General features: G+C 66.0%; 48 protein-coding genes, 1 tRNA gene, 2 pseudogenes and 3 riboswitches (1 of these 54 running past the window's edge). Of the genes and pseudogenes, 37 read left to right on the forward strand and 14 right to left on the reverse strand.

Annotation, left to right across the window (positions count from 1 at the left end; translation table 11 throughout):
* A protein-coding gene (locus E9229_RS19320) for a transposase (protein WP_407671358.1) crosses the window boundary here: on the reverse strand, nucleotides 1-536 show its 5' portion. The gene continues 22 nt to the left of window position 1, outside the view; the window shows 536 of its 558 coding nt (coding positions 1-536); its start codon is at nucleotides 534-536; the stop codon falls past the left edge of the window.
* A 130-nt stretch (nucleotides 537-666) separates the two neighbouring features.
* Nucleotides 667-1452: pseudogene (locus tag E9229_RS20035) on the reverse strand (transposase); the annotation flags it as partial.
* A gap of 261 nt (nucleotides 1453-1713) precedes the next feature.
* Here E9229_RS20035 and E9229_RS07835 point away from each other — a divergent pair.
* Nucleotides 1714-2097 carry a cold-shock protein gene (locus E9229_RS07835; protein ID WP_183510677.1) on the forward strand — a complete coding sequence of 128 codons (384 nt, stop codon included), beginning with the start codon at nucleotides 1714-1716 and terminating at the stop codon, nucleotides 2095-2097.
* Nucleotides 2098-2101: 4 nt separating this feature from the next.
* Nucleotides 2102-2551, forward strand: coding sequence for a DUF3027 domain-containing protein (locus E9229_RS07840; protein ID WP_183510678.1), 450 nt, complete (start codon nucleotides 2102-2104; stop codon nucleotides 2549-2551).
* Between the two features lie 175 nt (nucleotides 2552-2726).
* Here E9229_RS07840 and serC read toward each other — a convergent pair whose 3' ends face one another.
* The gene (serC, locus tag E9229_RS07845) at nucleotides 2727-3848 is read right to left on the reverse strand and encodes a phosphoserine transaminase (protein WP_183510679.1); all 1122 of its coding nucleotides are present in this window, start codon (nucleotides 3846-3848) and stop codon (nucleotides 2727-2729) included.
* 172 nt (nucleotides 3849-4020) lie between these two features.
* Between serC and E9229_RS07850 the strand changes: the two genes are divergently transcribed.
* The 11 genes from E9229_RS07850 (at nucleotide 4021) to E9229_RS07900 (ending at nucleotide 17314) form a co-directional block, all read left to right on the forward strand.
* Nucleotides 4021-4716, forward strand: coding sequence for a metal-dependent transcriptional regulator (locus tag E9229_RS07850; protein WP_183510680.1), 696 nt, complete (start codon nucleotides 4021-4023; stop codon nucleotides 4714-4716).
* A 106-nt stretch (nucleotides 4717-4822) separates the two neighbouring features.
* Nucleotides 4823-4987: riboswitch (cyclic di-AMP (ydaO/yuaA leader) on the forward strand.
* Between the two features lie 3 nt (nucleotides 4988-4990).
* Nucleotides 4991-6010: a M23 family metallopeptidase gene (locus E9229_RS07855; RefSeq protein ID WP_246380425.1), complete on the forward strand. Its 1020-nt coding sequence runs from the start codon at nucleotides 4991-4993 to the stop codon at nucleotides 6008-6010.
* Nucleotides 6011-6140: 130 nt separating this feature from the next.
* A riboswitch (cyclic di-AMP (ydaO/yuaA leader) is annotated at nucleotides 6141-6292 on the forward strand.
* 5 nt (nucleotides 6293-6297) lie between these two features.
* Nucleotides 6298-7212, forward strand: coding sequence for a C40 family peptidase (locus E9229_RS19325; protein WP_312855631.1), 915 nt, complete (start codon nucleotides 6298-6300; stop codon nucleotides 7210-7212).
* A gap of 923 nt (nucleotides 7213-8135) precedes the next feature.
* Nucleotides 8136-8636: an HNH endonuclease gene (locus E9229_RS07865; RefSeq protein ID WP_183510682.1), complete on the forward strand. Its 501-nt coding sequence runs from the start codon at nucleotides 8136-8138 to the stop codon at nucleotides 8634-8636.
* Entirely contained in the window at nucleotides 8633-9292 is a 660-nt protein-coding gene (mobA, locus tag E9229_RS07870; protein WP_183510683.1) for a molybdenum cofactor guanylyltransferase, read from the forward strand. The genes E9229_RS07865 and mobA overlap by 4 nt, the downstream gene beginning before the upstream one ends.
* Before the next feature lie 35 nt (nucleotides 9293-9327).
* Entirely contained in the window at nucleotides 9328-9615 is a 288-nt protein-coding gene (locus tag E9229_RS07875) for a DUF6457 domain-containing protein (RefSeq protein ID WP_183510684.1), read from the forward strand.
* Nucleotides 9612-10796 carry a molybdopterin molybdotransferase MoeA gene (locus E9229_RS07880; protein WP_183510685.1) on the forward strand — a complete coding sequence of 395 codons (1185 nt, stop codon included), beginning with the start codon at nucleotides 9612-9614 and terminating at the stop codon, nucleotides 10794-10796. Before E9229_RS07875 ends, E9229_RS07880 begins: the two co-directional genes overlap by 4 nt.
* Nucleotides 10797-10869: 73 nt before the next feature.
* A complete protein-coding gene (gene fdhD / locus E9229_RS07885; RefSeq protein ID WP_183510686.1) occupies nucleotides 10870-11718 on the forward strand; it encodes a formate dehydrogenase accessory sulfurtransferase FdhD in 849 nt (282 codons plus the stop codon).
* A 49-nt stretch (nucleotides 11719-11767) separates the two neighbouring features.
* On the forward strand, nucleotides 11768-14104 hold the full coding sequence (locus tag E9229_RS07890) for an FdhF/YdeP family oxidoreductase (protein WP_183510687.1): 2337 nt from the start codon (nucleotides 11768-11770) through the stop codon (nucleotides 14102-14104).
* Nucleotides 14105-14310: 206 nt separating this feature from the next.
* Entirely contained in the window at nucleotides 14311-15381 is a 1071-nt protein-coding gene (locus E9229_RS07895) for a DMT family transporter (protein ID WP_183510688.1), read from the forward strand.
* A 73-nt stretch (nucleotides 15382-15454) separates the two neighbouring features.
* Nucleotides 15455-17314 (forward strand): ABC transporter ATP-binding protein, encoded by a 1860-nt coding sequence (locus E9229_RS07900; protein WP_183510689.1) that lies wholly within the window; start codon nucleotides 15455-15457, stop codon nucleotides 17312-17314.
* Nucleotides 17315-17321: 7 nt separating this feature from the next.
* Here E9229_RS07900 and E9229_RS07905 read toward each other — a convergent pair whose 3' ends face one another.
* Nucleotides 17322-17723: an NUDIX hydrolase gene (locus E9229_RS07905; RefSeq protein ID WP_183510690.1), complete on the reverse strand. Its 402-nt coding sequence runs from the start codon at nucleotides 17721-17723 to the stop codon at nucleotides 17322-17324.
* Nucleotides 17724-17920: 197 nt separating this feature from the next.
* Between E9229_RS07905 and E9229_RS07910 the strand changes: the two genes are divergently transcribed.
* Complete coding sequence (locus tag E9229_RS07910) at nucleotides 17921-19147, forward strand: ROK family transcriptional regulator (RefSeq protein WP_183510691.1); 1227 nt, start codon at nucleotides 17921-17923, stop codon at nucleotides 19145-19147.
* 393 nt (nucleotides 19148-19540) lie between these two features.
* On the opposite strand, the gene E9229_RS07915 is transcribed toward E9229_RS07910, so the two are convergent.
* Nucleotides 19541-19617, reverse strand: a tRNA-Arg gene (locus tag E9229_RS07915).
* Between the two features lie 101 nt (nucleotides 19618-19718).
* Nucleotides 19719-20354 carry a hypothetical protein gene (locus tag E9229_RS07920; protein WP_183510692.1) on the reverse strand — a complete coding sequence of 212 codons (636 nt, stop codon included), beginning with the start codon at nucleotides 20352-20354 and terminating at the stop codon, nucleotides 19719-19721.
* 72 nt (nucleotides 20355-20426) lie between these two features.
* On the opposite strand from E9229_RS07920, the gene pcrA reads away from it, so the two are divergent.
* The 5 genes and pseudogenes from pcrA to E9229_RS20045 all read left to right on the forward strand — a co-directional run bounded on the left by pcrA (nucleotide 20427) and on the right by E9229_RS20045 (nucleotide 26095).
* Entirely contained in the window at nucleotides 20427-22835 is a 2409-nt protein-coding gene (gene pcrA / locus E9229_RS07925; RefSeq protein WP_183510693.1) for a DNA helicase PcrA, read from the forward strand.
* Between the two features lie 189 nt (nucleotides 22836-23024).
* Nucleotides 23025-24194, forward strand: a complete 1170-nt coding sequence (gene sucC, locus E9229_RS07930; protein ID WP_183510695.1) for an ADP-forming succinate--CoA ligase subunit beta — start codon at nucleotides 23025-23027, stop codon at nucleotides 24192-24194.
* A 14-nt stretch (nucleotides 24195-24208) separates the two neighbouring features.
* Nucleotides 24209-25111, forward strand: a complete 903-nt coding sequence (sucD, locus tag E9229_RS07935; protein ID WP_183510696.1) for a succinate--CoA ligase subunit alpha — start codon at nucleotides 24209-24211, stop codon at nucleotides 25109-25111.
* A 385-nt stretch (nucleotides 25112-25496) separates the two neighbouring features.
* A pseudogene (locus tag E9229_RS20040) lies at nucleotides 25497-25649 on the forward strand (alpha-hydroxy-acid oxidizing protein); the annotation flags it as partial.
* Between the two features lie 80 nt (nucleotides 25650-25729).
* Nucleotides 25730-26095, forward strand: coding sequence for an alpha-hydroxy-acid oxidizing protein (locus tag E9229_RS20045; protein ID WP_407671359.1), 366 nt, complete (start codon nucleotides 25730-25732; stop codon nucleotides 26093-26095).
* Here E9229_RS20045 and E9229_RS07950 read toward each other — a convergent pair.
* Nucleotides 26082-27290, reverse strand: coding sequence for a cytochrome P450 (locus tag E9229_RS07950; protein ID WP_183510697.1), 1209 nt, complete (start codon nucleotides 27288-27290; stop codon nucleotides 26082-26084). The two genes, E9229_RS20045 and E9229_RS07950, sit on opposite strands and share 14 nt — an antisense overlap.
* A gap of 176 nt (nucleotides 27291-27466) precedes the next feature.
* On the opposite strand from E9229_RS07950, the gene E9229_RS07955 reads away from it, so the two are divergent.
* The 7 genes from E9229_RS07955 to E9229_RS07985 all read left to right on the forward strand — a co-directional run bounded on the left by E9229_RS07955 (nucleotide 27467) and on the right by E9229_RS07985 (nucleotide 34878).
* Entirely contained in the window at nucleotides 27467-28252 is a 786-nt protein-coding gene (locus tag E9229_RS07955) for an IclR family transcriptional regulator (RefSeq protein WP_183510698.1), read from the forward strand.
* On the forward strand, nucleotides 28230-29906 hold the full coding sequence (locus tag E9229_RS07960; RefSeq protein ID WP_183510699.1) for an HAL/PAL/TAL family ammonia-lyase: 1677 nt from the start codon (nucleotides 28230-28232) through the stop codon (nucleotides 29904-29906). The genes E9229_RS07955 and E9229_RS07960 overlap by 23 nt, the downstream gene beginning before the upstream one ends.
* A gap of 147 nt (nucleotides 29907-30053) precedes the next feature.
* Nucleotides 30054-30953, forward strand: a complete 900-nt coding sequence (locus E9229_RS07965; RefSeq protein ID WP_183510700.1) for an ABC transporter substrate-binding protein — start codon at nucleotides 30054-30056, stop codon at nucleotides 30951-30953.
* A gap of 8 nt (nucleotides 30954-30961) precedes the next feature.
* Entirely contained in the window at nucleotides 30962-31909 is a 948-nt protein-coding gene (locus tag E9229_RS07970) for an amino acid ABC transporter permease (protein WP_221184406.1), read from the forward strand.
* The gene (locus E9229_RS07975; RefSeq protein ID WP_281369485.1) at nucleotides 31906-32673 is read left to right on the forward strand and encodes an amino acid ABC transporter ATP-binding protein; all 768 of its coding nucleotides are present in this window, start codon (nucleotides 31906-31908) and stop codon (nucleotides 32671-32673) included. Before E9229_RS07970 ends, E9229_RS07975 begins: the two co-directional genes overlap by 4 nt.
* A 154-nt stretch (nucleotides 32674-32827) precedes the next feature.
* Nucleotides 32828-33874 carry an aminotransferase class I/II-fold pyridoxal phosphate-dependent enzyme gene (locus E9229_RS07980; protein ID WP_221184407.1) on the forward strand — a complete coding sequence of 349 codons (1047 nt, stop codon included), beginning with the start codon at nucleotides 32828-32830 and terminating at the stop codon, nucleotides 33872-33874.
* A complete protein-coding gene (locus E9229_RS07985) occupies nucleotides 33871-34878 on the forward strand; it encodes a PDR/VanB family oxidoreductase (protein WP_312855632.1) in 1008 nt (335 codons plus the stop codon). Before E9229_RS07980 ends, E9229_RS07985 begins: the two co-directional genes overlap by 4 nt.
* 81 nt (nucleotides 34879-34959) lie before the next feature.
* On the opposite strand, the gene E9229_RS07990 is transcribed toward E9229_RS07985, so the two are convergent.
* A complete protein-coding gene (locus E9229_RS07990) occupies nucleotides 34960-35280 on the reverse strand; it encodes a hypothetical protein (protein ID WP_183510702.1) in 321 nt (106 codons plus the stop codon).
* A 15-nt stretch (nucleotides 35281-35295) separates the two neighbouring features.
* Nucleotides 35296-35424: riboswitch (SAM riboswitch) on the reverse strand.
* 118 nt (nucleotides 35425-35542) lie between these two features.
* Complete coding sequence (locus E9229_RS07995; RefSeq protein WP_183510703.1) at nucleotides 35543-38896, reverse strand: DEAD/DEAH box helicase; 3354 nt, start codon at nucleotides 38894-38896, stop codon at nucleotides 35543-35545.
* A gap of 167 nt (nucleotides 38897-39063) precedes the next feature.
* On the opposite strand from E9229_RS07995, the gene E9229_RS08000 reads away from it, so the two are divergent.
* From E9229_RS08000 to iolD, 4 genes are all read left to right on the forward strand, one after another.
* The gene (locus tag E9229_RS08000; RefSeq protein ID WP_183510704.1) at nucleotides 39064-40242 is read left to right on the forward strand and encodes an LOG family protein; all 1179 of its coding nucleotides are present in this window, start codon (nucleotides 39064-39066) and stop codon (nucleotides 40240-40242) included.
* 251 nt (nucleotides 40243-40493) lie between these two features.
* Nucleotides 40494-41492 carry a 5-dehydro-2-deoxygluconokinase gene (iolC, locus tag E9229_RS08005; RefSeq protein WP_183511946.1) on the forward strand — a complete coding sequence of 333 codons (999 nt, stop codon included), beginning with the start codon at nucleotides 40494-40496 and terminating at the stop codon, nucleotides 41490-41492.
* On the forward strand, nucleotides 41489-42415 hold the full coding sequence (locus E9229_RS08010) for a Cgl0159 family (beta/alpha)8-fold protein (protein WP_183510705.1): 927 nt from the start codon (nucleotides 41489-41491) through the stop codon (nucleotides 42413-42415). The genes iolC and E9229_RS08010 overlap by 4 nt, the downstream gene beginning before the upstream one ends.
* 28 nt (nucleotides 42416-42443) lie before the next feature.
* On the forward strand, nucleotides 42444-44375 hold the full coding sequence (gene iolD, locus E9229_RS08015) for a 3D-(3,5/4)-trihydroxycyclohexane-1,2-dione acylhydrolase (decyclizing) (protein WP_183511948.1): 1932 nt from the start codon (nucleotides 42444-42446) through the stop codon (nucleotides 44373-44375).
* Nucleotides 44376-44572: 197 nt separating this feature from the next.
* Here the strand turns inward: iolD and E9229_RS08020 are convergent, their stop codons facing one another.
* Genes E9229_RS08020 through E9229_RS08030 form a run of 3 tightly spaced genes read right to left on the reverse strand, consistent with a single transcriptional unit; the run spans nucleotide 44573 to nucleotide 47584 of the window.
* Nucleotides 44573-45355 (reverse strand): SDR family oxidoreductase, encoded by a 783-nt coding sequence (locus E9229_RS08020; protein ID WP_183511949.1) that lies wholly within the window; start codon nucleotides 45353-45355, stop codon nucleotides 44573-44575.
* Between the two features lie 2 nt (nucleotides 45356-45357).
* Nucleotides 45358-46392 (reverse strand): inositol 2-dehydrogenase, encoded by a 1035-nt coding sequence (gene iolG, locus E9229_RS08025; RefSeq protein WP_183510706.1) that lies wholly within the window; start codon nucleotides 46390-46392, stop codon nucleotides 45358-45360.
* A 1-nt stretch (nucleotide 46393) separates the two neighbouring features.
* Nucleotides 46394-47584, reverse strand: coding sequence for a phytanoyl-CoA dioxygenase family protein (locus E9229_RS08030; protein WP_183510708.1), 1191 nt, complete (start codon nucleotides 47582-47584; stop codon nucleotides 46394-46396).
* A gap of 196 nt (nucleotides 47585-47780) precedes the next feature.
* Here E9229_RS08030 and E9229_RS08035 point away from each other — a divergent pair, with 196 nt between their 5' ends.
* Nucleotides 47781-48797: a LacI family DNA-binding transcriptional regulator gene (locus E9229_RS08035; protein ID WP_183510709.1), complete on the forward strand. Its 1017-nt coding sequence runs from the start codon at nucleotides 47781-47783 to the stop codon at nucleotides 48795-48797.
* A gap of 150 nt (nucleotides 48798-48947) precedes the next feature.
* Nucleotides 48948-49955: a Gfo/Idh/MocA family oxidoreductase gene (locus tag E9229_RS08040; RefSeq protein ID WP_183510710.1), complete on the forward strand. Its 1008-nt coding sequence runs from the start codon at nucleotides 48948-48950 to the stop codon at nucleotides 49953-49955.
* A gap of 22 nt (nucleotides 49956-49977) precedes the next feature.
* Here E9229_RS08040 and iolB read toward each other — a convergent pair whose 3' ends face one another.
* Together iolB and E9229_RS08050 are read right to left on the reverse strand one after the other, a co-directional pair.
* A complete protein-coding gene (iolB, locus tag E9229_RS08045; protein WP_183510711.1) occupies nucleotides 49978-50871 on the reverse strand; it encodes a 5-deoxy-glucuronate isomerase in 894 nt (297 codons plus the stop codon).
* Between the two features lie 37 nt (nucleotides 50872-50908).
* Complete coding sequence (locus tag E9229_RS08050; protein ID WP_183510712.1) at nucleotides 50909-51649, reverse strand: GntR family transcriptional regulator; 741 nt, start codon at nucleotides 51647-51649, stop codon at nucleotides 50909-50911.
* Nucleotides 51650-52160: 511 nt separating this feature from the next.
* On the opposite strand from E9229_RS08050, the gene E9229_RS08055 reads away from it, so the two are divergent.
* The 5 genes from E9229_RS08055 to E9229_RS08075 all read left to right on the forward strand — a co-directional run bounded on the left by E9229_RS08055 (nucleotide 52161) and on the right by E9229_RS08075 (nucleotide 57445).
* Nucleotides 52161-53159 carry a sugar ABC transporter substrate-binding protein gene (locus E9229_RS08055; protein ID WP_183511951.1) on the forward strand — a complete coding sequence of 333 codons (999 nt, stop codon included), beginning with the start codon at nucleotides 52161-52163 and terminating at the stop codon, nucleotides 53157-53159.
* 68 nt (nucleotides 53160-53227) lie between these two features.
* Nucleotides 53228-54283, forward strand: coding sequence for an ABC transporter permease (locus E9229_RS08060; RefSeq protein WP_183510713.1), 1056 nt, complete (start codon nucleotides 53228-53230; stop codon nucleotides 54281-54283).
* Between the two features lie 28 nt (nucleotides 54284-54311).
* On the forward strand, nucleotides 54312-55253 hold the full coding sequence (locus E9229_RS08065; protein WP_183510714.1) for an ATP-binding cassette domain-containing protein: 942 nt from the start codon (nucleotides 54312-54314) through the stop codon (nucleotides 55251-55253).
* A 96-nt stretch (nucleotides 55254-55349) separates the two neighbouring features.
* Nucleotides 55350-56402, forward strand: a complete 1053-nt coding sequence (locus E9229_RS08070; RefSeq protein WP_183510715.1) for a Gfo/Idh/MocA family protein — start codon at nucleotides 55350-55352, stop codon at nucleotides 56400-56402.
* A gap of 5 nt (nucleotides 56403-56407) precedes the next feature.
* On the forward strand, nucleotides 56408-57445 hold the full coding sequence (locus E9229_RS08075; protein WP_183510716.1) for a Gfo/Idh/MocA family protein: 1038 nt from the start codon (nucleotides 56408-56410) through the stop codon (nucleotides 57443-57445).
* Nucleotides 57446-57463: the final 18 nt, after the last annotated feature.

Consider the following 57463-nt stretch of genomic DNA (forward strand, 5'->3'; position numbering starts at 1 on the left):
CCGACGGGCTGGGTCACGGGTTTGACCCGATTCACGCCGCCTCGGGGACGTCCCGGACCAGCCGTGGAAGCTATCGGCGGGTTCGCCGGGTCGACCGCGTCCCGGCAGGCACGCCGATAGGTCGCCCGGACTCTTCCCGGGGTCACCTTGGACTCTGGAATGGGCTGTTGCCACGGCAAGCGGCACTCAATGGCCATTGGCCGCACCAGCCGCAGCGAGGTGTGCGCCGCGATCACGATCCAGGTCCAGCGGTCTGCCGCATTCGGTTCCCGCAGGTGGGGCCGGGCCCAGCCCAGGTTCTGTTTCAGGAAGCGGAACGTGTGCTCGATATCGAAGCGACGCAGGTACATGGACCACCAGTGATCCACCTCCCGGACATCGCCGGGGACGGGTTTGGACGCCCACAGCCACATCGGCTTTGGTGGCTGCCCACCGGGCAGGTGTTCGACGTTCAGTCCGATCACCGTGCCTTCGATGAGGGGTGGGGAACCGTGGGAATCCTTGCACCCAGCCCTGGTGTCGATTTTTTGGTGCATCCGCTCGAACGCGACCGTGCTCACGGCTCCGTACCGCTCCAGTTCCTGGACCGAACGGTGCACAGGGTCCGGGTGTGTGGCCGGATCGCGCAGAGCCAGCTTGGCTCCGTGGCGCGGCGGCCGGCCCTTGGTCGGTCCGCGGCGTGCCCCGGCCGGGGCGTAGAACACCCGTATCCGAGCGCAACCGGGCCACCAGCACCACCGGCAGGTCTTGGAGCAGCCAAGCCAGACGGGTCACGTCGTAGCCGGCATCCATGACCACCAAGACCTCGGGATCTGTGCTCTGTTGCTGCCCGGTGGCGCTCAACCGGTCAACGACGCTCCGGAGCTGATCTGCGGTGATCGCGGTCGCGTCATCGCCAGGGCGCAGCCGCACCACGTCCAGTAGCGCGGTCCAGGAGGTGGCTCCGGATTCCAGTGCGGCCACGAAAGAATAAGGCCACCCCGGAACCATTTGCGCTTGCCCGTTGCGGGCGTAGGTGTGGCAGAACGCGCGCCCGGGGCTGCAGGCGGCGTCCGGTCTCAGCCAGTTCGACACGTCCACCGCCAGCACGATTCCTTCCCGGCCATCGGGGCCCGGGATCTTGGGCACGGGCAGCGCCCCGATGAGGGTTTTCAGTGCCGCGTGGTTGATGTTCCCGGAGTTCACCGCGTCATACAGGGCGCCGTAGCCGCGGTGGTGCTCGGGTTCCAGGGACAGGTGGGCCAGGTCGGTGACTTTCCCCTGGGTACACAGCAATGCATCGGTGAGTTCGAAGAGCGCATCGGCCCTACGGGTGAGGCAGTGGTAGTAGCTTGGCCGGAACGCATCGAATTGCTGCTCGGGGCAGGAGGCTTGCGATTCACCGGAACATTCATGCATACTCATCGCCACGGCCCTCGGTCCTTTTGCTGTCTTGTTGGTACCAAACAGCATGAGAAACGAGGGCCGCTTATCGTGTCATGACACGTCGATTGAGGCGCGGAAAGTCAACAGACTTTCCGCCAGAGGTTAAATAGCAAGCTTAGGGCAAAGCCCGCGGCGGAGCGGTCCATGTCGTACCCTAGAGGAATAGACTTCCCCGGCGGATTGCGCCCGAACGGCCATGGCGGCCCGACGGAACCCGGCGCCGGGATCCGGAAGCCGGACGGGAGAACGATCCTGGACGGCCGTGACGCAAGAACGAGGTAAGCAAGAGTGCCCACCGGCAAAGTGAAATGGTACGAGCCTTCGAAGGGTTTCGGATTCCTGGTGACCGATGACGGTCAAGAGGTGTACCTCAACGCCTCGGCACTGCCAGCCGGCACCACCGAGGTGCGCCCAGGGACCCGTATGGAATTCGGCGTTGCCGAGGGCCGCAAGGGTGCCCAGGCCCTGAGCGTGCGCATCCTTGATGTCGCCCCGTCGGTGGTCCGGGCCAAGCGTAAGCCGGCCGAGACCACCGCGCTGCTGGTCGAGGACCTGATCAAGCTGCTCGACACCGTCTCCAACGGCCTGCGTAGCGGCCGTTACCCGGAAAAGGGCCAGGGCGCGACGATCGCCTCCGTCCTCCGGGCCGTAGCCGACGATCTCGACGCGTAACCCGATGGCACGCAAGGCAAAACTTGACGAGATACTGGCCGCGGCGGTCGACCGCGCCCGTGAGGCGCTGCTCGAAGTAGCTGCCCCCGAATCCGTGGGAACCCACGTCGAGGTGGTCTGTGACGGCGAACGGCTCGTCACCCACCGCTTCGAGGCGCTGGTCAGCGGCTATGGGGGATGGCACTGGTACGCCACGCTGTCCCGGATCCCGCGCGCCAAGGCCCAGGACATCACGGTGTGTGAGGTGGGGCTACTGCCCGGCCCCGATGCGCTGCTTGCCCCTGAATGGGTGCCGTGGGCTGCTCGGGTGCGTCCCGAGGAGCTGGCCCAGGAACAGGAAGTGGCTGCGGCCGAGGCCGAGGCGGTCGCCTTGGCTCTGGTCGCTGCCGCGGAGGGTGAAGAAGGCGGAGAGCACTTCGGCGACGATGCCGAAGCAGGCACCTCGGAAGCCTAGCTAAAGGTCAGAGGCCAAGGGGCCGCCCCGGTACCGACGCAGGTGCGTCGGTACCGGGGCGGCCCCTTTTGCGTGCCCGGAGCCCCCGCCGCCGACGCCAGCCGTGGCGAGAGCGGGAGAAGGTGCCGGGGAAGGAGGCGCCCGCTCCCTTCCCCGGCACCTCAGTCCATGAGGATCAGCTGTTGTCCAAGACGTAGTCGATGCACTTGAGCAGCGCGGTGATGTCATCGGGCTCGATGGCAACGAAGGTGGCGATGCGCAGCTGGTTGCGGCCGAGCTTGCGGTAGGGCTCTACGTCCACGACGCCGTTGGCGCGCAGTGTCTTGGCGATTGCCGAGGCATCCACCGAATCGTCGAAGTCGATGGTGGCGATCACGTTGGAGCGGTCCTCTGGACGCACGACGTATGGGGTTGCCGTGGCGGAGGCCTCGGCCCACGAGTAGATGCGCGAGGCCGAATCCGCGGTGCGCGCGGAGGCGAAGTCGATGCCGCCGTTGGCGTTCAGCCACTGGATCTGGGCATTGAGACCCACCAATGTGGTCAACGACGGTGTGTTGTACGTCTGGTTCAGGCGCGAATTGTCGATGGCGGTCTTCAGGTTCAGGAAGTCCGGAACCCAGCGGTCCGAGGCGGCGATGCGTTCCGCGCGCTCGATGGCCGCGGGTGAGAAGAGTGCGATCCACAGGCCGCCGTCGGAGGCGAAGTTCTTCTGCGGGGCGAAGTAGTAGACATCTGTCTCGGAGACGTCGACGGCCAGGCCGCCGGCTGCCGAGGTGGCGTCCACGACGATGAGTGCGCCGGCATCGGCCCCCTCGACGCGGGTTACCGGTGCCACGACGCCGGTGGAGGTCTCGTTCTGCGGCCAGGCATACACATCGACGCCAGCCTCGGCCACCGGTACCGGGCAGCTGCCGGGCGCCGAGGTGATGATCGAGGAGGCATCGAGGAACGGGGCCTTGTCCGTCGCCGAGGCGAACTTTGATCCGAACTCGCCGAAGCTCAGGTGCTGTGCCTTTTTCTCGACCAGGCCGAAGGCTGCGATGTCCCAAAAGGCGGTGGATCCGCCAACGCCGAGCACTACCTCGTAGCCCGCTGGCGCCTTGAAGAAGGAGAGCAGACCCGCCTGGATGTCGCGGACCAGGTTCTTCACCGGTGCCTGACGGTGCGAGGTGCCCAGCAGAGCGGTGCCGGCCTGGGAAATCGCCTGGATCTGCTCGGCCCGGACCTTTGACGGACCGGCTCCGAAGCGGCCATCTGCGGGCAGGAGTTCTTCGGGAATGGTCAGGACGGTGCTCATGCTGCTCCTCAATGATTATTCGGTGGGAGGCAGCGGGTGCGCATCGGCGCCCTTCCGCCCCGCATCAATGATCCAGCATGAGGGTGGGGAAAGCGGAACCGGATGGACTTTGTTAACGGATAGAGTTGGTGACGGAGTCCAACCATTTCAACTACTTGCAGGAGCGGCAGCCGTGTCTGACCTCATCGATACCACCGAAATGTACCTTCGGACCATCCTCGAACTCGAGGAGGAGTCCATTGTTGCGTTGCGGGCTCGCATCGCCGAGCGGCTGAACCACTCCGGTCCCACCGTTTCGCAGACCGTTGCGCGCATGGAACGTGACGGGCTTGTCGTCGTGACCCCTGACCGACACCTGGAGCTGACCGTCGCAGGGCGCCAGCTGGCCACCGAGGTGATGCGCAAGCACCGCCTGGCAGAGCGGCTGCTGGCCGATGTGATCGGACTTGATTGGGAATACGTGCACGAAGAGGCCTGCCGCTGGGAGCACGTGATGAGTGAGCGTGTCGAGAAGCGCCTTTACGCGTTGCTGGGCGAGCCTGAATCCTCGCCGTATGGGAATCCGATCCCGGGTCTCGAGGCGCTCGGTGGTCCGGAGGTCTCGGAAATATCGGCACGTGTTGAAAATCTCGATGCTGCGTTGCTGGAAGGAAACACTGGCCCCGTGCGGGTCGAGCGCCTGGCCGAGACCATTCAGGTCGAACCCGAGCTGTTGGTGCAGCTCAATGAGGGCGGGATTCGCCCCGGCGCCCTAGTCACGCTTGAACGGGCCGGTGAGTATGTGCTGGTGCGGGTTCAGGGGATCGAGGGGGCCCTGGAGCTTCCGGCTGAGGTCAGCGCGCATGTGTTTGTTCGCCGGGTTGATTGATAACGGAATTGTAACTACGGATATTTAGCCGTAGGGTTGCATTTCGGAATAAACCAGTTTTTTCCATTTCGGTCCGAAACGCTGAGCCCTGCCGGCGGACCGAGAGTGACCTCAAAAGCACATCGGCAGGGGCGGAGGACCCAACTCAAACGGCATGCGGTGATACATCGCGGCCTTGGGGTGAAGTCGAGCCCGTCAAAGTAGCGGGCCGACCGAGTCAATCTCAGACTCGAATCCGACAGCTAACTTCGCAAGCGTCATGAGAGGTAGTCAGTTGACACAGCAGAAGACTGCCGGGCGGCGTCGTGCGTCCGGACCAGTAGACGCAGCACCTGCGAAGCTCCACTTGGAGGCCATTGCCGGTGTCGCCCTCGAACTGGATGCAGCGCGCCCCCGTCGCGCCGGCCGCCGTTCCCTGGCCGTCGTGGCCGATGCCCCGATCCTCGATCAGGACGCTGCCGCGAACTACACGGGCCGCCGATTCAGTGCTTCCATGCGCTACGGCCTCCCGGTCGAGGATGCCGTCCTCGGTACCGTCGAGGAACACCCCAAAACCTTTGAAGTCCCGGCCGCCGTTGCGACGCAGGATGCCGATGAGCTGGACAACGTCCTGCGCTTCAAACCCCAAGCCCCACGTCAGGCCCGCGGATTTGCCACGAAGATCGCTGCAGTCGCAGCCGTGTCCGGGCTGGCCTTCGCCGCCGCGAGCGCCCTGGTTCCCGAGTCCAACGCGGCGCCGTCCGCCTCGGACGCACGCGTTTCCCACGCAGTCGTTGCCGATGTGACAGCGCCGACCGGACGGGACCTCGTCATTGAGCGAGCCTCGGTCTCCAGCTCCTTCACCAAGGAGGACAAGCTCACCTCGATCATGGCCGCCTCGGGCGGTGACGTCACCAAGATCGCAACCGCCGGCGTGCTTTCGGAACCGCTGAGCACCATCCGGATCACCTCCGAATACGGGTTCCGCAACAATCCGACCGGACCCGGCACCATGATCCACAGTGGCATGGACTACGGAATCCAGTGTGGAACGCCGGTCAAGGCTGCCGCTGCCGGTATCGTCGTCCAGTCCGAATGGGCCGGGCACTCTGGCCAGCGAGTTCGCGTGGATCACGGAAACGGTCTGCAGACCACCTACAACCACAACTCGGCCCTCAAGGTCTCCGTGGGACAGAAGGTCGAGCGCGGGCAGCTTGTCTCGCTTAGCGGCACCACGGGCAATTCCACGGGCTGCCACCTGCACTTCGAGGTGCTCGTCAATGGCAAGACAGTTAACCCCCGCGGCTGGTTGTAACCGAATGATCACCATTTCGTGATCAGAACGTGACTTTTGGAATCGCTTCAGATATTGTTTACATGTGCCCGGGCATCATTGCCCTGGCACCTTCGGGCGGAGTGCCGAGCACTGCCACCGACCGAGGTCCGTTCAGAAATCGCTTGGCAGTGGCGGGGGACCCAAATTTCGGATCCGCAAGGATCCTAGGGGTTAAGTGGTCAGATTCCATACGGAAGCTGACTGCCGAGTGACTCCCACTCGAATCCGACAGCTCACCTCGCAGGCATTGGGAGAGGTAATTAATAGTGTCTAAGCGTGAAATTCTGGGCCGCCACCGTGCGACTCCGGTACGAACAAACCCGCTGGAAGCCATCTCGAAGGCAGTGTCTTCGAACGCCGGCTCCGTCGGTCGCCAGGCAGCCGTCATCGCTGCGGCATCGGGCCTGGTCCTGACCCTCGGTGTTTCGCAGGGCGCGCCCACCCGTGAAGCCTCAGCGGCTCCGGTTGAAGGTCTCTCTGCTGACCGCGTTGCGGTCAAGGCAGTTACCGTCTCCAAGTCCAAGGTCAAGGCCCTCGACATCGAGCGCGCCGAACTGACCTCGAAGCCGGCTCCGGCCCCCGTCGTCGTCGCGGTGGCAACCACCGTCCGGGCTTCCACTGCGAACACCGCCGCTCCGGTGACCCGTTCGTCGGGTAACACAGCCGCTCCGGTGACCCGTTCGTCGGGTAACACAGCCGCTCCGGTGACCCGTTCGTCGGGTAACGCCTCGGCCGCTTCCATGGCCCCGATGACCCGCTCCAGCCGCGCCTCGGGAACCACCAGCAATGCTCCGGCTCCGCAGGTTTCAGCGGAAGAGTCCACCGTTGTCAGCTCCAGCCTTTCGGGCATCTCCGCAACCGCGGCCCGCTACGTCGGCGTCCCCTACGTCTGGGGCGGCAACACTCCCTCGGGCTGGGACTGCTCCGGCTTCGTAAAGTACGTCTACGCCCAGCACGGAATCAACATCGCCCGTGGCACCTCTGCGATCCGCAGCTCCGGCCAGTTCAAGCGCACCAGCAACCCGCAGCCGGGCGACTTGGTGTTCCAGAACGGTGGAGGCCACGTCGGAATCTACCTCGGCGGCGGCAAGATGATCGGTGCCCAGAACCCGTCCGTGGGCACGCTCATCCACAGTGTCACCCGCAACCCGCTCTTCGGCTACTACACGCTGGCCAAGTAGGCGCAACGCACTTCCCGCAGAACCCCCGCTCCCATGGAGCGGGGGTTCTGTGCTTAACCAAGGTGGCGTTGTCCCGTGAGCGGCGAGCGACCCTGGAACGGATCCATGACCCTATTGCCGATGCCCGCCGGAATGCACCACTGGACCGCGGCAGCTCGGGTCGTTCCGCTGGTCCTGCCCCTGGCGGAAGCCCTGGCAAGGCATCTGCAGCCCGGGACCCCCGGACACGCAACCGTGGCGGGGCAAACCGCCCAGACGTCGGGAGCCGGCCCTCCGCCCGCCGGAGCCCCGCACGGAACGGATCCCTTCCGGCCCTGGGCAGCCGAGGCAGTGGAGCGCAGACCCTTTCAGGCGACACCGGCACTGGCGCGTTTCCGCGAACCCCGGCCACCCCACGGATCCCACAAAGATGTGACCACCTGATCGAACAGCACCGACTTGGCCAAGTCGTCGAGGACGCTCGGGGAAGCGCTCCTCCTGGCCTCCGGTTGCGCTCCCGGGGCCACGGTATCCGCGGCCCCCTCACCGCTTCCTGGACGGAAGGCGATCCCCTCAAACGATGGGGAGGACCGTGCCGGAAGCCCTGCGGAACCACCAGCGGAATGGCCGGCGCCGCGGAGCTCTCTGCCGATGTATCCGGAACCGGGTCGCCCCTGACACCGGAATCGTGGGATCCGACGGCGGCGCCACGTTTAAGAAGGGCTTCACCCCGGCGCCGTAATCGGGGCACCGGGAAGTCGGTGAAACCCAACTGGCGATGAACCTCGGGTGAAAAACCACCATTGCCACATGGGTGCAGGCGAAAAATCCTCCCATGGTTCCTCCACCGGGCTTAGTCTTGGAAAACGAAAGCCCATGCTGGACGCCGTGCAGCCATCTTGGTGCAAGATGGAGCAGGGCCCGTCAGGACACGAGGAACGCCGATGCGAACCCTAGTACTGAATGCCGGATACGAACCGCTGGCGGTCATCACCTTCCGCCGTGCGCTGTTGCTTGTGCTCACGGGTAAGGCGAGCGTCCTGGCCGAGGACGAATCGGATCCGGTCGTGGGGCCGCACAGCGTCCTTTCACGGCCGACGGTGATTCTGCTGCACCGCTACATCAGGCTTCCGTACCGGGACTCGGCGCAGGTATCACGCCGGGGCGTGTTGCGTCGGGACGGTAACCGTTGCGGCTATTGCGGTCACGCAGCGACTACCGTTGATCACATCACCCCCAGATCCCGCGGGGGTGCCGATAGCTGGGAGAACCTCGTGGCCTGTTGCCAAAGCTGCAATAGCAGGAAGGCGGATAAAACCCTGCGCCAGTTGGGCTGGAAGCTGGTCACCAAGCCGGTCAGGCCGCGCGGCGCCAAATGGTTCATCACCGGGCTCGAACGTCCAGCCGCCGACTGGAGCCCGTTCCTGGAAGAGGAGGCCGCGTGAGCTTTGATGCGATCATCGTTGCCGGAGGCCGTGGGTCCCGGCTGGGGGGAGTGGCAAAGCCGCTGCTGACCCGCAACGGTCGGAGCCTGCTGGCGTGCGCACTGGATGCCGTGGCGGGGGCCGAGCACATCGTCGTGGTTGGGACACCGGAACTCAACGCCGTGGTCGATGGCTATGCCGTGGGGGCGCCCGCCGGACAGCGGGTGCTGGTGACCCGCGAAGATCCGGCCTATGGTGGGCCGGCTGCCGCGGTCGCCGCCGGTCGACAAGCCCTGGACGCATTACCTGGCGACGTGGAGAAGGCCGCGGTGCACACCGTGGTGATAGCGGCCGACCTGCTCGAACCGGGACTGCTCGTCACGGCAGTCCTCGCCGCCGCAGTCAACAGCGGGTCCGATGCAGGAAGCACCGCCTGGGTGCCGGTCGACGGCGAGGGGCGCCTGCAGCCGCTGGGTTGCGTGATTGGCACGAATGCCCTGCGCGCCGCCATCGCCGACGCGTCGGCCGTCGCCGGGACGCTGGAGAATGCGAGCATGATGCGCTTGCTTGCTACAGTGCAGATAGAGCGGCTGAAGCTGAAGGACCTGGATTTCAGCGACATCGATACCCCGGCCGACGTCGGGCGGTACGGCATCGACATGCCGGTCAAGGATTAGGCGGGGCGCATCGAGCCCCCGCGGCAGGAGGAAACATGGCATTGGACAGCGCGCTTGAACCCTGGGTTCGGCGGCTTTTGGCGGACTTCGAACTCGCCGGAACCGACATCGACATCAACGAGATACTGGATTTGGCGGGGGACGCTGCACACGGCATAGTACGTCCCGCCGCGCCACTGACCACCTACATCGCGGGCTATGCAGCAGGGCTTGCGGTGGGGGCCGGGCAGGCGCCAGCGGCCCAGGCGATGGAAGCGGCTGCAGCACACGTGCGCTCGGTATTGGCCGCGTACCTGGAGGATCAGGGCACCGAATCGACATGAGTTCCTCGAGCTGGCCCGCGGCCCGGGAGCTGGCGTACGCCGCAGGAGCTGCGTTGCAACGCACCATCATCACGCGCCCGCTCCAGGAAGCCGTTGGGCAGGTGCTGGCCGCCGACCTGGCCGCCCGCTATCCCATCCCGCACTGCGCCACCTCGGCCATGGACGGGTACGCCGTCTCCGGACCCGGCGGCTGGGACCTGGTCGACGCGCGCGTGGACCATCGGGCCGACCCTGGGATGCTGTCCGCCGGCCAGGCCGCGCGGATCGTCACCGGGGGAGTGGTCCCCGCCGGCTGCACCGCCATCCTGCGCAGCGAGCAGTCGCTGTTGCGGGGCACGGCGCTCACGGCCACCACCGAACCGATTCCGGGCGTCGATATCCGTCCGGCCGGACGCGAGGCAGCGGTGGGCGAGATGCTGATCGGCGCGGGGGCCCTGCTGACCCCCGGCCTTGTTGCCGTCGCGGCGATCGCCGGGTACGACGAGATCGAAACGGTGGGCTGCCCGCCGGTGCGGCTGCTCTTCACCGGTGACGAGGTCATTGCCTCGGGCACCCCGGCCCCTGGACAGGTGCGCGACTCCTTCGGTCCGGTGCTGCCTGCCTGCACGCGGTTCCTGGGCGGGGTTCCCGCCGGGGCGCAACGGATCGGTGATGACCGGGCACTGACCATCGCCGCACTCGATTCTCCCGAGGCCAGGTCGGCGCAGCTGATCATCAGCACAGGCGGCACCGGACATTCGGATATCGACCACCTGCGTCCCGCCGCGGCGGCGCTCGGGGCCGAGGTTCTCATCGATTCCATCGACATGCGCCCCGGCCACCCGGCCATGCTGTCGCGTTTCCCCGACGGGCGGCTGCTGGCAGCGTTGCCCGGCAACCCGCTGGCGGCGCTGATGGCGCTGATGACCCTGGTCGAACCGATCCTGCGCGGTGCCACCGGACGCCCGGCCTCCGCGCCGTGCATGGCCGTCAGCGCCCTGGAGATCCAGCCGCTGCCGGGGCGGCACCGGCTGGTTCCCGCCCGCTGGGTCGCGGCCGGCGGGGTCGATGCGCTGGCCCCCGCGGAGCATGTCGCATCGGCGATGATGCGCGGCCTCGGCGAGGCCGACGCGATCCTGGTGCTGCCTCCCCACGGTGTGGCACAAGGTGCCCCGGTGCCCTATCTGCCGCTACCGTGGTGAGGTGGCCGATGCCACCGACGATTTTCCCCGAGCGCCGCACCTGTGCGCCGGCCGATGAAGCAAGGACTTTCTGATGGGCAGAATCACCACGCGGCGCCGCATTACCCGAATGACCCTGGAGGGTCAGTCACGCGAGCGCGAGGAGACGATGGCGGCCGAGGAACCGCTGGAGATCCGCCTCGGCGCCCGCACCTTCAGTATTACCATGCGCACCCCCGGCGACGACTTCGACCTGGTCGCCGGCTTCCTGACCGGCGAGGGAGTCATTTGGCATCCCGAGCACCTGCCGTCGCTGCGCTACTGCGCCGGCGAGGACGAGAACGGGATGCAGACTTTCAACGTGGTCGAGGCGCAACTCGGCGAGGGGGCGCAGGTCCCTGACCCGTCGCTGGACCGCCACGTCTACACCACCAGCGCCTGTGGCATCTGCGGTACCGCATCCATCGACGCCGTGGCTAAGACCTCCCGCTTCGCCCTTGCCGCGGAGTCGGGGAGGATCGCGCTGGATACGCTGCTCGGCCTGCCCGATGTGCTGCGCGAACACCAGACGCTGTTCTCCAAGACCGGCGGCGTGCATGCGGCGGGGCTGTTCTCCACCTCTGGTGACCTGCTGTGCCTGCGCGAGGATGTGGGCCGGCACAACGCGGTGGACAAGGTGGTGGGCTGGGCGCTGCGCGAGGGAAGGCTGCCGCTGAGCGAAACGGTGCTGCAGGTCTCGGGCCGGGCCTCCTTCGAGCTCGTGCAGAAGGCCTATTTGGCCGGCATCCCCGTCTTGTGCGCCGTCAGCGCACCGTCTTCGCTAGCAGTGGAACTCGCCGACAAAGCGGGAATGACACTTGCAGGATTCAGCAGGGGTAGTAGCGTGAATGTATACACGCATCCGGAGCGCATCACTGCTGCGCCCGGCCCAAACCTGCCGTAGCCGGAAATCCCCTGATCGGGGCCGGCTGCGGAGCTTAAACGGAGGACTCATGATTCGCTCGGCACCCGTCTCGGATATTAACGAAGACAACCTAGTGGTGGGGGATCCTAAATCCACCGCCGCAGGTGTCGAGGCGGTAATGGTCTCGCTGAAGCGCGGCTACGCCCAGGCCGGTGTCACTCGCACCGTGCGCTCGATGCTGCGCGTGAACCAGCGCGGCGGCTTCGACTGCCCGGGTTGTGCCTGGCCCGAATCGATCACCGGGGCCCGCAAGCCGGCCGAATTCTGCGAGAACGGCGCCAAGGCCATCGCCGAGGAATCGACCACTCGAATTGTCACCCCTGCCTGGTGGGCGGCACACCCGATCTCCGAGCTGCGCGGGAAGACCGAATACTGGATGGGCAACCAGGGCCGGATCTCCGAGCCGATGATCATCCGCGAGGGCGAGACCCACTACACGCCCATCACCTGGTCCGAGGCGTTCGCCACCATCGGAGAGCACGTGAAGGCGACGACGCCGGAACGCACCGTGTTCTACACCTCCGGGCGCACCGCCAACGAGACGGCGTTCATGTACGGGCTGCTGGCCCGTTCGTTGGGTACGAACAATCTGCCGGACTGCTCGAACATGTGCCATGAATCCTCCGGTTCGGCGTTGAACCCCACCATCGGCATCGGCAAGGGCACCGTCTCGCTGCAGGACTTCGATTCGGCCCAGGTGATCATGGTCGTCGGACAGAACCCCGGTACCAACCACCCGCGCATGCTCTCCGCACTGGCCGAGGCCCGCCACAAGGGCGCGAAGGTCATTGCGGTGAACCCGTTGCCCGAGGCTGGGCTGATGAACTTCAAGGACCCGCAGTCGGTCAACGGCGTGATCGGCAAGGGCGATGTCATTTCCGACGAGTTCCTGCAGATCAAGGTCGGCGGCGATCTGGCCCTGTTCCAGGCGCTGGGCCACCTGCTGCTGCAGGAGGAACTGCGGAACCCGGGCACCATCGTCGACAAGTCGTTCATCGAGGCCCAGACCGACGGCTACGCCGCCTACGCACAGGCCCGCGAGGAGCTCGACTGGGAGACCACGGAAATTGCGACGGGTCTGACCCGCGCCGAGATCACCAAGGTCGCCGACATGCTCGCCGCTTCCAAGGCGACGATCATCTGCTGGGCGCTGGGCCTGACCCAGCAGCCGCACTCGGTGGACACGCTGCGCGAAGTCATCAACGTGCTGCTGCTCCAGGGCAACTTCGGTAAGCCCGGCGCCGGCGCCTGCCCGGTCCGCGGCCACTCCAACGTGCAGGGCGACCGCACGATGGGCATCTGGGAGAAGCCCGGCGAGAACCTGCTGGCCGCGCTGGATGCGGAATTCGGAATCTCCTCCCCGCGTGAGCACGGCTATGATTCGACCGAGGCGCTGCATGCCTTCGAGAAGGACGAGATCGACGTGTTCGTCTCCATGGGTGGCAACTTCGCCTTGGCGAACTCGGAGACCGAACGGCTCGAGGCCGGGATGCAGCGCGCCGGGCTGACCGTGCACATCTCTACCAAGCCCAACCGCTCGCACGTGGTGCACGGCAAGACCTCGCTGATCCTGCCCACGCTCGGGCGTACCGACCGCGATGACAAGCACCCCGGCGGGCCCCAGTTCCTCTCGGTGGAGGACTCCATGTCCGTCGTGCATTCCACCCAGGGCCGGCTGACACCGGTCTCCGAGCACCTGTTGGCCGAACCGGTCATCGTGGCGCGCATGGCCCAGGCCATCCTCGGTGAGGACCACGTCATCGACTGGAAGGCGATGGCCGAGGACTACGACGTGATCCGCGACCACATCTCCCGCGTGCTGCCGGGCTTCGAGGACTTCAACGCCCGGGTCCGCGGGCGTAACGGTTTCGTGCTGCCCAACCCGCCGCGCGATACCCGCACCTTCGCCACCGACATCGGCAAGGCTCGTTTCACCGTAGCCCCGTTGGAGTTCCTGTCCCCGCCCGAGGGGCACCTGGTGCTGCAGACCATGCGCAGCCACGACCAGTACAACACCACCTTCTACGGGCTCGATGACCGCTACCGCGGCATCAAGAACGGGCGTCGGGTGGTACTGGTGCACCCCGAGGACCTGATCGAGCTGGGCTTCAAGGACCGCGACATGGTCGACGTCATCTCCACCTTCGGTGGCTCCGAGCGCCGGGCGAACAAGTTCCGTCTGGTTTCCTACCCGACGGCCCGCGGCTGCGCCGCCGCGTACTTCCCGGAGGCCAACGGGCTGGTGCACCGCGAGCTGGTGGCCCGTGAATCGAACACCCCGGGCTTCAAGGCCATGATGGTGCGCTTCGTCGAGCACACCCGCGAGGCCTCGGCGACCTTCGACGAGGACGCCGTCCGCAAGTAGCCGACCGAACGGCATTGCCGGGCCCTTCCGGCCCGCACCGGAACCCCGCGCCGCGACAGCGGCGCGGGGTTCCGGTGTTTGGGGCACCAGCCAGCCGGGGTTGTCCCGTTGAATGGGATAAGGCCCCGGGAGGCAGGCGAATCGTGCCTAGGCTGGTTCATTGATTTCCCCCGCTCGCATCGTTCCCGAAGGAGCGCAAGACCACCTTGTCTGCCAAGCCCATCACCCGCACCGCCATGATCCTTGGCACCCTGATGGCCGTCGTTGCCGGACACGTCTTGCCGGTGCAGGCCCGCATCAACGGGGAGCTGGGGGCCCGGGTCCGGGACCCGTTGCTTGCCGCGCTACTGGCTGCAGCGGTGTCCCTGTCGATGATGCTGCTCATGACCCTGGGCACCCGTCGCGGGCGCTCGGCCCTGCGCCAGGTGCTGCGCGATACCCGCAGCGGGGCCATCGCGTGGTGGAACCACCTGGCCGGCATCCTGGGCGCCGCGTTCGTGGTGGTGATGAGCGCCGCGTCGCCTATCGTCGGGGTGGCCGTCTACACGGTGGTCGTGGTGTTCGGACAGACGCTCAGCGGGCTCATGGTCGACCGTTTCGGGCTGGGGCCCGGGGGAAGGCGGCGGATAACGCCCGCGCGGGCCTTGGGCGTGCTTCTTGCCGTTGCGGGAGTACTCGTGGCGGTGGCGCCACGCCTGTCGGGGGTGAAGGACCCGGGATCGTTGATCATCCCGATGGCCTTCATTTTCCTCGCCGGGATCATCATGAGCCTGCAGCACGGGTTCAACGGGAAGGTTGCGGCCCACGTGAGCTCGCCATTCCCCGGGACGATGCTGAACTATGTCATCGGAGGCTCGCTGATGTTGCTCATCTGGCTGGGCAAACTGGCCTTCGGCGGGAACCTGGCCGAGCTTCCGACCGAACCCTGGCTCTACCTTGCCGGGGCGTTGGGCGCCGGTAACCTGATTGTCTCCGCCATGTTGGCCCGGCGCATCGGCATCCTTCTCACCGGGTTGGGCATGATTGCCGGACAGCTGATCGGCTCGTTGCTCCTGGATGTGTTGCTGCCGTCCGCCGGCAGCCACATCTATGTCCAGACGATCATCGGCATCGGGATAGTGCTCGGTGCAATATTCCTTGCCACCGTCGGCCCGCGGGCCCCGAGGCCGATGCCGGCCCGTGACGTGGCCGATGAAAAGGTTCCGGTCGCCGGTGAGGGGAAGAATGCGGGGCGCGAAAGCGTTATGCCGGGAGTGGGGCCAGCCCCCGCGGACTAAGATCGGTCACTGGCGTGTCAACGGAACCCCGGGGCACGCGACCGGCACCACTGCAGGACGGCAAGAACACCTCATGAGCATGGAAAATGTGGCCTGGAATTCGCTATGGCGGATGTCCGGGGCCAAGGAGCAAAGAGCCTTCGCCCCCGATACGTTCAGGCGGGTGGTGGCGTTCGCGGCCCGCTACAAGAAGCAGTTGATCTGGTTTGTCTCCTTCTCAGTCGTCTCCGCAGTGTTGGCCGTGGCCACACCGGTGCTGGCCGGCAAGGTCGTGGATGCCATCGTAGGCAACCAGGGAAGCGGGGTGGTGGTCAGGCTGGCCGTGCTCATCGCGGCGGTGGCGATCGCCAACGCCGGGATCGGGCTGCTCGTGCGCTGGATCTCCTCCCGGCTGGGTGAGGGGATCATCTACGACCTGCGCACCGCGGTGTTCGACCACGTGCAGAAGATGCCGATTGCGTTCTTCACCCGGACCCGCACCGGTGCGCTGGTCTCCCGGTTGAACAACGACGTGATCGGTGCCCAGTCGGCGTTTTCCGGCACGCTGTCCTCGCTGGTCTCCAACGTGGTGGCCCTGGTGCTCACTGCAGGGGTCATGCTGACGACTTCTTGGCAGGTCACCGTGCTGGCGCTTGTGATGCTGCCGATCTTCCTGCTCCCGGCCCGCCGCTTCGGCAAGACGCTGGCCCTGCTGCGCCGCGAATCGGCCGACCACAATGCAGCCATGGGCACCCAGATGACCGAACGCTTTTCCGCCCCCGGGGCCACGCTGATCAAGCTCTTCGGCCGCCCGGCCTCCGAATCGCACGAGTTTGCACTGCGTGCAGCGCGGGTGCGGGACATCGGGGTGAAGATGGCACTGCGCCAGTTCTTCTTCGTTACGATGCTCACCTTGGTTGCCGCGCTGGCGCTGGCCCTGGTCTACGGGTTGGGCGGTGTGTATGCGTTGCGCGGGGAGTTGGCGGCCGGCGACGTGGTGACCCTGGTCCTGCTGCTGACCCAGCTTTATGCGCCGTTGACGGCCCTGGCCAATGCCCGGGTGGAAATCATGAGCGCACTGGTGAGCTTTGACCGGGTCTTTGAGATCCTTGACCTGAAGCCGTTGATTACCGACGCCCCCGACGCCACGGCGCTGCCCAAGACAGCGGCTGTCGATGTGCGCTTCAGGAACGTGGACTTCGCCTATCCGAGCGCCGACAAGGTCTCGCTGGCATCGTTGGAGGATGTGGCCACGCTGGATACCCGCGGCGGGGAGCAGGTCCTGCATGGAATCGACTTCCTGGTGCCCGCCGGGCAGACGGTGGCCCTGGTCGGTTCCTCAGGTGCCGGAAAGTCCACCATCGCCCAACTGATGGCACGGCTTTACGACGTGGATTCCGGGGCCGTGGAGCTCTCGGGGACCGACATCCGGCAACTTTCACTCTCCTCGTTGCGCCGCACCGTCTCGATGGTGACCCAGGACGGGCACCTCTTCCACGAAACGATCCGTGCCAACCTGCTCCTGGCCGCCCCTGAGGCAACCGAGGAAGAGCTCTGGGACGCGTTGCGCAGGGCCCGGCTGGAATCGACCATGCAGGCGCTGCCCGACGGGCTGGACACCATGGTGGGGGAGCGCGGCTACCGGCTCTCGGGCGGGGAACGCCAACGCATGACCATTGCCCGGCTGCTGCTGGCGGCCCCGCAGGTGGTCATCCTCGATGAGGCGACGGCTGCGCTGGACTCAACCAACGAGGCGGCCGTGCAGGAGGCCCTGGCGCATGCCCTGGAGGGGCGCACCGCCGTGGTGATCGCCCACAGGCTCTCCACCATCCGCTCCGCGGACCAGATCCTGGTCATCGAGGACGGGCGGATCCTCGAACGCGGAACCCACGCCGAACTGCTGGCCGTTGGAGGGCGATATAGCGAACTGCACGAGACGCAGTTCGCGCAGTAGCCCCGGGCTAGGCGCGGAGCAGCCCCGGGAGGATCTCGTTGCTCAGCAGCGGGGCGAGGTCCGGACGCAGCAACGCCTCGGCCGGGTCGATCCAGATCATTTCCTCGATTTCAGCGGCGATGATGGCCGGCTCGGCCGTGGTGGCGGCGAACAAGTGGGCCTCGATGAGGGTGTCCGCCTCGTTGGCCGCCGGACCGCGCCACCGGCCCAGGAATTCGAGCTGCGCCGGGGCGAGCCGGATGCCGGTTTCCTCCGCGACCTCGCGGATGGCCGCCATCAAGGGGGCCTCTCCGGGTTCCAGCTTCCCGCCGGGCTGCATGAATTTGTCGGTACCGCGCTTGCGGACCAGCAGGATGTGCCCGTTCGGATCGAGCAAGCGGACGGCGGCAATGGTGAGGATCGTGGGCATGGCCCCCATCCTAGGGGGTTCCAGTGCCGTGTAATAAACTGTGAAAGCGCGCCGATGCGGGGTAGGAGTTGGAGCGACACGGCAATATTTCGGCTGAATCGGTAAGCGGTCGTGCCAGAATGCTGAACGGACGTGTCTTCGTTGTCAACGGCGCGCGTCCCTTGGGGGACCTATTCAAAACGACAACTGGAGCATTGATGCAGCGGGGCACCAACCTAGGCCGACTTGGCGACTTCAACCAAGCCGTGATCTTCGAATCGATTCGCAGGGCGGTTGATGGGGTCAGCCGCGTCGAGCTTGCCGGATCCACGGGGCTTTCCCCGCAAACCATCTCTAATGTCGTGCGTCGGCTCCTCGACGAAGGCCTGGTCCGCGAGGACCGGACCGTGGTATCCGGCCCCGGGAAGCCGCGAACCGTGCTCGAACTCGAAACAAACCGCATGGTCAGCATCGGTATCCACCTGGATCCCGGACTGATTTCACTGGTGATGCTCAACCTGCGCGGCGAGGTCCTGCTGTCCAGGCGCTTGGAAATCCCGGCGGTCGAGGTTCCCGAAAAGACACTCGAGACGATGGCCGCCGCCGTCAACGAGATGATCACCGAATCCGGCCACCCGCGGTCCAATGTCGTGGGCGTCGGAGTTGCGGCACCCGGACCGCTGAATCCCGAAAAGGGCTTCATTACCGGTCCGCCGCTGCTTGACGGATGGAACGAGGTGGACATCGTCGAGCCGCTGCACCGGGCGCTTGACCTGCCGGTCGTCCTGGAAAAGGACACCATTGCCGCGGCCATCGCCGAAACCTGGAAGGGTACCGGGCAGGGCCGCGACAACTTCATCTTCATGTACATGGGCGCTGGCATCGGTGCCGGCATCGTGCTCAACGGAGAGGTCGTGCGGGGCGTCAGCAACAACGCCGGCGAGGTCGGGCACTACTCGACCGGCCAGGACTCCCGCGACTGCGAATGCGGCCGCCGCGACTGCCTCGCAGCGGCAACGTCCTTTCCGATGGTGGCCGCCCAGGCCCGTGCCGTGGGCATCGCCCTGGATGTACCCGACGAGGGCACTGTCGAGGAACGCGCGACGGGCATGAACCAGCTCGTCGAGATGGCCGCCGCCGGAAACGAAGCAGCCCAGGGTGTCCTGCGCGGGTCCTCCGAGCAGGTCGCCCAGGTTGCGGGCCAGCTCTGCAACGCCTTGGACGTCGATACGGTTATCCTCGGTGGCCCACTCTGGGCCGACATCGGAGGCTACTGCCTGGAGCAGGCTGCGCTGGTGATCAACGAGCGCTTCACCCCCAAGGACGTCCACGGCATCGAGGTGCTCTCTTCCCGCCTCGGCTTCGAGGTGGGGGCCATCGGTGGCGCCTGCGCGATCATGGACGCCATGTTCTCCCCGAAGGCCAGCGCGCTGCTCCTGCGCTGATCCACGGATTCCACGATGCCCCGGCCCGCTGTTTCGGGAGCCGGGGCATCGCCATGTCCGGGGCATGCCTGCGGGGATTCCATCATCCCCTGACAAGCGTTGACATTCTCAGTCGAATGGATTTAGCATGGGTGCCATGGGTAGGTGGTAACCGAGCCGCCCACCGTTCTACGCGTGTCTGTCTCAAATGCCGCTAGACCAAACGGTGGGGGAACGGCGGTTCGGCTGCTGGGGAACCGCTCACGTAGCCGTCGACCGGTGATCGAGATGTGATGGGAGTCGTCTCTTGATATCACCGGTCGACGGCATTTTATTGCCCGGAATCCATGGGACGCAAACGAGACATGAAAAAGCCGGGAAGGCCCGTCCGGAAGGACGGGCCTTCCCGGCTGATGGTGCCCCTGACCGGAATCGAACCGATGGCCTACTCTTTAGGAGAGAGTCGCTCTATCCGACTGAGCTACAGGGGCCTGCCCGCCGTGGCGGACACACATTATCCTAACCTCATCGCGGCCGCTGAACGGAATTCACCTGCCGCAGACGTCGAATCCGACGGCGGGAGGACCTCCGGCTAGCTCAGCCCGGCTTCGGACCACTTGGCCTTGAACGTGGTGATGAACGAGGCGATCAGCACCCCGACAAGCACGGCGGCGGTAGCGAAGAGCAGCACCCAGCTGATGGTGGTCAGGGTCGAGGCCAGCGAGACGGCACCGGGATCCAGCGGTCCGTTGAACAGGGCGTCGATGGCGGCGTTTTCCCACAGGTCGACGATCGCGAAGAGCATCGGGACGGCCCACAGCACCCACCGCACCGGACCGCGGACCGTATGCAGATTCACCACGAGCATGGTGGTCAGCGCCAGGAACAGCGGGAAGAGCATGCCAGCGGTCTTGTGCACGTAGTTGAGTTGGCCGATGGCGTCGGAATTCATAGCTGCCCGCAGCGCCTCGATGTCGGCGACCGAGTAGCCGCCCATCATCTGGTCGGGCATGGCCAGGCCTCCGGAAAGATCCGACATTTGGTTCAGCACCAGCAGGTGGAAGTACCAAAAGAGGAGGATCGTTGCGCCAACGGCTGCAAGCACGATGACGTTGCCGTTGCCCCGGGCCTGTTCGGGGGTTCGTTGCGTCGACTGGTTTACCACGGGAGCCGGTGCCGCCCTGAGGGCGGGGCGGGCGGTGTTCTTCTTATTGCGAGGCTTGGACATAGGGCTATTATGCCGGTTCAGGCCTTGGCCCGGGGCATCGGGGCGGTGTCGAACCGTAGACTGGAAGGCATCATGGATTTCCTTTTCGATGACTTCGCGCCCACCCCCGTCCGCCCCTCCCTGCCCGATGCGGCTGCCCTGCTCCAGGGAATGAACCCGCAGCAGGAGGAGGCCGTCAAACATGCCGGTTCGCCGCTGCTGATCGTCGCCGGTGCCGGCTCGGGGAAGACCCGTGTGCTCTCGCACCGGATCGCCTACCTGCTGGCCACCGGCCGGGCCAGGCCACACGAGATCCTGGCCATCACCTTCACCAACAAGGCGGCCGCCGAGATGCGTGAGCGCATCGGGGCCCTAGTCGGGGACGTGGCGGACAAGATGTGGATCTCCACCTTCCACTCCTCCTGCGTAAAGATCCTGCGCCGCGAGGCAGGCTCGGTGGGGTTGAAGTCCAGCTTCTCCATTTACGATTCGGCTGATTCGCTGCGCCTGATCACGATGGTGGCCAAGGGCCTGGAACTGGACCCGAAGAAGTTCAACCCCAAGGTCATGGCGCACAAGATCTCCGCACTGAAGAACGAGCTGATCGATGACGAGGAATACGCGTCCTCGGTCACCGAGGGCGACCCGTTCGCCTCGGCGGTCGCCGCCGTCTACCGCGGCTACACCCAACGCCTGCGTCAGGCCAACGCCATGGACTTCGATGACCTGATCGGCCAGGTGGTCAACATCTTCCGCGCGTTCCCGGGGATAGCTGACAACTACCGGCGGCGCTTCAGGCACGTGCTGGTCGACGAATACCAGGACACCAACCATGCCCAGTACTCGCTGGTCCGCGAGCTCACCGGCCCCGACGGGCCCACCCCCGGAGGGGAGCTGACCGTGGTCGGCGACTCCGACCAGTCGATCTACGCGTTCCGCGGCGCCGATATCCGCAACATCGTCGAATTCGGCAAGGACTACCCCGACGCCGAAACGATCAAACTGGAGCAGAACTACCGTTCTACCCAGACCATCCTGACCGCGGCCAACACGGTGATCGCGCGCAACCCGGACCGTCCGGACAAGAAGCTGTGGACGGCCGAGGGCGACGGCGAACAGATCGTGGGCTATGTCGCTGAATCCGAGCAGGACGAGGCCCGGTGGATCGCAGAGGAGATCCTGCGGCTGAACGACGAGGAGGACGTGCTCCCCGGCGACGTGGCGATCTTCTACCGGACGAATGCCCAGTCCCGGTCGCTGGAAGAGCAGCTGATGCGCGTGGACCTGAAGTACAAGGTGGTCGGCGGAACCCGGTTCTACGACCGCAAGGAGGTCAAGGACGCGCTGGCCTACCTGCGCGCCCTAGTGAACCCGGACGATGACATCAATGTTCGCCGCATCCTGAACGAACCCAAGCGCGGGATCGGTGACCGGGCCGAATTCGCCGTCGCGGCGCTGGCCGAACGCGATCGGACGTCGTTCATGGCTGCCCTGCGCCGGGCCGAAGACGCCCCCGGCCTGGGTACCCGCGGGATTAAGATGATCGATTCCTTCGTGAAGATCATCGACGACCTGGCGGTGGTGGCGGAGGGGTCGGGTCCCGCTGCCGCGCTCGAGGCGGTGCTTGAGCAGACCGGCTACCTGGAGGTGCTGCGCAAGTCCGATGACCCGCAGGACGAGTCCCGCGTGGAGAACCTCGCCGAACTCGTCGCGGTGGTCAGGGATTTTGAGATCGAGCAGCCCGAGGGCACGCTGCAGGACTTCCTTGAACGCGTGGCGCTGGTCGCCGACGCCGATTCGATTCCCGAGGCGCCCGAGGACGACGAAGGCGCCGCGATGGCCAAACGGGAGGGAATGGTCACCTTGATGACGCTCCACACGGCCAAGGGGCTGGAATTTCCTGTGGTGTTCCTCACGGGAATGGAGCATGGGATCTTCCCGCACCAGCGGTCGCTGACCGATCCGAAGGAGCTGGCCGAGGAGCGCCGGCTGGCATACGTGGGGCTCACCCGTGCCCGCCGCCGGCTCTACTTGAGCCGGGCAGAATACCGCAGCATGTGGGGCCAGGCCCAATACAATCCGGCCAGCCAATTCCTGGAGGAAATCCCGGCGGAGCTGATCGATTGGAAGCGCGAGGGCAGCTCCCGCGCCCCGGTCCAGTCCTTCGGATCTGACCGGTTCGGATCGGCCCGCTACGATTCGGGTTCCTACTGGGGAGCGGGAAGCGCCGCTTCTGGCGCCCGTGCGGCGGGTCCCTCGCGTCGGGCCGGAGACCCCGAAACCAACGCGCTGAGCACAGCCCCGGTCGCCCGCTCCCGGGTGCAGCCGAATAAGGAGATTATCGCCCTTTCGGTGGGGGACAAGGTCACCCACGCAAGCTTCGGGCAGGGCGTCGTGCTGGCCATGGAGGGCGTCGGTGACAAGCAGGTGGCCAAGGTGAAATTCCCGGATTCGGAGAAGCGCCTGCTGCTGCGCTATGCGCCGCTGACAAAGGTCGACTAGCCGGTGAGCGCCCAATGGTACTCGCCGGGCATTTTCTCTACGCCCCGTAGAACTGTGCTGTTCGGGTTCGAAGGGATACCCTGATCAAGGCGTCTAGCCCTCCGGGGCTAGAGTTCCCTTGGGTGCTCCGGTCGAATAAACCGGTACCTCCAAGCCCGAAACGACTTCGACGTAGAAGGACACAAGCCCGTGGACCTGTATGAATACCAGGCGCGCGATCTGTTTGAGTCGCACGGTGTACCCGTGCTGGCCGGCATCGTTGCGTACACACCTGAAGAAGCCAAGGCAGCAGCCGAGAAAATCGGCGGCGTCGTGGTTGTCAAAGCCCAGGTAAAGGTCGGAGGCCGCGGCAAGGCCGGCGGCGTAAAGGTCGCCAAGACCGCCGACGAGGCCTTCGAGCACGCATCCAACATTCTCGGTATGGACATCAAGGGCCACACCGTGAACAAGGTCATGATCGCCCAGGGCGCCGACATCGCCGAGGAGTTCTACTTCTCGGTGCTGCTGGACCGCGCAAACCGCAACTACCTGGCCATGTGCTCGGTTGAAGGCGGCATGGAGATCGAAGAGCTTGCAGTCGAGCGCCCCGAGGCACTTGCCCGCATCTCCGTCGACCCGGCCGTCGGCATCGACCAGGCCAAGGCCGACGAGATCGTTGCAGCAGCAGGCTTCGCGCCGGAGCTGACCGAAAAGGTCGCTTCCGCCATCCTGAAGTTGTGGGACGTCTTCAAGAAGGAAGACGCCACCCTCGTCGAGGTCAACCCGCTGGTTCGCACCGGCGCCGGCGAGATCGTCGCCCTGGACGGCAAGGTCACCATCGACGAGAACGCCGAGTTCCGTCACCCGCACCACGCCGACCTTGAGGACAAGGAAGCCGCGGATCCGCTGGAGGCCAAGGCCAAGGCTCAGGACCTGAACTACGTCAAGCTGGACGGCGAAGTAGGCATCATCGGTAACGGCGCAGGCCTGGTCATGTCGACCCTGGACGTCGTCGCCTACGCCGGCGAGAACCACGGCAATGTGAAGCCCGCCAACTTCCTGGACATCGGCGGTGGAGCCTCCGCTGAGGTCATGGCCGCTGGCCTGGACGTCATCCTCAACGATGAGCAGGTCAAGTCCGTCTTCGTGAACGTCTTCGGCGGAATCACCGCCTGTGACGCAGTTGCCAAGGGCATCGTTGGCGCGCTGGCCGAGCTCGGCTCAGCAGCCAACAAGCCGCTGGTCGTCCGCCTCGACGGCAACAACGTCGAAGAGGGCCGCCGCATCCTGGCCGAGGCCAACCACCCGCTGGTCACCCTGGCAGCAACCATGGACGAGGGCGCCGACAAGGCCGCCGAACTCGCCAACGCAGCGAAGTAAAGGGACTCGAACTCATGAGCATTTACGTAAACAAGGACTCCAAGGTCATCGTCCAGGGCATCACCGGCGGCGAAGGCACCAAGCACACCGCCCTGATGCTCAAGGCCGGCACCAACATCGTTGGTGGCGTCAACGCCCGCAAGGCCGGTACCACCGTCCTGCACGGCGACAAGGAGATCAAGGTCTTCGGCACGGTTGCAGAGTCCATCGCCGAAACCGGCGCCGACGTCTCGATCGTCTTCGTTCCGCCGGCATTCACCAAGGATGCAGTCGTTGAGGCCATCGAGGCCGGCATCGGCCTCGTCGTGGTCATCACCGAGGGTGTTCCGGTCCAGGACTCGGCCGAATTCTGGGCCCTGGCCCAGTCCAAGCTCGACGCCGACGGCAACCAGGTCACCCGCATCATCGGCCCGAACTGCCCCGGCATCATCACTCCGGGCGAGGCGCTGGTCGGCATCACGCCGAACAACATCACCTCCAAGGGCCCGATCGGCTTGGTCTCCAAATCCGGCACCCTGACCTACCAGATGATGTACGAACTGCGCGATCTGGGCTTCTCCTCCGCCATCGGCATCGGCGGCGACCCGGTCATCGGTACCACCCACATCGACGCCCTGGCTGCGTTCGAAGCGGATCCGGAAACCAAGGCCATCGTCATGATCGGTGAAATCGGCGGCGACGCCGAAGAGCGCGCAGCCGATTACATCAAGGCCCACGTCACCAAGCCGGTCGTTGGCTACGTGGCAGGCTTCACCGCACCGGAGGGCAAGACCATGGGCCACGCCGGCGCCATCGTCTCCGGCTCCGCTGGTACGGCACAGGCCAAGAAGGAAGCGCTCGAGGCCGCTGGCGTGAAGGTCGGCAAGACCCCGTCCGAGACCGCTACGCTCCTGCGTGAGGTCTTCGCAGCCCTCTAAGGACTCTGTCCAGGCTTAGCCTGCCGATGGCCGGTGACCCGCATTGCGGGTCACCGGCCATCGGTTCTTAACCGGGTGGCCAGGCACGCAATGCCGTTTCCCGGACTTTGGGAACGCGAAGGGCGCGCAGCCCTGAACTGGCCCGCGGTGCGAGACAATCGGAATGCTGCCCCCATTGCCCTGCGACGAACGCCGAAGCGCCCGCGGAACGTTCCCTGAAACACCTGCGCGAAAGCGCGCGGACTCATGAACTTCAAGTCGATGGACCGGGGCCCCAAGCGGGCCCGACTGGCCGGTGCACATGGCATCGGGGACCTGCGGGCCATCGCCCGGCGCCCTTATCCCGCCCCCGGCCTTCCGGTAGGGCGGGCGGGAGGGAGGATCCCTCGAGGAGGATGCCCTAGGCCGGAACCTTGCAGCATGCACCGGGCTGGAATTCGTGCCCGGGGTGCTGCGCGATATCTCGAGGGTTGATACCTCCGCCACCATTGCCGGCCGGGCCCGCGCGATTCCGGTCGGCCTAGCCCCACCGGGCTGATCCGGCTGATGCCTGCGGAGGGCGAAACCGCCGGCGGGCATGCCGCTGCCGGGGCCCGGATCCTGGCTTCGCTCTCCACCATGTGCGCCGTCGCCAGCGCGGACGTTGCCGCCGCATCAGCTGCCGGCCATCGGGGAAGCCGTGGGGCCCCGGGCACCGGTGATAGCGGACTCGGGCATCCTCGTGGCGGCGGCATCGTGCCAAACCTTGCCGCCGGAGCGGATTCCACGCTCACCGGTGGAGCCTACCTCTACGGGCTGATGGCCGCAGGTAGGGCGAGGGTAGCGCAGGCACTGGAGGTCCTGGAAATACAAATGCGCATCGTCATGGCGTTGCTGTGGGGGTTGACTCGGTGGCCGGCCACGGGAGCAGGAAAATGCAGCAGGGGCCGACTAGGGATCGGCCCCTGCTGCATGACTCGGTGTGGCCTCCCTATGCGGCGGTGACTGTCACGGGGATCGAGGACCAGCCGCGCAGGGTGGTGTGCAGGAACTGTTCGGGTTCGGCCGTCAACTCTATGGACTTCACCCGGCGGGCCAGCTCGGTGAGCAGCACGTCCATTTCCAGCCGGGAGAGCGGCTGGCCAACGCACTGGTGGATGCCCATGCCGAAGGCCAGGTGTCCACCGGCCTGCCGGGTGATGTCGTACTGGTCGGCCGTGGGGCCCCAGCGCTCGGCGTCCCGGTTTGCCGAACCGACGAACACGGCGACCTTTGTGTCGGCCGGCAGCTGCATCCCGCTGAGCACGGTGTCCTGGGACGTGGTGCGGTAGAAGGACTGGAAGGGGGACTCGAAGCGGAAGGCCTCGTCGATGGCGAACTTCACCAGTTTCGGGTTCTCGTGGACCTTGGCGTACTGCTCCGGGTGGTTGACCAGGGTCAGTAGCGTGGCTCCGAGGGAGAAGATGGTGGTGTCCAGTCCAGCCGAGAGCATGGCGCGCACCAGCAGGGCCGCCTGGTCGGGGCTGATGTCACCGTTGTCGGCGCTGTCCCAGATCTGGGCGCCGAGCGAGCCCGGGGTCAGGTTTTCGCGGGCCGTGTTGGCCATTGCCCAGTCGTTGGTCCCGGCGCCGGCTTCGAAGTGCTGGCGGGCCAGGTCGTTGTACGGGCCGAAGGTGGAGAAGTTCGCGGCACCCAGGGCGTGCAGGTGCTCGGCCCGGCCCTCGCGGGGGATGCCGACGGCGTCGCCGAATGCACGGATCGGGAAGACCTCGGCCATGTCCTTGATGAGATCGAAGGAGCCGCGTTCCAACAGCGAGTCGATTAGTTCGGTGGCGTAGGCCTCGAAGCCGGTCCGCAGCGAACGGACCCCGCGGGGGGAGATGACGCCGGCGATGGCCTGGCGCATGTCGGTGTGGATGGGCGGATCCGATTCCATGATGCCCTGTGCCCGCCAGCCCGGTTCGTGGTGCAGGTTCTTGGGGCCGGCTCCGGCTCCGGAGATGAACGTGCGGTAATCGTCGAGGACGGTCTTGCATTCCTCGAAGCGGGTGACGGCGTGCAGCCCGTGTTCCTGCATCATCACGACCGGACCGGCCTGGCGCATGGTCTCGAACAGCGGGTATGGATTGGCCAAATGCTCAGGCGAGTAGGGGTCTTCGCTAATGACCGGGACCGTTGAAGCTGCGATCGCTGATTCCATGGATGCCTCCCGAAAGTAATGGTGAATGAAAACAACCTAGCGATCTGCGGGACTGCAGGTTAATTTGATTCTCATTATGTGAGAATGGAAATTGTCCTCCGAGTGCGGACAGGGGAATATCTATCGAGTGCCACTGATGTGCGGTGAATCACACCGGAAGATGAAGGGAGTGGGGGATGTCATCGTCCTTTGAGCGCGGACTGAAAATCCTGGCGGAAATAGCGTCCAGCGGCGAAACAACAGTCGACGATGTGGCCCTGAAACTTGGCATTCCGGTTAGCACTGCCTACCGCTACTTCAAGGTCCTGCGCGATCAGGATTTCGTGGCCGAAGACGACGGGCGCTACCGTGCCGGAAGGACCTTGCTGAACATCTCCGGCCAGCCGGTGGCACAGTCCCTGCTGTCGGAGGTGGGGAACGCCGTTCTGCGTTCGATCGTGGACCGGGTCGGCGAGACCGCGGTGATGATCGTACGGGTCGGCGACCACGCCATGTGCCTGCGTCGCGAGGAACCCGACAAGGCATTGAAATACACCTTCGCCGTGAACGAGCTTCTACCCCTCTACGCCGGGGCCGGACAACGGATGCTTCTCGCCTGGGCGCCGCAGGAAGTCCTCCACCAGGTCCTCTCCGGGCCGATGGCCCGCTTCACCAATCACACGCTGACCCGCGAACAGATCTTGGCCAGCATCCCGCAGATCCGCGCTTCGGGGCTGGTCCTCTCCCGCGGGGAGCTGGAGGAGGGCGCGGTGTCCATCGCCGTCCCCGTCTTCAGCCGTGGCGAGGTGGTCTGTTCGCTGAACGTTGCCGGCCCGGAAAACCGCTGCGGATCCAAGCTCTGGATCGCCTCGACACTGAAGGTCATGCGCGCGGCGGCCAACAACCTCACAGACTCGCTGCAAAGCAGCACACCGAACAAATCAACTAGGGAGACCCTTGATGACTACAGCAGTATTGCCTGAGACCGCACCGGTGACCATCGGCGTGCACCGCGCGACGCTGGAAGACCTGATCCAGGTTGCCCGCCACCGCCGCCCGGTCCTCATCGACGACGCCGTCTTCGACGTCATGCGCCCGTCCCAGGACTGGCTTGAGGGCGTCGTGGACTCAATGGGCAAGGACAAGGAAACGCCCCCGATCTACTCGATCAACACCGGATTCGGTTCGTTGGCCGGACGACGGGCCTTCGCCGAACCGTCCGACGCCGCCGAGCTGTCCCGCCGCCTTGTGCTCTCCAACGCCTCCGGTGTCGGACGCTACGTGGACGAGGAAGTCGTCCGCGCGACGATGTTCATCCGCGTCGTCTCGCTGACCCAGGGCTATTCCGGCATCCGCCCGGAAATCGTCACCACGCTCGTCGAGATGCTCAACGCCGGTGTCTGCCCGGCCATTCCCGAATACGGTTCGCTCGGGGCCTCGGGCGACTTGATCCCGCTGGCCCACGTGGCCATCGTGATGTCCCGCTCGCACACCGGCGAGGACATCGAGCTGGACTCCGGCGAGGCAATGCTCGATGGCAAGGTCGTCTCCGGGATCAAGGCCATGGAAGCAGCGGGCATCGACCGCCTGCCGCTGGGCGCCAAGGACGGACTGGCGCTGCTCAACGGCACTTCCTTCTCCGCTGCGCAGGCTGCACTGGCCCTCTACGACGCGCAGAACCTGCTCGAAACGGCACAGATCACCGCCGCCATGAGCATCGAGGCGCTGATGGGCTTCGGCGACGCGTTCATCGACGAACTGCACCAGGCCCGCGGCCAGCGCGGTCAGATCGAGGTGGCAGCTCGCATCCGCGAGCTGCTCGCCGGGTCAACCCTGATCGATGGCAACGCCTCCACCGATCCGGTCCGCCAGCCCCCGCAGGACGCCTATTCGCTGCGCTGCGTCCCGCAGGTCTTCGGCCCGATCAAGGACACCCTGGCCTTTGCCGCGGGCATCCTGGAGAACGAGATCAACGCGGCGACTGACAATCCGCTGATCTTCCCCTCGCTGCCGGACACCCGTTCGCTCAAGGCCGTCTCGGGCGGAAACTTCCACGCCGAATACGTCGCCTTCGCGGCAGACTTCATCTCCATCGTGGTCACCGAGATCGGCTCGATCACCGAGCGTCGGCTCTTCCGCCTGGACGACGGCACGTTGAACCGCGGGCTGCCGGACATGTTGATCGACTCGGAGCAGACCGGAATGGACTGCGGCTACATGCTTCCGCAGTACCTGGCTGCCGCATTGGTATCGGACTGCAAGACCCTGGCTCACCCGGACTCGGTGGATTCCATCCCCACCTGCGCCAACCAGGAAGACCATGTCTCCATGGCGAACAACGCCGGACGGCACGCCCGGCAGATCGTGGCGAACATCGAATCGGTGGTCGGCATCGAACTGCTCATGGCGGCCCAGGCCCTCGAACTACGTCTGGGCCTTGAGGCCACGGCCGATGCCCGCCTGAGCCCGGCCGCCACGGCGGCGCTGGCCTTGGTTCGCGGCAGCAAGTCGGCAGATGGCCGTCCGATCGACCACATTAGCCAGGACGTCGTGCTCTACCCGCGGGTCCGCAAGGCATTGGACCTGGTTCATGAGGGCGCCGTTGTCGAGGCGGTAAACCAGGTGCTAGCCGGCTAACGGTGCACTGAATCCCACTACGCATCGTGGGCGTCCGGCCGCCACTGGCCGGACGCCCTAGAACACCACATCCCAACCCCCCGCCGCCGATGGTCGGGGATCAAGGCCCAGAAGTTCCGAGAACAGCACACATAGGGAGTACGAATCATGAAAAACACGAATCGCACCATCCGTTCCACCGCCCTGGGCGCCCTGGCCGTTGCCGCCATGATCAGCCTGAGCGCCTGCGGCGGAGCAGCCGATGCAGAGAAGCCGTCGGCTGCCGAAAATACGGCACCGCTGTTCAAGGAACTGCCGGAGAAGGTCCAGAAGGCCGGGACCATCAACGTGGCCAGCAACGTCGAATACCCGCCGTTCGAATCCTTCGACACGGACGGCACCACCATCGTGGGCATCGACCGGGAAATTGCCGACGAACTGGAGAAGCAGCTTGGCGTCACCATGAAGTTCGACAACATCGCCTTCGACGCGATCATCCCCGGTCTGTCCTCGGCCCGCTATGACATGGCCATGTCGGCGATGTCCGACACGGTCGAGCGCCAGAAGGTAGTGAACTTCCTCGATTACTTCTCCGCAGGCGGCGGCATCATGACCTCCACCGCGAATGCCTCGACCTACAAGACCCTCGATGACCTCTGCGGTACGCACGTGGGTATCGTGAAGGGCACCACCGAGGACGCCGATGCCGCTGCAGCCTCCAAGAAGTGTGAAGACGCGGGCAAGGAAAAGATCGAGGTCACGATCTTCGCCGGCCAGAACCAGGCCGTCTTGGCGCTGGAGTCCGACCGCGTCGATGCCTTCCTGGTGGACTCCACCTCCGGTTCGGTGGTTGCCGCCGGCTCCAAGGGCGCACTGGCCATGGGCGAGCGATACCAGGACCTGGCCTTCGGCATCGTCTTCCCCAAGGACCAGGAACAGCTGATGGGCGCCATCCAGAAGGGTCTGGAAGCCATCAAGGCCGACGGAAGCTACGAGAAAATCCTGACCAGCTACGACATGGCCGACCACGCGATGGACAGCTTCCCGGTTAACGGCGTCAAGGAATGAGCGCCGCCTTGCACCGAAACGAAGAACCTGAACTGCGTGTCATCCCGGCCCGGTACACGGGTCGCTGGGTAGCGGCAGTCGTCGTGGTGGGTCTCCTGGGGATGCTCATCTATGCGATGTTCACCAACGATCGATTCCACTGGGACGTGGTGGGAGAATACCTCTTTGCCCCTCCGGTCATTTCCGGTCTGGGCAGGACCCTGCTGCTGACGGCGATCTCGATGGTCATCGGCATCCTGCTGGGCATCGTGGTAGCCGTATGCCGGCTCTCCAGCAATCCGATCCTATCCACCGCCGCCTGGGGCTACTCCTGGTTCTTCCGCGGTACCCCGCTGATGGTGCAGCTGCTGTTCTGGTTCTTCCTCGCGGCGCTGGTACCCACCATTGGCCTCGGCGTACCCTTCGGTCCCGAACTGCTCTCGATCGATACCAACTCGGTGATCTCCCCGTTCACCGCAGCGCTGCTGGGGTTGGCACTGAACGAGGGCGCATACATGGGCGAGATCGTGCGCTCGGGCATCCGGGCCATCCCGCCGGGACAGACCGAGGCGGCCAAGGCCATTGGCATGTCGCGGCTGCAGACCATGCGCCGGGTCGTGCTTCCCCAGGCAATGCGCGTGATCATCCCGCCGACCGGCAACGAGACCATCGGCATGCTCAAGTACACCTCGTTGGTGATCGTGATCGGCTACTCCGAGCTGCTCACCAGCGTTTCGATCATCTACTCACGCAACTTCCAGACCATCCCGCTGCTGATTGTCGCCGCGATCTGGTATCTGGCAGTCACCGCCGTGCTGTCCGTCGCCCAGTACTTCGTCGAGGGTTACTTCGAACGCGGCTTCACCCCGACCAAGGGAAAGAAGCCGTCAGCCCCTGCCGCAGCCAATCAGGTGCCGGCCGTGGAGACGGAACCCACCGGCGCACGGAACGAAACCGAATTGGAGCCCACCAAATGAGCGAACCCATGCTGCGGGCACGCAATGTCCACAAGTCCTTCGGACATCTGGAAATCCTCAAGGGTATCTCGCTCGAGGTGCAGACCGGGCAGGTCGCCTGCCTGCTGGGGCCGTCGGGCTCCGGGAAGTCGACCTTCCTGCGCTGCATCAACCACCTGGAAAAGATCAATGACGGTGAGCTCTGGGTTCGCGGTGAACGCATCGGCTACCGACGGGCGGGCAACAAGCTGCACGAGCTGAAGGAAAACGAAACCGCGAAACAACGCGCCTCGGTGGGCATGGTGTTCCAGCAGTTCAACCTCTTCCCGCACCGCACGGCGCTGGAAAACGTCGTCGAGGGCCCCACCGTTGTGCAGCGGGTACCCCGGGCGCAGGCCATTCGCGAGGGCATGGAACTGCTGGACCGCGTTGGCCTGGCCGACAAGCATAAGCACTATCCGGCTCAGCTGTCCGGTGGGCAGCAGCAGCGCGTGGCCATTGCCCGCGCGCTGGCGCTCAAACCCAAGCTGATGCTCTTCGACGAGCCGACCAGTGCGCTGGACCCCGAGCTCGTGGGTGAGGTGCTGGAGGTGATGACCTCGCTGGCCGCCTCGGGCATGACCATGATCGTGGTGACCCATGAGATGGGCTTCGCCAAGGAAGTCGGAGACGTCGTACACTTCATGGCCGACGGGCAGCTGGTCGAATCCGGAACCCCGACCCAGGTGCTGGAGAATCCGCGCGAGGCACGGACCCAGGCCTTCCTCTCCAAGGTCCTGGCCTAGCCGCCATGGACACCACCCGGCAGACCAGCAACCAACGAAGGGAAGTAGACCAGTGAGCATGCATACCAGTACGGGTGCGGGCCCGGTGCCCCGCCCTGTCGTAGCCTCGCTCCCTCGGTATTCGCGGGCGGCTGGCTTGGGAGCGGTGCGCTGGGTGGGATCCTCCAACGAATCCTGCATTGCGCCCTCTCCCGCGGCAGTGGCGGCGATGGCCGATGCCGCAACCCACGCCAACCGCTACCCGGGCATCACCGGGGAGCGGTTGGCGCAGGCGATAGCCGGCACCCTGGGCCTGGATGCGGGTCAGGTCGTGGTGGGCGGTGGATCGCTGGCCCTGCTCGGCCACATCCTGAGCGCCTACGCGCCGCCGGGTTCCTCGGTCATCCACGCTTGGCGCAGCTATGAGGCGTATCCGATTCTGATCGCCCTGGCCGGTGCCGAATCGGTGCCGGTGGCACTGGATGGCGAGCACTACCACGACCTGGCGGCGATGGGGGAGGCCATTACCATCGGCACCCGCGTGGTGCTGGTGTGCAACCCTAACAACCCGACGGGCACAGTGCTTGAACCCGGGGAGATCGAGGCGTTCCTCGAGAAGGTCCCGGGTCACGTGCTGGTGGTGTTGGACGAGGCCTACCGGGAATTCAGCAGCCCGGAAGCCGAGTCGGGACGGCTGCTGGAACGCTACCCGAATCTGGTGATCCTGCGGACGTTTTCCAAGGCCTACGGACTGGCCGGGGCCCGCGCCGGGTACCTCCTTGCCGGACCCGGCGTCGCAGCGAACATCAGGGCCGTCGCGCCCCCGTTCGGTCTCAGCTCGCTGGCCGAGGCCGGAGCCCTTGCCGCTTGGGCGGATACGGAATACCTTGCCGAATCGGTGTCAGAGGTGGTCTCCGAGCGCGATTTCCTGCTGGCCGGGCTGCTGGCCCGGGGACTGCGCATCCCGCCCAGCGGTGGAAACTTCCTCTGGATTCCTGCCGGCGCCCGCTCCCTGGATCTCGAGAGCTCCTGCGTGGCGCACGGGGTCTCGGTCCGCGCCTTCCCGGGCTCCGGGGTGCGCGTGACCATCTCGGTGAGGGACGCCTCGAATGCTGTCCTGGCCGCCATCGATGCGCTTCGGCCACAGCTACCGGGCGGACAAGCGGAACTCAGTGCGGTTCCGGCCGCTAACCATGACCACAGCACAGGAGGTGCCTCGTGAGCACAACAATCGAAACAACAGTGGTTCCCGAACCACAGGTGGACCTGGGCATCGCCGATGACGGCTTCTTCGAGGTCGAAGTCGCCGAAATCCGCCCCGAAGCCGACGGCGTCCTCTCGCTGCACCTGGCCCACCCGGCCGGGAAGCCGCTGCCCGACTGGGCTCCGGGCTCCCATATCGACGTACTGCTGCCCAACGGGCTGCTGCGCCAGTACTCGCTGTGCTCCGAGGCCGGCGCCGGACGCTGGCGCCTGGGCGTCCTGCGCGAGGCGGCGGGCCGCGGCGGATCGGCCTACGTGCACGATGACCTGCGTCCCGGGGCGCGGATCAAGGTCCGCGAACCACGCAACAACTTCACCCTGAAACCGGCACCGGAGTACCTGTTCCTGGCCGGCGGCATCGGGATCACCCCGATCCTGCCGATGCTCGCCGCAGCGCAGGAATCGGGGATCCCGTGGCGCCTGGTCTACATGGGCCGCTCCCGGAGTTCGATGGCGTTCCTTTCCGAGCTGGAGCGGTTCGGGGACAAGGTGCAGGTGCATGCCGATGACGAGGCGGGCTTGTTCCCGCTGAAGGACCTGCTGCAGGCCCCGGATGCCGGCTTCCACACCTACGTGTGCGGCCCGGGCCCGCTGCTGGACTTCATTTCCTCGCTGACCAGCGCGTGGGACGACCAGAAGCGTTTCCACTTCGAGCGTTTCGTCGCCGATCCCGCCGCCACGGCACCGGCTGCCGGGGACCACGAGTTCACCGTCGAGACCACCGAGGGCATCGAGGTCCAGGTGCCGGTGGGCACCAGCATCCTGGACGCGCTGGCCGGCGCCGGGGTGCCGGTGCTGAACTCCTGCCGCGAGGGCATCTGCGGTACCTGTGAGACCACGGTGGTCTCCGGGGAGATCGACCACCGTGATTCGCTGCTCTCGGAGGAGGAACGCGAGGCAGGGGAGACCATGATGATCTGCGTGTCCCGGTGCAAGGGCCTGCGCATGATCCTGGACCTCTAGAGCCGGGTTCCGGTGACGGGCCGCCAGGTGGCGGGGCAATTGCTCCGCCACCTGGCGGCCTTTTCGTGTCTTCGGTGACGGTCAGCGGCCCAGCCGGAAGAAGGAGCTGCCGTTGCGCTGGTGGGCTCCGGGCACGAGGACCAGCCCGGCATCCGGGTTGAACTGCACCGCTGCGCCCGGAGCGCCCTCCAGCGCGGCGGCCAGGGCCTGGATGTCGGCGGCGGGCAGGATCCAATCCATGCCGGAGGTGCCCAGATGTACCGTGGCGGAATCCGGGCAAAGGCGCAGCCATGCTTCGATCCAGTCGCCGGGGAAGCGCTGGGCTCCCGGGATCGGGAGCCCAGGGGCGGCGGATAGTTGCGTGGTGGAGGCTGGGTATTGGCGGCTGGCTGTGCGGCCCATGGCGTATCCCGTTCGGGGTTGTCCTTGCCCGCCGGCGGCTGCCGCACGGGCCGCTTCGTCATCCGAACCACCCGGCAAACAACGTTCGGGTTGGTCCTTGGCGGGTCGGAGCCTTGCGTGGTTACGCAGCCAAGAGTCTTGAAGCTGGGTTCAACATTACGGGCAATCCGCGTGTCCGCAAAAACCGCGAGCCCCGGCGCCGACGCACAGTGTCATCGGAACCGGGGCGCGCCGCACGGGTGTTGCCCCGGCTGACGTGCGGTCAGTCGCGCAGCAGTTCGCGGATGTCCTCGGCGTTCAGGACGGTGCCGAAACCCTCGCCCTCGTCCATCACCGAGGAGATCAGCTGGCGCTTGGAATCCTGCAGGGCAACCACCTTCTCTTCAATGGTGTCCTTGGCGACCAGACGGTAGACCATCACGTTCCGCGTCTGCCCAATGCGGTGGGCGCGGTCCACTGCCTGCGATTCCGCAGCCGGGTTCCACCACGGGTCAAGCAGGAAGCAGTAATCAGCTTCGGTGAGGTTCAGCCCGAATCCGCCGGCCTTCAATGAGATCAGGAAGACCGGGGCCTTGCCAGACTTGAATTCGTCGATGACCTCGGCGCGTTTGCGCGTCGAACCGTCCAGGTAGGCGAATTCCACGCCGCCCTCGGTCAAGCGATCCGCCGCCTTCTTCAGGAACGAGGTGAACTGGCTGAAGATCAGCGCGCGGTGGCCCTCGGCCAGCACGTCCTCGAGCTGCTCGAAGAGCACGTCGAGCTTGGCGCTGGGGGTATTCGCGTATTCCTCGTCCACGAGGGAAGCGTCGAGCGAGAGCATACGCAACAACGTCAGCGACTGGAAGATCGTGAACCTGTTCTTATCCATGTCATCGACCAGCTGCAGGATCTTCTGGCGTTCGCGCTGCAGATGCGTGTCATAGATCCGCCGGTGCTTGGGCGAGAGCTCGACGTGCAGCACCTGTTCCTGCTTCGGCGGCAGGTCGGTGACCACCGCATCCTTGGTACGACGCAACATGAACGGACGGACCCGGCGTTTGAGCCGTCCCAGCGGCTCGGTGGATCCCTGCTTCTCGATGGGGCGCTGGTAGTTCTCGGCGAACTTCACCGCCGAGGGGAAGAGCCCGGGGGAGACGATGGCGAAGATCGACCACAGTTCCATCAAGTTGTTTTCCATCGGCGTACCGGTAATGGCCAGCTTGAAGCGGGTGTTCAGGTCGCGTGCCGCATGGTGCGCCTTGGTGGCCTTGTTTTTCACGAACTGGGCCTCGTCCAGGAACAGTCCGGCCCATTCGATGTCCTGGTAGGCGTCGGCATCCAGCCGGAACAGCGTGTAGCTGGTGATCAGCACATCGTGCCCGGCGGCAAGTTCCGCCAGCGAGCTGGCAGCCCGAGCCTCGGTATCGGTGACCGCGACGACCTTCAGCTCGGGGGCGAAGCGCTTGGCCTCGATGGCCCAGTTGGAGACGACGGACGTCGGCGCGACCACCAGGAAGGGGGCCGGACGCAGCGCATCCGCCGCGTACTTCACTGCCGGTTCGCCCGGAGCGGCGATTCCGCCGGTGGCCCACACCTCGCGGGCATGGAGCATCAGTGCGAGGGCCTGCAAGGTCTTGCCCAGGCCCATGTCGTCGGCGAGTACCCCGCCCAGCCCATTGGACCAGAGTGATGCCAGCCAGGCGAAGCCCTCGCGCTGGTAGGGTCGCAATTCGGCGTTCAGGCCGGTGGGGAGCCGCACGTTGCTGGCATCGGCCAGGTGAAGCAGCGAGCCGACCGCAGAATTCCAGGAGTCGGGACCCTCGGTGTGGGTCGCCAGAGCGTCGAGTTCCTCCCAGAAGGACGCCTGGTAACGGGTGATGCTCAGATCATGGTTCTTGTCCGACAGCGCGCCGGCCTCGCCGACCAACAGCCGCAGCTTGTCGAACAGCGGGTGGGCAAGGGAGAAATAGCTCTTGTCGGGCATGAGCAACTTGTCCTGGCCGCGTGAGAGCGCCCGCAGGATGTCGGCGAAGGGGATCCGGCGTTCGCCGATGGAGATGATCAGGCCCAGGTCGAACCAGTCGCGGCGGTCCGATTCCACCGTGGTGACGGTCAGTTCCGGAGTCTCGGTGAGTTCGAGGAATTCCGGGCGCTCGCCCTTCTCCTCGAGCCGGATGCCCGCTACCTCCGCGAGGGCAGGCAGCGTGTGGCGCACGAAATCGACGGTGTCCAGTCCGCGCAGGGTCCGCGGTGCAAGTACCCGGGATTCGAGGGCGGGGAAGCGACCCAGGATCTCCAGTGCGGCGCGTTCGAGCCGGGTTTCGGCCTGGACATCCCGGGCGTCGGCTTCCACGGAGTAACCGCCGTAGTCGAAGCCCCAGTCGAGGTCGACCGCGTCCTTTGCCGAGTACTTCACCTTGGCCACCAGCACCGGAGGCAGGATCCGGGGCAGCTGTACGGAGTCGTCGATGCTGCGCACGGCGAGCCGGCGGCCCAACCGCGGGTAGAGCTTCGTCATGAAGTCCGGGATATCGGATTCCGGGACCTGGACGGAGCTGGGACTGCGCAGCATTTCCAGTTCGGTGTCGCGCAAGCCCCCGGGGACCGGGGCTATGACAATCAGGTTCTGGTCGGGTGTCGAAGCGTAGACGCCGTGGTTGCCGATGGAACCCGCAGCGGAGTCGGGCCCCAGCGGGATGTCGATGTCGCCAAGCTGCATCCACGGGATCAATTCGATGCCGGCGTCCGTCTTTTCCGCGGCCAGGGCGACCGTTGCCTGGCTCAGGACCCTGACCTGTTGTTCGGAGCGGATCCCGATCAGCGAGATGCCGAGCTTCGTCGCTTCGTCCATCAGCGGCCAGAGCAGCAGTGAGGAGAACTCGTCGAGGTACAGCCAGTCGTTGTCTTCGCCGAAGTACAGCTGACCGGTGGCGCGGTAGAGCGGGACGAACTGGCAGAACCAGCGGTGCTGTTCCGCGTCCAGGTTCAGCCCGAAGGTCTTGAAGCTGATCGTGTTCCACTTCAGGTTCCCGCGCACCCAACGTTCGTTGCCCGAGCGGACCATGGGCCGCACGCCGAGGCGCCAGCGCCGCTTGGCCGCCTTCTGGTGCCCGACGCCGGAGCCCGGGGCCCACTGCCGGTGCGCGGCAACTGTCGTGTCCTGGAGATCGAATTGCAGGGCCATGTCCTGCAGCGGCAGCCTGTCCGTGGAACGCGGGGCGGATGTGGGCGCGGCCGTGGCCTTGGATGCGCGCAGCAGTTCGTTGAGGGATTCCTGCCAGGCCGGGGTGGCTGAGGCGGCGCTGTTCTTGAAGAACACGTCCTTGGCCCGAAGATGCAGCGTGTTGCAGTAAATGAGGAGGGCTGCGGCATGCTTGCAGTTCTCCGCCTCGGGGCAGTTGCAGGTGGTGGAATCGACCAGCCAGGCGCCGGCCTTGTCCTTGAGGGCCGCCTGCGTCCGGTAGGGTACCGCGGCTGACCCGACGACGAGCGCCGAAAGCGTCCTTTGCTCCGGGGCCCAGCTGAAGTCCTGGAGCTGATCGGCGCTGGCGTACCCCTTGCCGCGGGTAAAGGCAGCTCCTCCGACGGCGCGCAGGATTTCGCGTGCGTCGACCATCGGGTACTCGTTTTCGATCATCCTCCTATCGTTTCACGTTCCGGGCCCTACGGACGAACCAGCAGCACCCGTGTGCACGCTCCGTGACGCTCCCGCGCCCGGGGTGGGGCGCAGGGCCGATCCGCGGCGCATCGGATCGGGAAAAACCATCCACCGCGGGGCCATCGCACAGGTAGGCTGGGCGAACCATGAATGCGACACCGGCACTGCGTCCCATGCCGCGGCAGGTGGACATCGATTCCCTGGCCGCATTCGATGAACATGCCCGGATGGCACTGGACCGGCCCCCCGGCAAATACCACGCCTCGATGCGCGGATGGCACGTCCAATCGGTTGACCTGCGCCATCGGGCCGGGATGCTTGAACTCCTGGATCCGGCGGGCTCGGTCTTCCTGGGCTGCGAGCTGAAGCCGGCCAGCGCGCAGTTGCTGAGCCACGGCGGGGCGCTGATCTTTCCGGAGATTCCCGGGATCCCCTTCGACATGTACCGGCCCGAGCTCTACAGCGGGCCCGAACTATTCGCCGGCATCCCGACCAAGGGCTACGAGCAGACACCCGATGCGCGGATCTACGCCTGGAGCCACCACCGGCTCGGTGCCGGTGCCCATGATTCGCTGAATGCCGCACTGGCCACGACCCTGCACGACCATGCGATCGGAAGCGCCCTCGAATCGGCGCTGGAGTCAGGAGCCCTGTCGGAAAACCCCGTCGTGGGGCTGATGGGCGGACATGCGCAGGAGCGCGGGACGGCAGGGTTCAGGAATGCCGCCTTGTTGGGCCGGGCGCTCGCGCGGGCCGGCTTCACCGTCGCCACCGGCGGTGGCCCGGGTGCCATGGAAGCGGCCAACCTCGGCGCCTACTTGTCGGCACATCCCGATGCGGCACTGGACAGTGCGCTGGGCCAGTTGGCGGGTGCCCCGTCGTTCACGCCCTCGGTGACGGTCTGGGCCCGCCTCGCCATGGACGTGCTCGCGCGCTTTCCCGGGGGGGCGGTGAACCTGGGCATCCCGACCTGGTCCTACGGGCACGAGCCGCCGAACCTTTTTGCCACCCATATTGCCAAGTATTTCGCCAATGCGATCCGCGAGGCCGTGCTGCTGGAGAAGTGCACGGGAGGCATCGTGTTCATGCCCGGTGCCGCCGGCACGGTGCAGGAGGTTTTCCAGGACGCCTGTGAGAACTACTACGGCGTCCCGGGGACCATCACCCCGATGGTGCTGGTCGGCGTCGAGCATTGGACCCGGACGTTGCCGGCCTGGCCGTTGTTGCGTGCGCTGGCCGCCGGCCGGGGACTCGAGGCCCACATCCACCTGGTCGACGATGCCGCCGAGGCCGTTGCGGTGATATCCCGGGAGGCGGGCCGTTAGCCGAATTGAGCCGGATTTGTCAGCGGGGTGGGCCAGGGGCTGGCAGGCCCTGCTGCTGCCTGCTCCCGGTCGACCCTGGAAGCGGGCGTCGACCTTCCCGCACGCCGATAATCCGTTGTAAATATGTCAGTACAAACCTTTGACAGGACAAAGTTTTTGAGGCAGAGTACTTGTTGTGGCTTGACTCACAGGCCATCTACCTCCGTCCCCGAGGCGTTTATTCGGCAATGACAGAAAGGACGTCGATCCGCGTGACCCACGACGTGCTCACCATTGGACGCATCAGCGTCGACGTCTACCCGAACGAGATCGGTATTCCGCTGGGCGAGGTCAACACCTTCGGCAAATACCTGGGCGGATCGGCCACGAACGTGGCGGTCGCCGCGGCCCGTCACGGGCGCAGTAGTTCGGTCATCACCCGGGTCGGCGACGACGAATTTGGACGTTATCTGGAGCGCGAACTCGACAAGTTCTCCGTCGACCGCAGCCACGTGCGCCGCATCGACGGGATGCAGACCCCCGTCACCTTCTGCGCGATCATGCCGCCGGATGACTTCCCGCTCTACTTCTACGGCCGCCTGCCCACGGCGCCGGATTGGAAGATCCAAGCGGACGAGCTGGACCTGGACGCCATCCGGTCGGCACGCATCTTCTGGTCCACCGTCACCGGCCTCAGCCAGGAGCCCAGCGCCGCGGCGCACATCGCGGCCCATGAGGTCCGCGACCGCAACGCCCTGACCGAGGGTCAGCACACCATCCTTGACCTCGACTATCGCCCGATGTTCTGGGAATCCGCCGAAGCGGCGCGGGCTCGGATCGCCCAAGTCCTGCCGCACGTGACCGTCGCGATCGGAAACGACACCGAATGCGCGGTCGCCGTGGGCGCCGGAACCCCCGATGAGCAGGCCGACCGGCTGCTGGCCGCGGGCGTGGAAATCGCCGTGGTCAAGCTCGGACCCGCGGGCGTCATGGCAAAGACCCGCACCGAACGCGTCGTCTCGGCACCGGTGCCCGTTCAAACGGTCAACGGACTCGGGGCCGGCGACTCCTTCGGCGGGGCCTTCTGCCACGGCTTGCTATCGGGCTGGCCCCTGGAAGAGATCCTGGACTACGCCAACGCGGCGGGTGCCATCGTCGCCTCCCGGCTGGCCTGCTCCGATGACATGCCCACCCCGTCCGAGGTCAACGGATTGCTGGCCGAACGCGGCCGCAACGTTCCCGGCCTACTCACCAGCGAGGTCTCGGAATGAACACCACGGAAATCGACGGCGCCGATCCGCGCCGCTATGCGCACCTGACCACGCAGCGACGGGAGGACCCGGGGGCGGTGGCCCGCGCCGCGGCCACTCGCATCCGCCACCGCGGGGCGCGCTCCGGCACCCAGAACTTCATCATCGCCGCCGACCACCCGGCCCGTGGAGCCCTCTCCGTCGGTTCCCGGCCCATGGCCATGGCCGATCGCCGTGACCTGCTGGACCGGTTGCGCACGGCACTGGCGAACCCTGCCGTCGATGGCATCCTGGCCAGCCCGGACATCCTCGATGACCTGCTGCTGCTTGGCGCACTGGATGACAAGCTGGTCTTCGGATCGATGAACCGCGGCGGGCTGTCCGGATACGTGAACGAGTTCGACGACCGCTTCACCGGCCACACCGCCCAGGCACTGGCCGAGCTGGGCGCCGACGGCGGCAAGATGCTCACCCGCATCGCGCTGGACGACCCGGCCACGGCTGCCACGCTGGAGGCCACGGCACACGCCATCGACGCGCTGGCCGCGCACCGGCTCATCGCCATGGTCGAACCGTTCCTCTCCGGCTGGGATAACGGCAAGGTCCGCAACGACCTGAGCGCCGACGCCGTCATCAAGTCGGTCGGCATCGCCTCGGGGCTGGGCGCCACGAGCGCGTACACCTGGATGAAGCTGCCGGTGGTGGAGGACATGGAGCGCGTCATGGCCTCCACCACGCTGCCCACCGTGTTGCTGGGAGGGGATCCGTCCGGTTCGCCCGAGGAGGTCTTCGCCTCCTGGGCGGCCGCACTTGCCCTTCCCGGGGTCCAGGGCCTGACGGTGGGACGCGCCCTGCTTTATCCGCCCGATGGCGACGTCATCGGCGCGGTGGCAACCGCGGCATCGTTGCTGATTAACTCGCAGACCTCCGCACCGGCCGAATAGGAGCCAGCACACCATGGCAACGCGCACAATGACGGTCGCCCAGGCCGTCGTGGAATTCCTGGGCCGGCAGTACACGGTGGACAACATCGGCGGGGTCGCCTACCGCGAGCGCTTGATCCCGGGCATGTTCGGGATCTTCGGGCACGGCAACGTCGCGGGTGTCGGCCAGGCGCTGAAGCAGGCCCAGGTCCGCGACCCTGAACTGATGCCCTACTACCAGGGCCGCAATGAGCAGGCCCAATCCCACCAGGCGGTCGGGTATGCCCGGCACACCCGGCGCCGGGCCACCTACGCCGTATCCACCTCGATCGGCCCGGGCTCCTCGAACCTGCTCACCGGTGCCGCGCTGGCCACCGCCAACCGGCTCCCGGTGCTGCTGCTTCCCTCCGACACGTTCGCCACCCGCGTTGCCGACCCGGTGCTGCAGCAGCTGGAGCACAGCCACGGCTACGACATCACCGTCAACGACGCCTTTCGCCCGCTGTCCAAGTACTTCGACCGCGTGAACCGCCCCGAACAGCTCTTCTCCGCGATGATGAACGGGCTGCGCGTGCTCACCGACCCGGCCGAAACCGGTGCCGTGACCATCTCGCTGCCGCAGGACGTGCAGGCCGAGGTCTTCGAGGTGCCGGAGGAGTTCCTGGCCGAACGCGAATGGAGGATCCGCCGCCCCGAGCCCGAGGCCGAGGACATCGCCCGCGCCGCCGCATTGATCAAGTCAGCCAAGCGCCCGCTGATCGTCGCCGGTGGCGGCGTGCTGTACGCCTTCGCCCAAGACCAGCTGCTTGAACTGGCGCAGGCCACCGGCATCCCGGTCGCCTGCACGCAGGCCGGCGTCGGCACCATCGCCTGGGACTCGAAGCACAGCCTCGGTGCCCTCGGCTCCACCGGAACCACCGCGGCCAACGCGCTGGCTGCGCAGGCGGACCTGGTCATCGGCATCGGCACCCGCTACGAGGACTTCACCACCGCATCTCGCACCGTGTTCCAGCACCCCGGCCTGTGCTTCATCAACATCAACGTCACCCCGCTGGACGCCTACAAGCACGGCACGGCGCTGCCGATCGTCGCCGATGCGCGTAAGGCCCTGGTGGCGCTGAATGCGGCGCTGGGCGGCTACCGGGTGGGGGGCGATCTGGAAACCACCATCGCCGCCGAAAAGAAGCGCTGGGACGGAATAGTCGACGAGGCGTTCTCCACCCGCCACCACCCGCTGCCCGCGCAGAACGAGATCATCGGAGCCGTCCACGGCGCCATGGACGAGCGCGACGTGGTCATCTGCGCCGCCGGCTCGCTGCCCGGGGACCTGCATAAGATGTGGCGGATCAAGGACGCCCACGGCTACCACGTGGAATACGCGTTCTCCTGCATGGGCTACGAGATCGCCGGCGGGCTGGGCGTCAAGCGCGCGGTCATCGACGAGGCGGCCCGAGGGGCCGCAGCGAACCGCGACGTCGTGGTGATGGTCGGCGACGGCTCCTACCTGATGATGCACACCGAACTGGTCACCGCGGTGGCTGAGGGGATCAAGCTGATCACCGTGCTGATCCAGAACCACGGCTACGCCTCCATCGGCTCGCTCTCCGAGTCCCTGGGTTCGCAGCGCTTCGGTACCGCGTACCGCGAACTGGACGCGGCCACGCATTCATTCGATGCCGGGGCCAAGCTGCCCATCGACCTGGCGACCAATGCCGAATCCCTCGGCGTGAAGGTCATCCGGATCGAACCGGGCCCGAACGCCATCGCCGAGCTGGCAGCGTCCGTCGCGGCCGCCAAGGAGGCGCGCGAGGGAAGCGGCCCGATCCTGATCCACGTCGAATCCGATCCGCTGCTGGACGCGCCGGACTCCGAATCATGGTGGGACGTGCCGGTATCCGGCGAATCGGACCTGGATTCCACCAGGGAGGCCTACGCGAAGTACACGGCCAACAAGGCGGCCCAGCGCCCGTACCTGGGCTAGCCGAAACTCCAGCCCCGGCATCTGCTGCCATCGAACCCTTGGGGACACGTGGATTCAGGATGTCGGCGCCGGATCGTCTCGCCAGTGATGGATCGAGAAAACGCAGTACATTGGGCGCCTCCTGGGCGCGGCTGCCGCCGCTTCCCGCCCAGGGGAAGGCAAAGGCGATCACCGCCTTCTTGTGTCGGCCACCGACACTAGTCGTGGGCTCCGACGACGTTCTGGTCCCAGTCGATCACCGAACCGGTGACGACTCCCGAGCGCCCGGAGAGCAGGAACACCACGAAGTCGGCAATCTCATCCGGCTGGCCGAGCTTGCCCATCGGTTGGGACGCCGAGGCCCTGGCCAGCCAGTCGTCGCCTGCCCCATGGAAGCGGCGCTGGATGGCGTCCTCGCCCTCGGTGGCCGTCCAGCCGATGTTCAGCCCGTTGATCCTGATCCGGTCCCGGCGGTGCGCGTGGGCCGCATTGCGCACCAGCCCGGCCAGCCCGGCCTTGCTCGCCACATAGGGTGCAAGGTACGGCTGGCCGCCGTGCTGGGACATGGTGATAATATTGACGATGCTCCCGCCGGTCCTGCGCTCCAGCAGGTGCCCGATGGCCTCCTGCATGATGAAGAAGGGGGCCTTCAGGTTAACCGCGACATGCGCGTCGAAGAGTTCCTCGTCTGTATCGAGCATGGTCCCGCGCGTGGTCAGCCCGGCGGCATTGACCACCAGGTCCACCCTGCCGAAGCGTTCGATGGTCCCGGTGACTGTGGCCCTCGCATCGGGCACCGAGGTCAGGTTGGCCTGGATGAATTCGGTGGGAGTTCCCGCCGTGGTGAGCTCGGCCGCAATCGCCAGCCCGTGCTCCGGGGTGCGCCCGGTGACGACGATGCCCTCGGCGCCCTGTTCGGCAGCGGCGCGGGCGATGGACGCACCCAGCCCCTGGGTGCCGCCGGAGACCAGCAGCACCTTGCCAGCCAACAGCTGATCCAGGCTCAACTGGCCACCGCCACGCCGTCGCGGATCTCTGCCAGTGAAACGGTACGCCGCTCACGGGCCGAGACGAGTGCCGCCTGCGCCAGCTCCAGCGCGGCGATGCCGTCCTCGAGCCCCGGGACCGGGGTTCTCCCCTCCAGGATGCAGGAGACGAAGTAGTCTAGCTCGGCCGCGTAGGCGCGGGCGTAGCGTTCGAGGAAGAACGGCTGGAAAGCGCCGGCCGTCGAGGTTCCCGCCGCGCTGGAGCGACGCACCAGCGTGTCCGTGGCATTGGCGACCTCGAGCATGCCCTTGGGGCCGAAGGCCTCCAGCCGCTGGTCATAGCCCGAGGAACAGTGCCTGGAGTTGGTGATGGACACCAGCGCACCGGAAGCGGCGCGCAGCGTCATCTGCACCGAGTCGTAATCGCCCAGCACCGTGATGCCCTCGTCGAACAGGTTGGACCCGTGCGCGGTGACCTCGACGATGTCGGGCAGGAAGCTGCGGGCCATGTCCAGGTCGTGGATCGACTGGTCCTTGAAGATCCCGCCGGAGACCTCAAGATAACCGAGCGGTGCCGGCGCCGGGTCCCGGCTGATGATCGCCAAGTTCTCCAGGGCACCGATCTCGCCGGCTTCCACGGCCTCCCGGACTTCCCTGAAGGAGGGGTCGAAGCGGCGGTTGAAGGCCATCATGATCGGGGCGGTGGACCCGGCGGTCGCCTCGCGGCAGGCACGGGCGCGATCCAGGTCCAGGTCAACGGGCTTCTCGCAAAGCACCGCTATGCCGCGGTTGGCAGCCTCGATGATCAGGCCCACATGGGTCGGGGTGGGGGAGCAGATCAGCAGCGCGTCCAGATCCGGATCGGCCAGGACCATGCTGGCCTCGGCCGTCGCCGATGCCCCGTACAGGGCGGCCACCTCTAGGGCCGAATCGAGCATCGGGTCTGCCACCCAGGCAAAATCGACACCGGGGTGCGCGGCAAGGTTCGCCGCGTGTACCCGTCCGATGCGCCCGGAGCCCAGCAGCCCCACCTTCAGTTTGCGTGTTGCCATGTTACTTTTCCTCCGTCATTCCTCGGGTAGCCAGCGCATCCAGGGCGTCGTTCAATTCAGTGGGAGCCGCGTTGCGCTCCAGGTGTTCGGCCACCAGCTCGGCCTGCGAGAGGGGGGCCAGCCCGCCAATAGGCTGATCCCGGTCCAGGTTCGTCGGGAAGGCGTAGCCCTCCGCCGAGGCGGCAATGATGTTGTGCAGCAGCTCCGCCGGGGTTCCGGAGTCCTGCAGCCCGAGAAGGATCGGGTAGAGGGACTTGGACATCGCGACGCGGTCCACCGTTTCCATGGCCCGGCCGAAGGCCGAGGAGACCTGCAACAGGTTGGCCATGCGCTTGATGTCGGCCGACACGTTGGTTCCGGCACCGTGGAAGAGCGCCGGGTTGAAGAACACGGCATCGCCCTTCCGAAGCGGTAGCTGGACATGGTGTTCCTGAAAATACTCGGTGAAGTCCTGGCGGTGGAAGGCGACGTAGCCGGGGCCATACTTGTGCGAATGAGGCAGGTAGAGGGTGGGGCCGGATTCCAACGGCATGTCGCAATGGGCGACGGCCCCCTGCAGGGTCAGTGTCGGGGTGAGCAGGTGAGTGTGGGCCGGGTAGGCCGCGGCCTGCTCGGAGGACATGAATCCCAGGTGGTAGTCGCGGTGGGCTCGTTGTGCCTGACCGCCGGGGTTCACCACGTTGACCTGCGAGGTTACCTGATAGTTGGGGCCGAGCCAGGCCTCGGAGACCAGTGCCAATATCTTGGAGCCGTAGTATTCGGCAAAGACCGCCGGCTCGGCCAGGGCCAGCTTGTCCAGCGCCCCCCAGACCCTGTCGTTGGCCCCGGGCTTGGCGAAGTGGTCCCCTCCGGTGGAGCCCGCGGCCTTCTGCGCCTCGATGAGCCTGTTGAAGGCCTGAGTCGTGCGGTCCACGACGGCCGGATCCGGGAAGGCGCCCTTGAAGACGACGATGCCGGGACCCTCGGTCAGGGCCCGGGCGAGCTCGGCCTGGATTTCGGAAAGGTCCTCGCGGGAATCCACCGCGGAGTGCAGCCGCGGGCCGTAGATGAGTACGTTCTGCTCCACCGTATCGGCGAACGGGTAGTCCTCCAGCGAGGTGGTGGCCGAGACCACCGCCGCAAAGTCCTCGATGTTGCAGTCCTCGGCGTGGAACCAGCGCGGTGAGCCCGCCGTGGTCGGGGTGGCCGTCATGGCAGGTGTCCTTTCGGCTGACCGGTACGCGGAGGCGGCCGGGGAAGGCTGGATCACAAGAATCCTTCATCGGCGCCGGTCCGGACGTGCCGGGCGCCTGGAACGCGGGGATGCTCGAGTAGTTACCATTCTCCTGACGGAGGGCGATGGGATACTAGTCACGAACCCATCAAAAACACCTCAGGGGGAACGGCGCATGGCACACCGGTTTTCGATCAGGGAAATTTCCCGTCAGGCTGGGGTCAGCAGTGCCACCGTCGACCGGGTGATTCATGCCCGACCGGGGGTCAGGCCCGGAACCATCGGCCAGGTGAAGCAGGCCATCGCCGACCTGGAGGCGCAGAGCACCCAGCTTGAGCTGTCCGGCCGACGGTTCATGATCGATGTCGTGGTCGATGCCCCGGCCCGGTTCCACATGGCTGCACGCCGTGCGCTGGAGGCGGAGCTTCCCTTGCTGCGCCCGGCCGTATTTCGTGCCCGCTTCCACATGCGTGAACGTTGGGGAAAGGGTTCCCTGGTGCGTGAGCTCGATGACGTTTCCCGCCGCGGATCTCACGGGGTGCTGCTCAAGGCCCCCGACACCCCCGAAGTCGCAGCCGCAGTCCAGCGGCTGACCCAGGCCGGAATACCAGTGATCACCTTCGTTACCGACCTGCCCCGCAGCCCCCGGCTGGCCTATGTCGGCATGGATAACCGGGCCGCCGGAGCTACCGCGGCCTACCTCATGCACTCGTGGCTGGCCGGACGCCAAGGATCGGTGGCTGTCACACTGAGTAACGGGGTCTTCCGCGGCGAGGAGGAGCGGGAAGCGGGCTTCCGCTCGACGATGCGCAGCCTGGGAGCGCGACGCGCAGTTCATGAGCTGCCTCCCTCCGACGGCCACGACGGAGCTGCTTACGAGCTCATGAGGGCGGCGCTCGCCGACTACCCGGACCTTGCCGGACTCTATTCGGTCGGCGGCGGGAATCCCGGCCTGGCCCGGGCATGGCGGGAATCAGGGCACATGCCCAAGGTCTTCATTGGCCATGATCTGAACCCGGAAAACGCACTCTTGCTGGCCGACGGGACCCTCAACGTCGTCCTGCACCACAACCTGCAGGACGACATGCACGCCGCCTGCCGGGCCCTGATGCATTTCCACGGGGCGTTGCCCGGGGCCTGGACGCCTGCGCCCACGCCCATTGACGTGCTGACGCCCTACAACATGCCCTAGTGGCGCGCCGTGGATTCCTGCAATTAGGTGTCTATTTTGTCTTAATGTCAGAACATTCTATTGACTTGAGTTGATGGAGTGGAAAGACTTTAGCCCATCACCGGACACCAACAGCGGAGCCCGGGAACCACCACGATCCGAGGAGCATCCATGACGATTCGCGTAGGAGTCATCGGCGTAGGGATCATGGGCGCGGACCATGCCCGAAATATCGCCCACAATATCGGCGGCGCTTCGCTGGCCGGAGTCGCTGACATCGACGCCGCATGCGCCGCCGAACACTCCTATGGGGGCTTCATCACGGTCGATGCTCTGGAGCTGATCGGACACCCTGACGTGGATGCCGTGATCATTGCCTCCCACGATTCGACCCACGCCGAATTGGTGCTGGCCGCGATGGCCGCCGACAAGCCGGTGCTCTGCGAAAAGCCGCTGGCCCGGAACGCAGCGGACAGCAGGCGCATCGTCGAGGCGGACCTGGAGGTGCGGGCGCGGACGGGCAAGTCGCTGCTCGGCGTGGGCTTCATGCGCCGCTTCGACCCCGGACACGTGCGGCTGCGCCGAACCATCGAGGAAGGGGAGCTTGGGCGGGTCCTGATGGTGCACTGCATCAGCCGCAATGTGTCATCGGCGCCGGGCACCAGCAACGAATCGGCCATCATGAACTCGGCCATCCACGAACTGGACTCGGTCGCCTGGATGATCGGCAGCCCGATTGCCGAGGTCGCTTGGATCCCGGTCGGGGCCGGCAGCGTCCATGCGGCGGGCTCGTTTCAGGACCCGGCCTTCATGATGCTGCGCACCGCCAGTGGCGTGCTGGCCACGCTCGAGCTGTACCTGAATGCTCGGCACGGCTATTCCACCCAATGCGAGGTCGTCTGCGAGGAGGGAACCGTTTCCCTGCGGGAACCGGCCGAGGTGGAATTCAACGAAGGCGGCAAGAACTTCGTGGAGTATCCGGCGGACTGGAGGCCCCGCTTTGCCGAGGCCTACCGGAACGAACTGCAGGCATGGATCCACGCCATCGCCGACGGCACCGGGAACCCGCTGGCCAGTGGGCAGGATGGCCTGAACGCCGCGCTGGTCGGTGAGGCGATGGTCGAATCGATGCGCCGGGGCGGGGCCTTTGTGTCGGTGCAGGGCGCTCTAGTCGGCTGAGCCGGAGCTTCCTCGTGAGGTGCTATGCGGTAAACGGCAGCCTCGGGTCGATCGAGGCCTGGTCCCAGGTCGTGCGGACCCAGCCGTGGTGCGGGTCATCGCTGATCAGCCATTCGCGCACCCGGCCGGGGCCGGCCATCACGTTCAGGTAGTAGAGGTCGTAGCCGGGGGCGGCCATCGCCGGACCATGCCAGCCGTAGGGGACGAGGACGACGTCGCCGGTGCGGACCTCGGTGGTCACGTCGATCGGGCGCTCGTCCGAGGCGTAGACCCGCGCGTATCCGATCGGGTCGGTCGAGGGCAGCTCGGGGGAGCCCTGCGCGATACGGGTCTCGAAGTAGTAGATCTCCTCGAGGTTTGTTTCGCCGTCCTTTTCCTCGTCGTGCTTGTGAGGAGGGTAGGAGGACCAGTTGCCTGCCGGGGTGATGACCTCGCAGACGATGAAGCGGTCCGCTTCGAGGACGGCTGGGGTGCCGAAGTTGTGTACCTGGCGGGAGCAGTTGCCGGCCCCGCGAAGTTCCAACGGGATTTCGGCGGCGGTGATCAGGCGCACCGGGTAGGCGGCCTTGGCTGGCGCCAGCGCCACGGCGAAGCGGCCGCCGGTGGCAGACGAGATGGTGACCGCCGTATCGATGCCGGTGTACAGCACGTCGGTGGGCCCCTGGAATGCCGAAGCCCGGCCGCTCAACTCATGGTCCAGCCCTGCCGCTGTCGCAGTGAAGGCACCCTGCAGCGGGACGATGATGCGTTCCTCGGCCGCGGCCGGCAGGGAGAGGGAAGCTCCCGGGGCCAGCTCGGCGACCTTGATTCCGGTGTGTGACCAGCCCGGGATTGCGGTCGGTGAATCGGCTGCGCCCAGGGAAGTCTGCCATGCTCCGTCGGCGGCTGTTCCGACCGGATAAACCCAATCTGACAAGGTGCTGTCCTTTCACTACAAGGCGGCTCCGGCGTGGTTAGCGCTGGACGAGTGTCATTTCAAAGCTGTAGGAGTCGGCGCGGTAGACGTGGTTGCCGGTCTCGACATTGCGACCCGTGTCATCGACTGCCGTGCGTTCCATGGTGACCAGTGCGGAACCGGGCTTCACCTCGAGAAGCGGGGCCTGGTAGTCGTTGGCAACCATGGCGCCGATGCGCTGGTTGGCCAGGCGGAAGTTCACCCCGGCATCGCGCAGGATCTGGTAGAGCCCCTTCTTGTTCAGGGACGCCTCGTCGATCGCGACGATGTCGTCACGGACCCAGTTCTCCATGAGTGCCAACGGGGCGCCGTCCGCACTGCGCAGGCGGGTGAAGTGGTAGACCTGTATGCCCGCGGGTAGCTGCAACAGGTCGCTGACTCGCTGGTCGGCGGGCCCGTGGCTGAAGCTCAGCGCGTGGGTGGCTGGTTTCTTGCCGGCATGCTCCAGATCATCGTTCAGGCTGGAGAGTTCCAGATGCCGGCGGACTTGGCTGGAGACGACCTGGGTGCCTACGCCGCGCTTGCGCACGAGCAGCCCGGCGCGGACGAGTTCATCCATGGCCTTGCGCATGGTCGGGCGCGAAAGATTCAACCGTTGGGCGAGATCGATCTCGTTTTCCAGTCGGCTTCCGGGCTCGAGCGTCCCGTTGTGGATCGCCGCCTCGATGCCCTGGACGATCTGGTGGTACAGCGGCACGGGGGAGGAACGGTCGATCTGAATGTTCAGGTCCGTGCTCATGATTCCTCCAGGGAACAACTTCACCAGATGCTTATGTCACCTTGACAGGACATATTGACTTTAGTCGATCATAACAGGCCGATCCCGGGGCAGATGCGGAGGTGGTGGAGAAGGTTGGCGAATTTCGAGGGAGGCCTCGAATTTCGGTCTGGCGGGACTGGCGTTAGCGGAGGACTTATTGCGTCAGTGGGCGAAAGTGCTGGCCCGCTTGGCGTTAAGCGGCCTACTACGCCCTCGGAGGGACGGCTCTTCGATGCTTTGCCAGGGCATCTGCGCGGGCATTGAGGGCCGCAGCCATTGCGCGGGGCGTCTCGGGTGGATGGCAAAGCGACACGAGTAAGAACTGATGTACATATGTCCTAACAATATATTGACATGTGTGACCACGGTCACCATGATCTATTGGTAGGGATGGTTCGTGGACGGCTGGGGGTTCCATGGCCGCTGATCCGGACCTTCCTGACGACCCCGCCCGGGGTCTGATCGCGAAAACATAAGGGAGATTCTCGTGATGTCAAAGTTTTCCTGGCGTAAGGCCGCTGTGGCTGCGCTCATCGTGCCGGCCCTCGGGCTGACGGCATGTTCCAGCGGCGGCGGCCGTGCACCGGAAACCTCGGGCGGCGCCGACGCCGCCGGGGCCGTTGCCACCACTCCGAAGCTCAAGATCGCCCTGATCACCCACGCCGCACCGGGTGACACCTTCTGGGACACCGTCCGCAAGGGTGCGGAAGAGGCCTCGGCCAAGGACAACGTCGACCTGCAGTACCTCTCGGATCCCGACGGTGGACGCCAGGCCCAGCTGGTAGAGCAAGCAGTCACCCAGGGCGTCGATGGCATAGCCGTGACACTGGCCAAGCCCGATGCCATGGCATCGGCCCTGGAAAAGGCCACCGAGGCCGGGATCCCGGTCGTCAGCCTCAACGCCGGCGAGGACCGTTCCAAGGAACTCGGCGCATTCACCCACTTCGGTTCCAACGAGAAGATCGCTGGCGAAGCGGTCGGCGAGAAGCTCGCCGCCGACGGCTTCAAGCACCCGGTGTGCGTCATCCAGGAACAGGGCCACGTCGGCCTCGAAGAGCGTTGCGCGGGTGTGAAGGCCAAGGAGCCGGCAACGGAGATCCTCTATGTGCAGGGCACCGACATGACCCAGGTCGAGTCCACCGTCACCGCCAAACTGCAGGCCACCAAGGACGTCGATGTGATCATCGGCCTCGGTGCCCCCTACACGCTGACCATCCTGAAGGCCGTGGCCGGTGCATCCAGCAGCGCCAAGGTCGCCTCGTTCGACATGAACCCGGATCTGGTCCAGCAGATCGTGGACGGAAACGTCATCTTCACCGTCGACCAGCAGCCCTGGCTCCAGGGCTACGGAGCGGTCGATGCGCTCTGGCAGAACAAGCGCGGCGGCTTTGAAATCGGCGGCGGCAAGCCGGTCCTGACCGGCCCGGCCATCATCACCCCGGACAACGCCAAGGACGTGCTGGAGTTTGCCACGCAGGGCATCCGCTAGCAAGACCCCATAGGTGGCGGCGGGAACAGCCCCGCCGCCACCTGGACTCACGGAAAGAAATCCTCACCATGACGAACACAGTCCTCACACCGCCAGTCGCCCCGAAGGTGGCCGATGAACGCGTGGGCTCCAAGAGCACCATCGCAAAGTTACTGGGCCGCCCGGAAATCGGCGCGCTCGTAGGAGCCATCGCACTGTTCGCCTTCTTCGCCGTCGTGGCGCCGGTGTTCCTGCAGCCGGCCTCGTTCGCGACGGTGCTCTACGGATCCTCGACCATCGGCATCATGGCCGTGGGAGTGTCCCTGCTGATGATCGGTGGGGAATTCGACCTCTCGACGGGTGTGGCTGTGATTTCCTCGGCACTTACCGCCTCGCTTTTCTCCTGGTACTTCAGCACCAACGTCTGGATCGGCGTCATCCTCGCGCTGGCCGTTTCACTGGCAGTGGGCTTCATCAACGGATGGATTCTGGTCAAGACCAAGCTGCCCTCCTTCATCGTCACCCTGGCCACGTTCCTGATGCTCACCGGGCTGAACCTCGGCCTCACCCGTGCGATCGGCGGCTCGGTGTCGACGCCCTCCATCGCCAAGATGGACGGCTTCGACTCGGCCAAGGCCCTCTTCGCCTCCACCGTGGACATCGGCGGCGTCGATGTGAAGATCACCGTCTTCATCTGGATCGCACTGGTCGCCGTCGCCTCCTGGATCCTGCTGCGCACCCGCGTCGGCAATTGGATCTTCGCCGTCGGCGGAGACGACACCGCTGCCCGCGCCGTGGGCGTGCCGGTGGTCCGCACCAAGATTGGCCTGTTCATGGGTGTCGGCTTCTGCGGCTGGATCCTGGGCATGCACAACCTCTTCGCCTTCGACACAGTGCAGTCCGGCGAGGGCATCGGCAACGAATTCCTCTACATCATCGCCGCGGTCATCGGCGGCTGCCTGCTCACCGGCGGCTACGGCTCGGCAGTGGGCGGAGCCATCGGCGCGTTCATCTTCGGCATGGCCAACAAGGGCATCGTCTACGCCGAGTGGAACCCGGACTGGTTCAAGTTCTTCCTGGGCCTGATGCTGCTGCTGGCCACGATCGTCAACCTGGTCGTCAAGCGACGCGCGGAAACCAAGTAGGCACCCAAGGATCCCAGGAGGAATTCCGATGGCCAACACCCATTCCCCGGTCGGGGAGCACATCGAGCAGGCCACGCTGCTCCAGGGCGAATTCGACCCCCTGACCCACACACCCGTGCACCTGCTTGAACTCAAGGACGTCGCCAAGCACTACGGGAACATCATCGCACTACGCGATGTCACCATGGTGGTCGACACCGGCCGCGTCACCTGCGTGCTGGGCGACAACGGCGCCGGCAAGTCCACGCTGATCAAGATCATCGCAGGCCTGCACCAGCACGATGCCGGCACATTCTCGATCATGGGCGCCGAGCGCAAGCTCAACTCCCCGCGTGAGGCACTGGATGCAGGGATCGCGGCCGTTTACCAGGACCTGGCCGTCGTCTCGCTGATGCCGATCTGGCGCAACTTCTTCCTCGGCTCGGAGATCACCAAGGGCTGGGGTCCGTTCAAGAGCATGGACGTCGAGAAGATGAAGCAGGTGACCAAGGGCGAACTTGCCGCCATGGGCATCGACCTGCGCGATGTGGAACAGCCCATCGGTCAGCTCTCCGGTGGCGAGCGCCAGTGCGTGGCCATTGCCCGTGCCGTGCACTTCGGCGCCAAGGTGCTGATCCTCGACGAACCGACGGCCGCGCTGGGCGTCAAGCAGTCCGGCGTGGTGCTGCGCTACATCCTGCAGGCCCGCGACCGTGGCCTGGGCGTCATTTTCATTACCCACAACCCGCACCATGCCTTCCCCGTCGGGGACCGGTTCCTGCTGCTCAAGCGGGGCAAATCGATCGGCTACTACGACAAGAAGGACATCACCATCGATGAGCTGACCAGCCAGATGGCCGGCGGTGCGGAGCTGGCGGAGCTCGCCCACGAGCTGGAGCAGGCTGGCGGCCACCCCGAGGTGCTGGCCGAGGTCAATGCCGAGGTGGCCGAGGTGAGCGAGGCGGGGGCCTCCGGAAAGCATTCGGCCTAGACCTGGCGGCCGGCCACGGGGTCCCACCCCGGTACCGGCCACCGGCGTGCAGCCATCACCCGATCCAGCAGAACACCCGACAGCAAAGGTGCACCGATGCGCGGATTCCCCGCGGCCCTTCCCACATCCCGCATCCCCGATTCCAGCTCGGCGCCTGCCATTAGTTGGGGGATCGCCGGACCGGGCTGGATCGCGGAGCGCTTCACCGAGTCGGTCCAGGCCCATACCCACCAGCGCATCACCGCCGTGGGATCGCGCTCTGCGGAACGCGCCGCGGCCTTCGCCCGGACCTACGGCATTGCCACCAGCCACGGCAGCTACGCCGAACTGGCGGCGGACCCGGAGGTAGACATCGTCTATGTCGCAACACCGCACCCGCAGCACTTCGAGGTGGCGATGACTGCCATCGAGGCCGGCAAGCACGTGCTGGTGGAAAAGCCTATGGGCATCACGGGCGAACAGGTCCGCCTGCTCGCCGAGGCGGCTGCCGAATGCGGCGTCTTCGCCGCCGAGGCCCTGTGGACGTTCTTCCTGCCCAAGTTCGACGTGATCGACCAGCTGCTGGAAGCCGGGGTCCTGGGGGAGATCGTCTCGGTCTTCGCGGAGTACGGCGAATACTTCGAGCCCGGACACCGGATCTTCGACCCCGCACTGGCCGGCGGACCGCTGCTGGATCTCGGAACCTACCCGCTGGCCTTCGTTAACCGGGTGCTCGGCGTACCGGACACCGTCGCCGCGATCGGAAGCCCGCACCCCTCGGGCGTCAACGGACAGCTCTCCGCCGTCCTGGGCTTCGGCTCCGGCGCGCAGGGGACGGTGAACACCAACCTATACAATTTCACCCCGACCGAGGCCGTGATCGTGGGCACCGAGGCGACACTGCGCATCGATGGCCTGTTCAACATGCCCGGCGGCTTCACGCTGCGCCACTCAGACGGACGCGAGCTGCGCTACGAGGAGCCCGCGGGTGCCCACTTCGAGGGCCTGCACTTCGAGGCGGCGGCGGTGGCACGAGCCATCACCGCGGGGCTGAAACAAGCCCCTCAACGGTCCTTGGCCGACAGCATCACCACACTGGACCTGGCCGATGAGATTCGTGCCCGGACCGGCATCAGCTTTCCCGACACCATCACTGCAAGCAGGGAGTAAGAAGCATGAAGATCCTGAACCTCGGACTCGTCGGAGTGGGCCGCATCGGCACCATGCACGCGAACAACATCAACGAGCTGCGTCCGGGGCTGGCCGAACGCGGACTGGAAGTCAACCTCTGGATCACCGACGTGGCAGCCGATTACGCCCGGGGCGTTGCCGCATCGCTCGGCGCGGAATTCCACTGCTCGGTGCGCCAAATGGTCGACGCGGGAGCCGACGCCCTGATCATCGCCACCGGAACCATGACCCACCCGGATCTGATCCGCGCGGGGATCGCCGCCGGTCTGCCGGTCTTCTGCGAGAAGCCGGTAGCAGGCGACGTGGAATCCGCGCTGCCGCTGCTCGAGGAGATCGCCGCCGCCAACGGCCGCGTCCAGATCGGGCACCAGCGCCGCTTCGACGCCGGCTACCTGGAAGCCAAGCGCGCCCTGGACGCGGGTGAGATCGGCTGGATCCACTCGATGCGTGCCATCACCTGTGACATGTTCCCGCCGTCGATCGAATTCCTGGCCGCCTCCGGCGGACTCTTCCGCGACTGCTCCGTCCACGACTTCGACATCCTGCGCTGGCTCACCGGCAAGGAAATCGTCGAGGTCTATGCCAGGAGCTCGAACAACGGGGACCCGGCCATCGGCGAGGTCGGCGACGTCGACACGGCACTGTCCCTGCTGACCTTCGAGGACGGCACGGTGGCCACGGCCAGCGCCACCCGCTACAACGGTGCCGGGCACGACGTGCGTCTGGAAATCCAGGGCTCGAAGGACTCGATCGTCGTGGGCCTGGATGAAAAGGCCGCCCTGCGCTCGGCCGAACCGGGCATCACCTTTCCCTCCGGCGCAGCCCACCAGACCTTCATCGAGCGCTTCGATGCCGCCTACCGCGCCGAGATGACGGCCTTCGTCGAATTCGTGCTGGGCGAGCGGGAGAACCCCTGCTCGCCGTGGGACGCCGTAGCTGCCTCCCGCGTCGCCGATGCGGCCCAGGAATCGCTGCTCACCGGCGTGCCGGTGCGGATCGCCATGGTTCCTGCCAACAGCTGACCCGGCCGGGCCGATGCG

This window comes from Paeniglutamicibacter cryotolerans, assembly GCF_014190875.1.
Taxonomy (GTDB): domain Bacteria; phylum Actinomycetota; class Actinomycetes; order Actinomycetales; family Micrococcaceae; genus Paeniglutamicibacter; species Paeniglutamicibacter cryotolerans.

What these genes read in the sequence shown, in the direction of transcription:
- E9229_RS08070 (WP_183510715.1), top strand. Translation starts at nt 55,350, where the DNA reads ATGCGCGGATTCCCCGCGGCCCTTCCCACATCCCGCATCCCCGATTCC.
- serC (WP_183510679.1), bottom strand. Translation starts at nt 3,848, where the DNA reads ATGAGCACCGTCCTGACCATTCCCGAAGAACTCCTGCCCGCAGATGGC.
- E9229_RS07955 (WP_183510698.1), top strand. Translation starts at nt 27,467, where the DNA reads ATGTCATCGTCCTTTGAGCGCGGACTGAAAATCCTGGCGGAAATAGCG.
- pcrA (WP_183510693.1), top strand. Translation starts at nt 20,427, where the DNA reads ATGGATTTCCTTTTCGATGACTTCGCGCCCACCCCCGTCCGCCCCTCC.
- E9229_RS07965 (WP_183510700.1), top strand. Translation starts at nt 30,054, where the DNA reads ATGAAAAACACGAATCGCACCATCCGTTCCACCGCCCTGGGCGCCCTG.
- E9229_RS20045 (WP_407671359.1), top strand. Translation starts at nt 25,730, where the DNA reads ATGTGCGCCGTCGCCAGCGCGGACGTTGCCGCCGCATCAGCTGCCGGC.
- E9229_RS08060 (WP_183510713.1), top strand. Translation starts at nt 53,228, where the DNA reads ATGACGAACACAGTCCTCACACCGCCAGTCGCCCCGAAGGTGGCCGAT.
- E9229_RS07990 (WP_183510702.1), bottom strand. Translation starts at nt 35,280, where the DNA reads ATGGGCCGCACAGCCAGCCGCCAATACCCAGCCTCCACCACGCAACTA.
- E9229_RS07910 (WP_183510691.1), top strand. Translation starts at nt 17,921, where the DNA reads ATGCAGCGGGGCACCAACCTAGGCCGACTTGGCGACTTCAACCAAGCC.
- E9229_RS08050 (WP_183510712.1), bottom strand. Translation starts at nt 51,649, where the DNA reads ATGAGCACGGACCTGAACATTCAGATCGACCGTTCCTCCCCCGTGCCG.
- E9229_RS08040 (WP_183510710.1), top strand. Translation starts at nt 48,948, where the DNA reads ATGACGATTCGCGTAGGAGTCATCGGCGTAGGGATCATGGGCGCGGAC.
- E9229_RS08035 (WP_183510709.1), top strand. Translation starts at nt 47,781, where the DNA reads ATGGCACACCGGTTTTCGATCAGGGAAATTTCCCGTCAGGCTGGGGTC.
- E9229_RS07905 (WP_183510690.1), bottom strand. Translation starts at nt 17,723, where the DNA reads ATGCCCACGATCCTCACCATTGCCGCCGTCCGCTTGCTCGATCCGAAC.
- E9229_RS07890 (WP_183510687.1), top strand. Translation starts at nt 11,768, where the DNA reads ATGATTCGCTCGGCACCCGTCTCGGATATTAACGAAGACAACCTAGTG.
- E9229_RS08055 (WP_183511951.1), top strand. Translation starts at nt 52,161, where the DNA reads ATGTCAAAGTTTTCCTGGCGTAAGGCCGCTGTGGCTGCGCTCATCGTG.
- E9229_RS07950 (WP_183510697.1), bottom strand. Translation starts at nt 27,290, where the DNA reads ATGGAATCAGCGATCGCAGCTTCAACGGTCCCGGTCATTAGCGAAGAC.
- E9229_RS07920 (WP_183510692.1), bottom strand. Translation starts at nt 20,354, where the DNA reads ATGTCCAAGCCTCGCAATAAGAAGAACACCGCCCGCCCCGCCCTCAGG.
- iolG (WP_183510706.1), bottom strand. Translation starts at nt 46,392, where the DNA reads ATGGCAACACGCAAACTGAAGGTGGGGCTGCTGGGCTCCGGGCGCATC.
- sucD (WP_183510696.1), top strand. Translation starts at nt 24,209, where the DNA reads ATGAGCATTTACGTAAACAAGGACTCCAAGGTCATCGTCCAGGGCATC.
- E9229_RS08000 (WP_183510704.1), top strand. Translation starts at nt 39,064, where the DNA reads ATGAATGCGACACCGGCACTGCGTCCCATGCCGCGGCAGGTGGACATC.
- E9229_RS08075 (WP_183510716.1), top strand. Translation starts at nt 56,408, where the DNA reads ATGAAGATCCTGAACCTCGGACTCGTCGGAGTGGGCCGCATCGGCACC.
- E9229_RS07865 (WP_183510682.1), top strand. Translation starts at nt 8,136, where the DNA reads ATGCGAACCCTAGTACTGAATGCCGGATACGAACCGCTGGCGGTCATC.
- E9229_RS07880 (WP_183510685.1), top strand. Translation starts at nt 9,612, where the DNA reads ATGAGTTCCTCGAGCTGGCCCGCGGCCCGGGAGCTGGCGTACGCCGCA.
- E9229_RS07900 (WP_183510689.1), top strand. Translation starts at nt 15,455, where the DNA reads ATGAGCATGGAAAATGTGGCCTGGAATTCGCTATGGCGGATGTCCGGG.
- E9229_RS08010 (WP_183510705.1), top strand. Translation starts at nt 41,489, where the DNA reads ATGAACACCACGGAAATCGACGGCGCCGATCCGCGCCGCTATGCGCAC.
- E9229_RS07840 (WP_183510678.1), top strand. Translation starts at nt 2,102, where the DNA reads ATGGCACGCAAGGCAAAACTTGACGAGATACTGGCCGCGGCGGTCGAC.
- iolD (WP_183511948.1), top strand. Translation starts at nt 42,444, where the DNA reads ATGACGGTCGCCCAGGCCGTCGTGGAATTCCTGGGCCGGCAGTACACG.
- E9229_RS07960 (WP_183510699.1), top strand. Translation starts at nt 28,230, where the DNA reads ATGACTACAGCAGTATTGCCTGAGACCGCACCGGTGACCATCGGCGTG.
- E9229_RS07975 (WP_281369485.1), top strand. Translation starts at nt 31,906, where the DNA reads ATGAGCGAACCCATGCTGCGGGCACGCAATGTCCACAAGTCCTTCGGA.
- E9229_RS07995 (WP_183510703.1), bottom strand. Translation starts at nt 38,896, where the DNA reads ATGATCGAAAACGAGTACCCGATGGTCGACGCACGCGAAATCCTGCGC.
- fdhD (WP_183510686.1), top strand. Translation starts at nt 10,870, where the DNA reads ATGGGCAGAATCACCACGCGGCGCCGCATTACCCGAATGACCCTGGAG.
- E9229_RS08065 (WP_183510714.1), top strand. Translation starts at nt 54,312, where the DNA reads ATGGCCAACACCCATTCCCCGGTCGGGGAGCACATCGAGCAGGCCACG.
- E9229_RS07875 (WP_183510684.1), top strand. Translation starts at nt 9,328, where the DNA reads ATGGCATTGGACAGCGCGCTTGAACCCTGGGTTCGGCGGCTTTTGGCG.
- E9229_RS08030 (WP_183510708.1), bottom strand. Translation starts at nt 47,584, where the DNA reads ATGACGGCCACCCCGACCACGGCGGGCTCACCGCGCTGGTTCCACGCC.